54 protein-coding genes and 1 pseudogene (2 of these 55 only partly in view) are annotated in these 55,008 nt (G+C 67.9%); 25 read left to right on the top strand and 30 right to left on the bottom strand.

The features are described 5' to 3' along the window. The 5 genes from BLR24_RS22110 to BLR24_RS30475 form a co-directional block, all read right to left on the bottom strand. On the bottom strand, positions 1-1,128 hold the 5' end (the start) of the coding sequence (locus tag BLR24_RS22110; protein ID WP_093020848.1) for a beta strand repeat-containing protein. The gene continues 2,667 nt to the left of window position 1, outside the view; only the first 1,128 of its 3,795 coding nucleotides appear in the window; it begins with the start codon at positions 1,126-1,128; the stop codon falls past the left edge of the window. Position 1,129: 1 nt separating this feature from the next. After that, positions 1,130-2,791 (bottom strand): ShlB/FhaC/HecB family hemolysin secretion/activation protein, encoded by a 1,662-nt coding sequence (locus tag BLR24_RS22105; protein WP_254787505.1) that lies wholly within the window; start codon positions 2,789-2,791, stop codon positions 1,130-1,132. A gap of 94 nt (positions 2,792-2,885) precedes the next feature. Next, positions 2,886-4,931: a CHAT domain-containing protein gene (locus tag BLR24_RS22100; protein ID WP_254787503.1), complete on the bottom strand. Its 2,046-nt coding sequence runs from the start codon at positions 4,929-4,931 to the stop codon at positions 2,886-2,888. Positions 4,932-5,177: 246 nt separating this feature from the next. After that, positions 5,178-7,364: a catalase HPII gene (katE, locus tag BLR24_RS22095; RefSeq protein WP_093020842.1), complete on the bottom strand. Its 2,187-nt coding sequence runs from the start codon at positions 7,362-7,364 to the stop codon at positions 5,178-5,180. Then, positions 7,361-7,555 (bottom strand): hypothetical protein, encoded by a 195-nt coding sequence (locus tag BLR24_RS30475; protein ID WP_139188787.1) that lies wholly within the window; start codon positions 7,553-7,555, stop codon positions 7,361-7,363. The genes katE and BLR24_RS30475 overlap by 4 nt, the downstream gene beginning before the upstream one ends. Before the next feature lie 305 nt (positions 7,556-7,860). Here BLR24_RS30475 and BLR24_RS22090 point away from each other — a divergent pair, with 305 nt between their 5' ends. Then, positions 7,861-8,679, top strand: coding sequence for a transglutaminase-like domain-containing protein (locus tag BLR24_RS22090; RefSeq protein WP_093020840.1), 819 nt, complete (start codon positions 7,861-7,863; stop codon positions 8,677-8,679). Positions 8,680-8,688: 9 nt separating this feature from the next. Here BLR24_RS22090 and ligD read toward each other — a convergent pair. Then, positions 8,689-9,558, bottom strand: a pseudogene (gene ligD / locus BLR24_RS22085) (non-homologous end-joining DNA ligase); the annotation flags it as partial. A 220-nt stretch (positions 9,559-9,778) separates the two neighbouring features. After that, complete coding sequence (locus BLR24_RS22080) at positions 9,779-10,786, bottom strand: M14 family metallopeptidase (protein WP_093020836.1); 1,008 nt, start codon at positions 10,784-10,786, stop codon at positions 9,779-9,781. 202 nt (positions 10,787-10,988) lie between these two features. Here BLR24_RS22080 and BLR24_RS22075 point away from each other — a divergent pair, with 202 nt between their 5' ends. Continuing rightward, positions 10,989-11,261, top strand: coding sequence for a hypothetical protein (locus BLR24_RS22075; protein WP_093020834.1), 273 nt, complete (start codon positions 10,989-10,991; stop codon positions 11,259-11,261). 10 nt (positions 11,262-11,271) lie between these two features. Here BLR24_RS22075 and rpe read toward each other — a convergent pair whose 3' ends face one another. Continuing rightward, positions 11,272-11,967, bottom strand: coding sequence for a ribulose-phosphate 3-epimerase (gene rpe, locus BLR24_RS22070; RefSeq protein ID WP_093020832.1), 696 nt, complete (start codon positions 11,965-11,967; stop codon positions 11,272-11,274). A gap of 71 nt (positions 11,968-12,038) precedes the next feature. Here rpe and apaG point away from each other — a divergent pair, with 71 nt between their 5' ends. The 4 genes from apaG to BLR24_RS22050 all read left to right on the top strand — a co-directional run bounded on the left by apaG (position 12,039) and on the right by BLR24_RS22050 (position 15,254). Further along, entirely contained in the window at positions 12,039-12,434 is a 396-nt protein-coding gene (apaG, locus tag BLR24_RS22065) for a Co2+/Mg2+ efflux protein ApaG (RefSeq protein ID WP_093020830.1), read from the top strand. Positions 12,435-12,610: 176 nt separating this feature from the next. Next, on the top strand, positions 12,611-12,763 hold the full coding sequence (locus BLR24_RS31280; protein ID WP_368086198.1) for a hypothetical protein: 153 nt from the start codon (positions 12,611-12,613) through the stop codon (positions 12,761-12,763). After that, complete coding sequence (locus BLR24_RS22055) at positions 12,760-14,031, top strand: cation:proton antiporter (protein WP_093020828.1); 1,272 nt, start codon at positions 12,760-12,762, stop codon at positions 14,029-14,031. The genes BLR24_RS31280 and BLR24_RS22055 overlap by 4 nt, the downstream gene beginning before the upstream one ends. Continuing rightward, positions 14,028-15,254 carry a YbdK family carboxylate-amine ligase gene (locus BLR24_RS22050; protein WP_254787501.1) on the top strand — a complete coding sequence of 409 codons (1,227 nt, stop codon included), beginning with the start codon at positions 14,028-14,030 and terminating at the stop codon, positions 15,252-15,254. The genes BLR24_RS22055 and BLR24_RS22050 overlap by 4 nt, the downstream gene beginning before the upstream one ends. A 7-nt stretch (positions 15,255-15,261) precedes the next feature. Here BLR24_RS22050 and BLR24_RS22045 read toward each other — a convergent pair whose 3' ends face one another. After that, positions 15,262-16,239, bottom strand: coding sequence for a GlxA family transcriptional regulator (locus BLR24_RS22045; protein ID WP_093020826.1), 978 nt, complete (start codon positions 16,237-16,239; stop codon positions 15,262-15,264). Between the two features lie 103 nt (positions 16,240-16,342). On the opposite strand from BLR24_RS22045, the gene BLR24_RS22040 reads away from it, so the two are divergent. Together BLR24_RS22040 and thiL are read left to right on the top strand one after the other, a co-directional pair. Continuing rightward, positions 16,343-16,972, top strand: a complete 630-nt coding sequence (locus tag BLR24_RS22040) for an isochorismatase family protein (RefSeq protein WP_093020824.1) — start codon at positions 16,343-16,345, stop codon at positions 16,970-16,972. A 25-nt stretch (positions 16,973-16,997) separates the two neighbouring features. After that, positions 16,998-17,957: a thiamine-phosphate kinase gene (gene thiL / locus BLR24_RS22035; protein ID WP_093020822.1), complete on the top strand. Its 960-nt coding sequence runs from the start codon at positions 16,998-17,000 to the stop codon at positions 17,955-17,957. On the opposite strand, the gene BLR24_RS22030 is transcribed toward thiL, so the two are convergent. Beyond that, positions 17,958-18,668 (bottom strand): DUF3053 domain-containing protein, encoded by a 711-nt coding sequence (locus BLR24_RS22030; protein WP_093021067.1) that lies wholly within the window; start codon positions 18,666-18,668, stop codon positions 17,958-17,960. 290 nt (positions 18,669-18,958) lie between these two features. Beyond that, entirely contained in the window at positions 18,959-20,440 is a 1,482-nt protein-coding gene (locus tag BLR24_RS22020; RefSeq protein ID WP_093020818.1) for an MFS transporter, read from the bottom strand. Positions 20,441-20,622: 182 nt separating this feature from the next. Between BLR24_RS22020 and BLR24_RS22015 the strand changes: the two genes are divergently transcribed. From BLR24_RS22015 to BLR24_RS22000, 4 genes are read left to right on the top strand one after another with little or no spacing between them, the layout of a single operon-like run. Then, positions 20,623-21,147 carry a phosphatidylglycerophosphatase A family protein gene (locus tag BLR24_RS22015; protein ID WP_093020816.1) on the top strand — a complete coding sequence of 175 codons (525 nt, stop codon included), beginning with the start codon at positions 20,623-20,625 and terminating at the stop codon, positions 21,145-21,147. Continuing rightward, entirely contained in the window at positions 21,141-21,695 is a 555-nt protein-coding gene (locus tag BLR24_RS22010; RefSeq protein ID WP_093020814.1) for a CinA family protein, read from the top strand. Before BLR24_RS22015 ends, BLR24_RS22010 begins: the two co-directional genes overlap by 7 nt. 1 nt (position 21,696) lies before the next feature. After that, on the top strand, positions 21,697-22,191 hold the full coding sequence (locus BLR24_RS22005) for a nuclear transport factor 2 family protein (protein ID WP_093020812.1): 495 nt from the start codon (positions 21,697-21,699) through the stop codon (positions 22,189-22,191). Further along, the gene (locus BLR24_RS22000; protein WP_093020810.1) at positions 22,188-22,502 is read left to right on the top strand and encodes a GNAT family N-acetyltransferase; all 315 of its coding nucleotides are present in this window, start codon (positions 22,188-22,190) and stop codon (positions 22,500-22,502) included. The genes BLR24_RS22005 and BLR24_RS22000 overlap by 4 nt, the downstream gene beginning before the upstream one ends. On the opposite strand, the gene BLR24_RS21995 is transcribed toward BLR24_RS22000, so the two are convergent. Together BLR24_RS21995 and BLR24_RS21990 are read right to left on the bottom strand one after the other, a co-directional pair. Continuing rightward, positions 22,492-23,679: an MFS transporter gene (locus tag BLR24_RS21995; RefSeq protein WP_093020808.1), complete on the bottom strand. Its 1,188-nt coding sequence runs from the start codon at positions 23,677-23,679 to the stop codon at positions 22,492-22,494. The two genes, BLR24_RS22000 and BLR24_RS21995, sit on opposite strands and share 11 nt — an antisense overlap. Positions 23,680-23,725: 46 nt before the next feature. Then, positions 23,726-24,508, bottom strand: coding sequence for a UPF0149 family protein (locus BLR24_RS21990; RefSeq protein ID WP_093021065.1), 783 nt, complete (start codon positions 24,506-24,508; stop codon positions 23,726-23,728). Between the two features lie 60 nt (positions 24,509-24,568). Here BLR24_RS21990 and BLR24_RS21985 point away from each other — a divergent pair, with 60 nt between their 5' ends. Together BLR24_RS21985 and BLR24_RS21980 are read left to right on the top strand one after the other, a co-directional pair. Then, complete coding sequence (locus BLR24_RS21985) at positions 24,569-26,266, top strand: FMN-binding glutamate synthase family protein (RefSeq protein ID WP_093020806.1); 1,698 nt, start codon at positions 24,569-24,571, stop codon at positions 26,264-26,266. Then, the gene (locus BLR24_RS21980; protein ID WP_093020804.1) at positions 26,263-27,180 is read left to right on the top strand and encodes a BUD32 family EKC/KEOPS complex subunit; all 918 of its coding nucleotides are present in this window, start codon (positions 26,263-26,265) and stop codon (positions 27,178-27,180) included. Before BLR24_RS21985 ends, BLR24_RS21980 begins: the two co-directional genes overlap by 4 nt. On the opposite strand, the gene BLR24_RS21975 is transcribed toward BLR24_RS21980, so the two are convergent. Continuing rightward, positions 27,177-27,686, bottom strand: coding sequence for a putative toxin-antitoxin system toxin component, PIN family (locus tag BLR24_RS21975; protein ID WP_093020802.1), 510 nt, complete (start codon positions 27,684-27,686; stop codon positions 27,177-27,179). The genes BLR24_RS21980 and BLR24_RS21975 overlap by 4 nt on opposite strands. A gap of 54 nt (positions 27,687-27,740) precedes the next feature. On the opposite strand from BLR24_RS21975, the gene BLR24_RS21970 reads away from it, so the two are divergent. Next, a complete protein-coding gene (locus BLR24_RS21970; protein WP_254787499.1) occupies positions 27,741-28,166 on the top strand; it encodes a surface-adhesin E family protein in 426 nt (141 codons plus the stop codon). Between the two features lie 24 nt (positions 28,167-28,190). Here BLR24_RS21970 and BLR24_RS21965 read toward each other — a convergent pair whose 3' ends face one another. Beyond that, positions 28,191-29,435, bottom strand: coding sequence for a THUMP domain-containing class I SAM-dependent RNA methyltransferase (locus tag BLR24_RS21965; protein ID WP_093020800.1), 1,245 nt, complete (start codon positions 29,433-29,435; stop codon positions 28,191-28,193). Between the two features lie 84 nt (positions 29,436-29,519). On the opposite strand from BLR24_RS21965, the gene BLR24_RS21960 reads away from it, so the two are divergent. From BLR24_RS21960 to BLR24_RS21945, 4 genes are all read left to right on the top strand, one after another. Continuing rightward, positions 29,520-31,319 (top strand): ATP-binding response regulator, encoded by a 1,800-nt coding sequence (locus BLR24_RS21960; protein ID WP_093020797.1) that lies wholly within the window; start codon positions 29,520-29,522, stop codon positions 31,317-31,319. 90 nt (positions 31,320-31,409) lie between these two features. After that, complete coding sequence (locus tag BLR24_RS21955) at positions 31,410-32,018, top strand: cytochrome b (RefSeq protein WP_093020795.1); 609 nt, start codon at positions 31,410-31,412, stop codon at positions 32,016-32,018. Positions 32,019-32,029: 11 nt separating this feature from the next. Then, positions 32,030-32,608, top strand: a complete 579-nt coding sequence (locus tag BLR24_RS21950; RefSeq protein WP_093021062.1) for a YceI family protein — start codon at positions 32,030-32,032, stop codon at positions 32,606-32,608. Between the two features lie 56 nt (positions 32,609-32,664). Further along, positions 32,665-33,297 (top strand): YceI family protein, encoded by a 633-nt coding sequence (locus tag BLR24_RS21945; protein WP_093020793.1) that lies wholly within the window; start codon positions 32,665-32,667, stop codon positions 33,295-33,297. A gap of 18 nt (positions 33,298-33,315) precedes the next feature. On the opposite strand, the gene BLR24_RS21940 is transcribed toward BLR24_RS21945, so the two are convergent. The 7 genes from BLR24_RS21940 to argS all read right to left on the bottom strand — a co-directional run bounded on the left by BLR24_RS21940 (position 33,316) and on the right by argS (position 41,478). Continuing rightward, on the bottom strand, positions 33,316-34,920 hold the full coding sequence (locus BLR24_RS21940) for a phospholipase D family protein (RefSeq protein ID WP_093021060.1): 1,605 nt from the start codon (positions 34,918-34,920) through the stop codon (positions 33,316-33,318). A 13-nt stretch (positions 34,921-34,933) separates the two neighbouring features. Then, positions 34,934-36,529 (bottom strand): RNA polymerase factor sigma-54, encoded by a 1,596-nt coding sequence (gene rpoN, locus BLR24_RS21935; RefSeq protein ID WP_093020791.1) that lies wholly within the window; start codon positions 36,527-36,529, stop codon positions 34,934-34,936. Positions 36,530-36,546: 17 nt separating this feature from the next. Next, positions 36,547-37,341: an LPS export ABC transporter ATP-binding protein gene (lptB, locus tag BLR24_RS21930; RefSeq protein ID WP_093020789.1), complete on the bottom strand. Its 795-nt coding sequence runs from the start codon at positions 37,339-37,341 to the stop codon at positions 36,547-36,549. Beyond that, positions 37,338-38,075 carry a lipopolysaccharide transport periplasmic protein LptA gene (lptA, locus tag BLR24_RS21925; protein WP_093020787.1) on the bottom strand — a complete coding sequence of 246 codons (738 nt, stop codon included), beginning with the start codon at positions 38,073-38,075 and terminating at the stop codon, positions 37,338-37,340. The genes lptB and lptA overlap by 4 nt, the downstream gene beginning before the upstream one ends. 155 nt (positions 38,076-38,230) lie before the next feature. Next, positions 38,231-38,878 (bottom strand): thiol:disulfide interchange protein DsbA/DsbL, encoded by a 648-nt coding sequence (locus BLR24_RS21920; RefSeq protein ID WP_093020785.1) that lies wholly within the window; start codon positions 38,876-38,878, stop codon positions 38,231-38,233. 172 nt (positions 38,879-39,050) lie between these two features. Further along, positions 39,051-39,785 carry an SPOR domain-containing protein gene (locus tag BLR24_RS21915; RefSeq protein ID WP_093020783.1) on the bottom strand — a complete coding sequence of 245 codons (735 nt, stop codon included), beginning with the start codon at positions 39,783-39,785 and terminating at the stop codon, positions 39,051-39,053. 7 nt (positions 39,786-39,792) lie between these two features. Next, the gene (gene argS / locus BLR24_RS21910; protein ID WP_093020781.1) at positions 39,793-41,478 is read right to left on the bottom strand and encodes an arginine--tRNA ligase; all 1,686 of its coding nucleotides are present in this window, start codon (positions 41,476-41,478) and stop codon (positions 39,793-39,795) included. A gap of 131 nt (positions 41,479-41,609) precedes the next feature. Between argS and BLR24_RS21905 the strand changes: the two genes are divergently transcribed. Continuing rightward, positions 41,610-42,047 (top strand): PsiF family protein, encoded by a 438-nt coding sequence (locus BLR24_RS21905; protein ID WP_093020779.1) that lies wholly within the window; start codon positions 41,610-41,612, stop codon positions 42,045-42,047. A gap of 62 nt (positions 42,048-42,109) precedes the next feature. Here the strand turns inward: BLR24_RS21905 and BLR24_RS21900 are convergent, their stop codons facing one another. From BLR24_RS21900 to BLR24_RS21880, 5 genes are all read right to left on the bottom strand, one after another. Further along, positions 42,110-44,152: a fused MFS/spermidine synthase gene (locus tag BLR24_RS21900; protein WP_093020777.1), complete on the bottom strand. Its 2,043-nt coding sequence runs from the start codon at positions 44,150-44,152 to the stop codon at positions 42,110-42,112. Between the two features lie 5 nt (positions 44,153-44,157). Then, on the bottom strand, positions 44,158-44,610 hold the full coding sequence (locus BLR24_RS21895) for a DUF2214 family protein (RefSeq protein ID WP_093020775.1): 453 nt from the start codon (positions 44,608-44,610) through the stop codon (positions 44,158-44,160). Positions 44,611-44,676: 66 nt separating this feature from the next. Then, positions 44,677-45,657, bottom strand: a complete 981-nt coding sequence (locus tag BLR24_RS21890) for a LysR family transcriptional regulator (protein WP_093020773.1) — start codon at positions 45,655-45,657, stop codon at positions 44,677-44,679. A gap of 37 nt (positions 45,658-45,694) precedes the next feature. Beyond that, positions 45,695-46,897, bottom strand: coding sequence for a CaiB/BaiF CoA transferase family protein (locus BLR24_RS21885; protein ID WP_093020771.1), 1,203 nt, complete (start codon positions 46,895-46,897; stop codon positions 45,695-45,697). Then, positions 46,890-47,828, bottom strand: coding sequence for a hydroxymethylglutaryl-CoA lyase (locus BLR24_RS21880; protein ID WP_093020769.1), 939 nt, complete (start codon positions 47,826-47,828; stop codon positions 46,890-46,892). The genes BLR24_RS21885 and BLR24_RS21880 overlap by 8 nt, the downstream gene beginning before the upstream one ends. Before the next feature lie 124 nt (positions 47,829-47,952). On the opposite strand from BLR24_RS21880, the gene BLR24_RS21875 reads away from it, so the two are divergent. The 4 genes from BLR24_RS21875 (at position 47,953) to BLR24_RS21860 (ending at position 52,983) form a co-directional block, all read left to right on the top strand. Next, on the top strand, positions 47,953-48,693 hold the full coding sequence (locus BLR24_RS21875; RefSeq protein WP_093020767.1) for an IclR family transcriptional regulator: 741 nt from the start codon (positions 47,953-47,955) through the stop codon (positions 48,691-48,693). Between the two features lie 103 nt (positions 48,694-48,796). Then, positions 48,797-49,474, top strand: coding sequence for a haloacid dehalogenase type II (locus BLR24_RS21870; RefSeq protein WP_093020765.1), 678 nt, complete (start codon positions 48,797-48,799; stop codon positions 49,472-49,474). 60 nt (positions 49,475-49,534) lie between these two features. After that, positions 49,535-51,709 carry a malate synthase G gene (locus BLR24_RS21865; RefSeq protein ID WP_093020763.1) on the top strand — a complete coding sequence of 725 codons (2,175 nt, stop codon included), beginning with the start codon at positions 49,535-49,537 and terminating at the stop codon, positions 51,707-51,709. 47 nt (positions 51,710-51,756) lie between these two features. Beyond that, positions 51,757-52,983: an MFS transporter gene (locus tag BLR24_RS21860; RefSeq protein ID WP_254787525.1), complete on the top strand. Its 1,227-nt coding sequence runs from the start codon at positions 51,757-51,759 to the stop codon at positions 52,981-52,983. Between the two features lie 10 nt (positions 52,984-52,993). Here BLR24_RS21860 and BLR24_RS21855 read toward each other — a convergent pair whose 3' ends face one another. Then, entirely contained in the window at positions 52,994-53,470 is a 477-nt protein-coding gene (locus tag BLR24_RS21855) for a hypothetical protein (protein ID WP_254787497.1), read from the bottom strand. Beyond that, positions 53,463-53,690 carry a hypothetical protein gene (locus tag BLR24_RS21850; protein WP_093020759.1) on the bottom strand — a complete coding sequence of 76 codons (228 nt, stop codon included), beginning with the start codon at positions 53,688-53,690 and terminating at the stop codon, positions 53,463-53,465. The genes BLR24_RS21855 and BLR24_RS21850 overlap by 8 nt, the downstream gene beginning before the upstream one ends. Before the next feature lie 462 nt (positions 53,691-54,152). On the opposite strand from BLR24_RS21850, the gene BLR24_RS21845 reads away from it, so the two are divergent. Beyond that, complete coding sequence (locus BLR24_RS21845; protein WP_254787523.1) at positions 54,153-54,665, top strand: fasciclin domain-containing protein; 513 nt, start codon at positions 54,153-54,155, stop codon at positions 54,663-54,665. A gap of 32 nt (positions 54,666-54,697) precedes the next feature. Here BLR24_RS21845 and BLR24_RS21840 read toward each other — a convergent pair whose 3' ends face one another. Beyond that, a protein-coding gene (locus tag BLR24_RS21840; RefSeq protein WP_093020755.1) for a LysR substrate-binding domain-containing protein crosses the window boundary here: on the bottom strand, positions 54,698-55,008 show its final stretch. It continues 616 nt past the right edge of the window; only the last 311 of its 927 coding nucleotides appear in the window; its start codon lies off the right edge, out of view — the gene reads right to left on this strand; it ends in the stop codon at positions 54,698-54,700.

Here is a 55,008-nt window from a genome sequence, read left to right as displayed (position 1 = left end):
CGTGCCGGCGCCGAGCGCGATGGCGCCGGTGTCGCCGATTTCGGTCACCGCGTTCGCATAAAGGCGAATGCGCCCGCCGCCCGCGCTGCCGCTCGCGTCGATAACGCCGCGGTCGTCGGAACCAGGCGGCGGCGGCGGTGGAACGGACGAAAGCGGGGGTACGAAGGGCACGAGCCCGATCACGCGGCCCTGGATGTCGATCGAGCCTCCGGTGAGGCCGGCGCCGTTGCCGGCCGCGGACACCAGGCCGCCGGTCATTTGCACGCCCTCGGGCGAAAGGCCGCTGTCGAGGATGATCTCGCCGTTGCGCGAGGCCATCGAGTCGGCCCGCAACACGCCGCGTGAATTGACCACGCCGTTCGACACTTCGAAGCCGCTCGTCGCAATCAGCGCCACCCGCCCGCCGTTGGCCTGCATCGTGCCGCTGTTCAACACGCTGCTGTAGAGACCGGGCGTCACCCTGAGTGTGGTGAGCCCGTCACCCGCGAAGTCGATCGTGACGGTCTCGCCCGAGGCCATCGCGGCCGTGCCGCCGTTCGCAACGATGCTGCCGCGGTTGGCCACCATCGGGCCGATCAACGCGGCGGTGCCGCCGTTGCCGACCACGATGCTGCCGTCGTTCTCCACCGAACCGAAGGCGCCGCTCGGCCGCACGAACTCGAGCCGGGTCGCCCCGGCCATGAATGCCTCGTCGCTCGTGGACATGTTCAGCGCCGAAGCGACCAGCCCGCCGACACTGACCGACGAGCCCGCCGAGAACGTCACTCCCGCCGGGTTGACCAGGAAGACGCGGCCGTTTGCGTTGAGCGATCCGGCAATGGTCGAGGCCTCTCCGCCGATCACGCGGTTCAGCAGCACGCTGCTGGCGCTCGGCTGCGCAACGTTGACCGTCGCGCCCGTCGAAATGGAGAAGGTGTTCCATTGCGCGATGGCGCGGGCCGTCGTCTGGTTGATGTTCATCGTCGCGGCGTTCGGCGTCGCGGCGGTCACGCCTCCGGCAATGGCGGAGAACCCCGTGGGCAGGGTTTGGGCCAGCGCGGGCGCCAGGCCCAGGCACACCAGCGCGAGCGCGACCGGGCGCAGCCGCAGGCGCGGCTGGAATCGTGGGGAACGGTTGTGCATTGCCATGTCAGAACACCTTTTGCGCCTGCACGTACAAACGCGGGTTGCGGCCGCCGCCATCGGTCTGCGCCGGCCGGGTGCCGTCGCGCCAGGCGATCGTCGCGTTGATCGCAAAGTTGCCGGGCCGGGCCCACGAAATGCCGATGCCGAAGCCGCGCAGGCTGTGGCGGTTGGGGCCGGTGTCGAATGGGGAGGGATCGCGCACGATCTTTCCGCGCGCGGCGTCGTAGAACACGAAGGGCGTGAGCTCCGAGTTGACGGACCAGCGCCATTCGACGGTGCCGATCGCGCCTTCGTCCACCAGCAGTTCGCCCGACGGGTAGGCACGCACCGCGCGCGCACCACCGAGCGAGAGCTTCTCGGAGGCATCGAGGTTCTTGCTGGCCCGCTGGCCGCCGATCGCCACATAGAGCGAATGGTTCGGCACGATGGCCTGCAGCCGCGAGAGCTGGAAAGTCAGCTTGGTGTAGCCGCCCTCGGTGTGATGGCCCGCAACGCTCTGGTCGAACGTGCGGCTCTGCTCATCGCGGATCGACAGGTCGCCGTGGTAGAGCGTGCCCGAGCTGGCCCAGTAGCCGCCGCCGAACACCTCGTCCCGCCGCTCCCAGGCCCAGCCGAGGCCAAAGCCGTGCACGCGCTTCTTCGATATGACATCGACCGCATTCATCTCGTCGGTCAGATTCTTCACGTCGGCACTCAGGCGCAGGAACAGGTTCTGCTGGCGCTGGCGGATGAGCGGGTAGTTGAGCGAGAAATCGAGCACGTCGGCCTTGCCCTGCGCCCCGAGCTCTGCGAACTCGCCGCCAAGCTCGTAGTTGACGCGCGCGAGCCCGAGGCCGGCGCGCAAGCCGCTGGTGCCGACGGGTGCCTCGTAGGCCACGCGGCCGAACTGCAGCGCGTTGTTGTTGGACACCATCGCACGCACGTCGAGGTTGTCGCCGATGCCGAAGGGACTGAGCCAGCGCGCAGTGCCGCCGACGCGAAAACGGCCCGATTCCTTTGTGCCGTGGTTGTCGGCTTCGGCCGTGAAGGCCCAGCGCGGCGCCGCGACGACTTCGACCGAAAGATCGGTGGTGCCAGGCTGCGTGCCTTCCTGCAGCCCCGATGAAACCTTGACGCCGGGCTGGTCCGACAGCAGCAACATCGAGCGTTCGTAAGCCTGTGCGTTCACGGCCTCGCCGGGCTGAAGCGGCGCAAGGAAACCGCGCACGCGCGCCTCGCTGAGGGGTGCATCAGGCGCGACATTGACGTCGACCTTGCCCAGGCGGCCTTCGATGACGCTGATCTCGACGATGCCGTCGCGCACGGTCTGCACCGGCACCACGGCTTGCGCAAGAAAGTAGCCGCGCTCCTTGTAACGCGCGGTGATGGCCTGCGCCAGGCTTTCGAGATCGCCGAGCGTGACGGTGCGGCCGATGTAGGGCGCGGTGATCGACTGCAGTTCCTCGTTGGTCAGCGCCTTCGCGCCGTTGAGGCGCAGGTCATTGAGCTTGAACGAAGCAGCGGGCGGCGGCGGTGGCACGGGCAGGCTTTGCGGCGCGACGGTGCCGGTGGCTTGGGCGACAGGCCGGTCGCAGGTGCCGCAGGGGTCTTTGGTGGGCAGCAGCGTCGTGGTGTCGGCCTCGGCCGCGTGCGTTCGCTGGGCTGCTACCAGCAGCGTAGCCGCCATCAATGCGGAGACAGCAAGAGCAATTGGCGTCGAGCGTTGACAAGCGCGCATCTCGGTGCTCCACCATGGATTGATTGATTTCCGAACGCTCATGTCAGCTTCCCACCGTGAGGCGCCAGTTGCCGATCAGATTGAACGGGGCCCAGAAGAAGGGATGCGACATCTTGGGATCCTTCAACACCGCCAGCTGCCCGGCCTGCATCGCCTTCTGAATGTCGCGGCCCTTGGACAGCTCGCCGTAGAGCGTGCCCATGAGCACGGCGGTTGCGTCGTCCGACACGGGCCATAGAGACGCGATCAGGCTGGAGCTGCCGGCGGAAAGAAAGGAGCGCGTGAAGCCCAGCACCTCGTCGCCCTGCGCGATGCGCCCGAGGCCCGACTCGCAGGCCGAGAGAGTGACCAGCGCAGTGCCGTCCATCGGCAGGCCCAGGATCTCGTGCGCCTCCAGAAAATTCTGCTTGCCGCCTTCGTTGGCCAGCAGAATGCGCGAGTAGAGCGGGTCGACCGCATCGGCCTCGGCATGGGCCGCCACGTGCATCAGCGGCGACCGCGCGGACACCTCGCGGAACTGCGTCTTGGTGGCGGCGGCGCCCATGTACACGGTGTTGCGCGGGAACAATTGCGCGAGCTGCTTCACCTCGATCTCGGCGCCCGGCAGGTCGTACTTGTCTTCGATGCGCGGATTGCCGAAGGCGGTGAGCGACGCACTCACGCGCGGCGTGCGCTGCGCCAGCTGCACGGCGATGCTGATCGACGGTGCGACGGCCACTGGATGCTGCTCGATCACGTAGCGGCCATTCAAGCGCAGCGCCTGGAACGGCAGGTAGTGCAGCGGCCCATGGGGCACCACGATCAGCCGCTGCCCCGACGCGAGGCCGAGCGGGCCGAGCAGCGCCGCGCCGAGCTTCTCGGCATTGGTGATGGCGGTGCGACGGCCCCGCACGATCGAATTGCGGAACACCTCGACCAGTTCGTTCAGCTCCTCGCGACGCACAGCCACGGTGTGGGCTTCGATGCCCGTGGGGCTCACGACCCACACCAGCAGCCGGTCGGGCAGCGAATGGAACTGCACCACGCGCTCGTCGGGTGCCAGGGCACCCTGCAGCGTGGCCAAGTCGACAGTGCTCGCGGCCCGCTCGCTGATCTTCGCGCGGCCGCGCACCGCGTCGAGCAGTGCGCGCGAGCGGCTGCGCTCGCTCACCTCGAAGGCCTGGCGCGCATCGCCCGCGTCGCTGTAGATCGACACGCCGCGCTCGAACACCGATTGCAGGTCCGAGAACAGGCCCATCTTGAATTCTTCGCTGCGGAACTTTGCGCGCACCTGGTCGATGCCGCCCAGCGCGCGGGCCATGGCTTCGGCCGCGGCCTGCTTCTGGCCCAGTGCGAGTTCGCTGCGCGCCACGCCGTCCCAGGCCCAGAGGCGGTAGTACTCGGTGTCGGTGCCCACCTGCCGCGCGGTGAGCGCGCGGTACAGGTCGCGGGCCTCGCCCGGTTTGTTCTCGGCCAGGAGCAGCCGTGCGCGGGTGCGGTCGAGCTGCGCCGTGAGCGGCGCGTCCTTGGGCGGCGCCATGCTGCCGAGCATGTCTCGCGCCCGTGCAGCATCGCCCGATTCGATGAGCGCATTGACCAGCGAGGCTTGCACCAGCGGCGCATAGCGCGGCGAGCTGTTGGTCAGCGCCTCGTCGTAGCTGAGCACGGCGCCGGCGTAGTCGCCGCGGCGCGTGCGCACGTCGCCGATCACCTTCTGCACCGGGCCGACCACCAGCTTGGGGTCGCGCGCAGGATGCCTGAGCGCCTCGCGCGCAAACTCCTCGGCCTTGTCGAGCTGGCCCGAATAGCTGTAGACGATGGCCAGGTCGCGATTGGCCATGGCCATGAGGTTCGGATCGCGCGTGGCATTGGCCAGGTGCAGCGCCTTGCTGGCGGCGCGCACGCTCTGGCGGAATTCACCGGCCTCGGCCAGCGCCACAGCCTGGCTGCAGTACTGGTAGCCGGAGAGCTTGACCGCGTCCTGCCCGTAGAGCACCGCGCCCTCGCTGGTCAGCGCCAGCAAGGTGTCGGTGTCCGCAAGCCGGGCCTGCTCGGCCTTGCTGGCGGCAGCCTCGGCATTGGGCGCCTGCTGCTGTTGTGCCAATGCCAACGGCCCATGGCCCAGCAGGAAAATGCCAGCCAGCCCGAGGGCACCCGCGGCTCCTGCACGACGTGCCGAGCGCCCCCATCCCGTTCTCGAAAACCACGTCATTGGACCCCCGCGCGCGGCCCGTGTGCCCGCGGTTGCGGGGGTCGACGTCGCGGAAGTGCGCGCCGTTCAGGCCTCGTGGGGAAAGTCTAGAAGCGCCCTCACGCCCCGCCTATTCGCAAGACGGTCTAGCGCAAACGGACTACATCAGGCGGGGACCGAATCGATGTCGGTCCGGTCCCAATGCCGGTGCTTGGCAATCGCGGCAATGAAATCCTGCGCGATCTGCGTGGCCGCGGTGGCGTCTCCGAGGTTGGTCACCGGGGTGGCGGCCACCACCACGCCGGGGGGCAGGCCGTCCGGTGGCGCGTCCGCGGCAATGCCCAATGTCGACAGCAGCTGCACGCCCTCGCCCACGGTGCAGATGGCCTTGCAATGCTTGTAGGCTTCGAGCACGAAGTGCACCGCATCGCCCATGCCCGCGAGCGCCGCGGCGCCCAGGCTGCCGCCGGGCACCAGCACGGCATCGAACATCACCGAAGATGCGTTGGCAAAGGTCATGTCGACGTCGATCTGCCGCTTCGATGCGCTGGCGACGGTGCCCAGCCGCGGGCCAACCACCTTGCAGCGAGCGCCGGCCTGTTCGAGCGCGTCGCGGATCGGCTTGAGCGAGGCGGAGTCGATACCGTCCGCCACCAGGATCGCGATCTTGCGGGTGCGAATGGAACCGTCGCCGGTGTCGGCCATGCTGAGTGCGGGCGATTCCTCGATCGGCAATGTCATGCGGTGTTCACGAAAGCCCGCGCGGCCCGCGGCCGCCTTGGCGTCGGGCGCCCCGATGCCAAGGGGCTCGGCCACGCGGCGCGCGAGCTTCTCGTCGACGTGCGCGAGGTTGTCCACCATGCGCTGCCGGATCGCCGGCACATCCACCTTCGAAAGCTCGAAGCGGAAGGCCGCGACGATGTGCTCCTTCTCGGCTGCGCTCTGGCTGTTGAAGAACAGGCGCGCCTGCGTGAAGTGGTCGTCGAACGTGGGGCTGCGCCGGCGCACCTTGGTCCCCTCGATCTCGTCGGGATACGCCTGGAAGCCGACGCTGCCGCCGTCGACCCGAAACTCCTTGCCGTCGCCGAGCGAATTGGGTTCGTAGGCCACCTGGCCGCGCGCGATGGTCTGGCGGTGCATGCCGTCGCGCTGAAAGTTGTGAAACGGGCACACGCTCTTGTTGATGGGCAGCTCGTGAAAGTTGGCGCCGCCCAGCCGCGAGATCTGCGTGTCGGTGTATGAGAACAGGCGGCCTTGCAGCAGCGGATCGTTGCTGAAGTCGATGCCGGGCACCACGTGCCCCGGATGGAACGCGACCTGCTCGGTTTCCGCAAAGAAGTTGTCGGGGTTGCGATTGAGCACCAGCCGGCCGATGCGCTGCACGGGCACCATCTCTTCGGGAATGAGCTTGGTCGGGTCGAGCAGGTCGAAGCCGAGCGACTGCGCTTTGTCCGGCGCGATGAGCTGCACGCCCAGTTCCCATTCGGGAAAGTCGCCGCGCTCGATGGCTTCCCACAGGTCGCGGCGGTGAAAGTCGGGGTCCTTGCCCGCGATCTTCTGCGCTTCGTCCCACGCCAGGCCATGGATGCCGAGCTTGGGCTTCCAGTGAAACTTCACGAAGTGGCTCTCGCCGCGGTTGTTGACGAAGCGGAAGGTGTGCACGCCGAAGCCTTCCATCATTCGCAGGCTGCGTGGAATGGCGCGGTCCGACATCGCCCACATCAGCATGTGGGTGCTCTCGGGCATCAGCGAGACGAAGTCCCAGAAGGTGTCGTGCGCGCTCGCGGCCTGCGGCATCTCATGGTGCGGCTCGGGCTTCACGGCATGAATGAGGTCGGGGAACTTCATCGCATCCTGTATGAAGAACACCGGGATGTTGTTGCCCACGAGGTCGTAGTTGCCCTCGCGGGTGTAGAACTTGACGGCAAAGCCGCGCACGTCGCGCACCGTGTCGGCCGAACCGCGCGAGCCGGCCACGGTGGAGAAGCGCACGAAAACGGGCGTCTTCGCATCCGGGTCCTGCAGGAAGTCGGCCGAGGTGAACTGCGACATCGACTTGTAGACCTGAAAAAAGCCGTGTGCGGCGGAGCCGCGCGCATGCACCGCGCGCTCGGGAATGCGCTCGTGGTCGAAGTGCGTGATCTTCTCGCGCAGGATGAAATCTTCGAGCAGCGTGGGCCCGCGCAACCCGGCCTTGAGCGAGTTGTGGTTGTCGGGAATCTGAAGACCCTGGTTGGTCGTCAGATTGGGCGCATGATCGGTCGCGAAGCCATCGAGTTGCTGTTGCTTGGCATTGCTGCCATCCGTGGCCTTCGACCGGCGTCCGGCGGCGGCCTTGTTCTGAGGCGTCATCGAGGATCTTTCATGGGAGGGTCAACTTCGTTGTCGAGAAAAAGGTCCAGCACGTTCACCAGCGCAATCAGGCAAATGAAGCCCGCCACGGCGGCCACCACCCAAAAAAGGATTTCATCTCCCCAAGCACCGGTGAGTGAATCGAACAGCGAAGAAAACTCCATGATTCGCTCCAGCAGATCAGATTTCAATGACTCGATGCTTGCGCTGCAGCCTCCGTGAAGCCACCAAAGCGAGATCGCGAGGCGGTTGCGAGCGAATCCAAAGGTTATGTTTTTCTCACACTGTTACCCGTAGTGGCGGCTCGCCCTCGGGTGTGGGAGAGGCGGTGCCAAAAAGGTAGGAGTGCACCGACACCCCCTGGCCCCCGCCTACGGCGCCTGGCGTATCCGCCCGCGTGCCGCGGCGCAAGGCTCTCGATAGCATCGGCGCAGACGGCATGAAGCCTGCTTGCACGACACCGACAACACATGGTTCACACACAGGGAAAAAGCAAATGCAGATCAGGATCGGTTTCGACATCGAGCTCGCCGTCACGGCACCCACGGCCTTGATCTACATGCTGCAGGTTCATCCTTCGCGCGCGGCGGATCTCCAGGACGGCGAGCACATCACCATCACGCCGGCGCTGCACACCGACTACTTCATGGACAGCTTCGACAACCACTGCGCGCGCGTGCGCATTCCCGCGGGCGTGGCGAGCGTGCGGCTGCGCAACCATGCGGTGGTCTTCGATCCCGGCTGGGCCGACCCGGTGGATTACGGCGCCGTCGAACACGCGGCGGGCGACCTGCCCGTGTCGACGCTGCCCTTCCTGCTGCCGAGCCGCTATTGCGAGGTCGACAGCGAACTGCTGCAGTTCGCATGGGACACCTTCGGCGGCGTGGCGCCGGGCTGGCACCGCGTGCAGGCCATCTGCAGCTTCGTGCATGAGCACCTGCGCTTCGACTACCAGACAGCGCGCCCCACGCGCACCGCGCTCGAGGGCTTTCGCGAGCACACGGGCGTGTGCAGGGACTTTGCCCACCTGGCCATCACGCTGTGCCGGTGCATGAACATTCCGGCGCGCTATGCCACGGGCTATCTCGGCGACATCGGCATTCCGCCCGTGCCGTATCCGATGGACTTCAGCGCCTGGTTCGAGGTGTACCTGGGCGATCGCTGGCACACCTTCGATGCGCGCCACAACGTGCCGCGCATCGGGCGCATCGTGATTGCGCGCGGACGCGACGCGGCCGACGTGCCGATCACCATGGTGTTCGGCGCCAATTCGCTGCAGCGCTTCGAAGTGACGACGGACGAAATCCCACAGTAGGCCCGCTCTCTACGGCAGGTAGCCCAGCATCCGCATTGCGGCGCCCAGCGCCGTGCGGCTGCCTTCCATCGCATTCCAGGGCGTGTTGCCGACGGCCAGGCGCTCGCCGATGTTGGCGACCGTCCAGTGCGCGGCACTGCCCAGGTCCGGCAGTTCTTCCCAGGCCAGCGGCACTGACACGCCCAGGCCCGGGCGGGCGCGCGCCGACCAGGCGCTGGCGGTGGTGGCCCCGAAGCCGTTGCGAAGATAGTCCGCGAAGATCTTGCCCACGCGGTTGCGCGGACCGCTCTTGGCCACGAAGCGCTCCGGCACCGTGCGCGCCAGGTGCTCGACGATGGCGCGCGAGAAGCCCCGGACCTCGTCCCAGCCGAACTGGCGCCGAAGCGGCACCACCACGTGCAGTCCCTTGCCGCCGCTGGTCTTCACGAACGCCGGCAGGCCCAGTTCGTCCAGCAGCACGTGCACCAGCAGCGCCGCCTCCTGCATCTGCTGCCAGCCGACGCCTTCGCCCGGATCGAGGTCGAAGGTCATGCGGTCGGGCTTGCCGAGGGCGCGCGAAGTGGCGTTCCAGGTGTGCAGCTCGATGGTGTTGAACTGCGCGGCGCCGAGCAATGCCTGGGCGGTGTCGATCTGCAGCAGCGGGTCGTGCCCCGGATCCAGTGCTGGGTCGAGCAGCTTGATTCCGGCGATGTCGCTGTGCTGCGCGTGCTTCTGGAAGAACAGCTCGCCGCCCACGCCCTCCGGCGCGCGCACCAGCGCCACGGGGCGGCCCTCAAGGTGCGGCAGGATCAACGGCGCCACAGTGGCGTAGTAGGCCGCGAGTTCGCCCTTGGTGATGCCGCTCGCGGCGTCGATCAGGCGCTCGGCATGGGTGATGCGCGGCAGAGGTGCCTTTTTCGAGACTGCCATGGCCTCCAGACTTTCGCCCGGGGCCGTTGCGCGATGTAGGAGCGCGGCGGCGCGCGCCGTAGGGCCCAGGCCGGTATTTTCTCCCTCCCCTTCCGGGGGAGGGCCGGGGTGGGGGCACGCGGCGTGCCCATTGAGCGCTCTGCCCGCCCCCATCCCAGCCTTCCCCCAGAGGAGGAAGGAGCGGAATGCTTCAGGCGGATGGCGCGTTCGCCACGGGCCCGAGCACGCGCTCGCTCGGACGCGCGAAGTAGAACCATTCGGCACCGGGCAGCGCCAGCGCATTGGGAAAGACGATGAACCCGTCGTCCGGCGCGCTCACAAGCGTGCCGTCGTGGCGCATGCCGATGGGCTCGCCGCGCTGCACCGGATCGAATGTGGCCCAGTCGCGCACGAAGCTGTCTTCCTCATCGAGCCGGTCCGTCACGCTCGAAAGGCGCAGCAATTGGGGCGGCTTGGGCGGCTCGATCGCCAATCCTGGCGGCAGCGGCGCCATGCCGAGCAGCGCGAGGGCCCGGCGAATGGCGCGCCACGCCACCTCGGGCGCCTGCGGATCCCGGTGCTGGCCGCATTCGAGCGTGACGCCATAGCCGCCGCAGTTGCGGATGTATTCGTTGGTGCCGCGGCCGAAGTCGAGCGCGTCGTCGCCGACCGCCGCGCCCGCCGCGCGCTGCGCGAGTCCGGCGGCGTAGATGTCGAGCCAGCCTTCCACCACGATGGGCGTGCCCAGGTGCAACGCGAGCAGCCCCTCCTCGCTGGCGCGGGCGAAGGGCTCCAATTGGCCGACGTTGTCTCGTGGGCCGATCATCGCGAAGGCCTCACCCTCGCTCTGGAAGGAGTGCAGGTCGAGCAGCACGTCGTGCCGCTCGATGACCGGACACAGCAGGTTGGTCACACGGCCTTCATAGTCGGCAGGCGCCTCGCTCGGCTTGAACAGGCGGTTGAGGTTGCGCTCGCCTTCGCGCTGCAGGCGCCGCCGCGCGAGCGGATTGGCCACGGGCACCAGGGTGAGCTGGCCTCGCAGCAGCTGGAGCGAGCCGCCGTCGAGTTCGGCCAACACGCGCTCGATACCCACGGTGCCGCAGGTTTCGTCGCCATGCACCCCGCCCATCACGAGCAGCCGGGGACCGGGGTTGAGCGAGGCCACGGTGTGGATGCGCAGGCTGTCGGTGGCGGCGCCGGCAAAAGGATCGGAAGACATGCGAGCGATTATTGCGGAGGCCTTGCCCTTGGCGCAAAGCTGCTACTCGTTTCATAGCGGCGCAATCATCGACATGACCCGCAAGCAAGGCCGCGCGCGGTCCGGCGCGGGGGGCCTACAGGGCATGCCTCGCCTGTCCTACCGGAAGCGCGCCGGGTGCCATGCAGGCTTCAGCCTGACCCCATCGAGAAGGAACAGCGCCATGACCAGCAGCAAGCCCCGTCCGAAGGAACCGAGCACCCCGGGAGACCCGGTGCGGGACGCCGGCGGCGGCGACACCAAGATCGAACAGGGCGGCGATTCGGCGCCGCGCCTGCCCCACGAACATGACCAGTCTTCGGACAGCCAGGAAGCGCAGGACGGGCAGCCGCCCGAGGTGGGCCGCAGGGCCCATGACGACATCGAGCGCGGCACGGTCGACACCGACCGCGGCCCGGTGACAGACCGCGTCTACAACGACAAGGTCAAGCGCTGAGCCGCCGGACTTACTTCTTGCCCACGCCAGCAAGCTGCTCGCGCATCGACGAGATCACCGCGCCGTAGTCCTTGGCGTTGAATATCGCGCTGCCGGCCACGAAGGTGTCGGCGCCGGCGGAAGCCACGCGCGCGATGTTGTCGGCCTTGATGCCGCCGTCCACTTCGAGGCGGATGTCGCGGCCGCTCTGCTCGATACGCTTGCGCGCGAGTTCGATCTTGCGCAGCGCCGAATCGATGAAGCTCTGTCCGCCGAAGCCGGGATTCACCGACATGATCAGGATCAGGTCGATGTCGTCGATGGCCCAGTCGAGCGCTTCCAGGCCCAGGCCGGGGTTGAATACCAGCCCCGCCTTGCAGCCGGCGCCCTTGATGGCCTGGATGCTGCGGTTCACGTGCGGCGAGGCATCGGGGTGAAAGCTGATGTAGTCGGCGCCCGCTTCCGCAAAAGATGCGGCCAGCGCGTCGACCGGCTGGATCATCAGGTGCACGTCGATCGGCACCGGCTCGCCGTCCACCGTCTTGGCGTAGGGCTTCAGGGCCTTGCAGATCATCGGGCCGAAGGTCAGGTTCGGCACGTAATGGTTGTCCATCACGTCGAAATGGATCCAATCGGCGCCAGCGGCGATGACTTTGGCCAGCTCGTCGCCCAGATGGGCGAAATCGGCGGAAAGAATGGAGGGGGCGATGCGGAACGGCGTGCTCATGTGCCGATTGTCGCAGCCGGCGCAAAACCCGGAAACCAGTGCAAGAGAAGGCTCCAGTTACCATCGCGCGCATGCCGCAAAGCCCCATCAGTGTCCAAGTAGAGCCGCGCTACCTCGCGGACCAGTCCTCGCCGAAGGACAAGATCTACACCTTTGCCTACACCGTCACCCTGACCAATGTGGGTGAAATCGGTGCCCAGCTCATTGCCCGCCACTGGCTCATCAACGACGCCTCGGGCCATGCCCAGGAGGTCAAGGGCCTGGGCGTGATCGGCCAGCAGCCGCTCCTGGCGCCGGGTGAATCGTTCCGCTACACCAGCGGCTGCCGCCTGCAGGCGCCGAGTGGCACCATGCACGGAAGCTATTTCGTGGTGACCGAGGACGGCGAACGCTTCGACGTGCCGATTCCGATGTTCGTGCTGGAGGCGGACATCGGCGGCGCCCCAGTTTCCCGCGTACTGCATTAGCACTCCCCAACACCAGCGCCCCCCGGCAAAGCCGATTCCGCGATGTTTCTGGCCTGACTCCCTTCTTCATTAGGGGATCGACAGAAAACGCCTTTGTCCTGCATCGCCAGGATGGCACCATGCGACACTGTCGCCGGACAGCCCGCGCTTTGATGAGGTGGCGGCCATCCCAGGGAATGGGCGCGCTCGACGTGCGCGTGGGTTTTTATTTCGCTTTTCGTCTGGCGCTGCGCGCGCACGGCGTCAACCTCGGTGGCCGCGTGCGCATCCGCGGCGCGATCCGTGCACGCTGGCGCAGCCGGTCCATCAGCTTTTTTCTACCTGCATGAATCTGACCAGTCTCTTCAACGACCTGCTGGGCTTCTGGTCCGAGTGGCTGCGCCCTTCGGCCGGCCTGCCGACCGTGCTGTGGTCGCTCCTCTTGGCCGCGGCGGCCGCCTCCGGTCACCTGGTGCAACGCTACCTGGGCTTGCCCAAGGTGGTGGGCTATTCGGCGGTCGGCGCGGTGGTCGGCCTGGCCGGCTTCGAAGGCGCCATCTGGCCGTTGCGCGGCATCAGCCTGTTCCTGCTGGAACTGGGCGCCGCTGTCGTGCTGTTCGAGGCCGGCGGCCGGCTGCCGCTGCGCTGGTTCCGCCACAACCCGATGGTGCTGGTGCAAAGCCTGCTCGAAGCCACGCTCACCTACTTCGGCGTGTACTGGATGCTGCAGCTGCTGGGCCTGCCCGATCCGGTGGCCAACCCCATTGCCCTGATGGCCATCGTGGCATCGCCCGCGGTGCTGAGCCGCGTGATCATCGACACCCGCGCCTCGGGGCCGGTGACCGAGCGCGCGATGACGCTGGCCACGCTCAACACCTTCTATGCGCTGGCGCTCGGCTATGCGCAGGCCGGCCTGATCGAGCGGGCGCCGCAGACGCTGCTGCAAAAACTCTATCCGGTGGCGGTGGTGCTCGGCCTCTCGTTCGTGATCGGCGGCATTTTGGCGCTGGCCCTGCGCATGGCCCTGCGCTTCATGAGCCCGACGAGCGAGAACACCTCGATCCTGCTGCTCGCGCTCATCGCGGCGGCCAGCGCTCTCACGGCCCACTTCGGCGGCTCCGCGCCGCTGGCCGCGCTGATCGGCGGGGTGCTGCTCAAGACGCTCAATGCCAAGCCCTGGGCCTGGCAGCGGCAGCTCGGCACGGCCTCGTCGCTGCTCACCATGCTGATGTTCGTGCTGGTGTCCATCGTGGCAGCGCAGGCCGACTGGACACTGCCGGTGGCCAGCGTGGTGCTGGCGGTGATCGGCATCCGCTTGTTCGCCAAGATCGCCGGCGTGGCCATTGCCAACCCGGGCAGCGGCGCCAGCTGGAATCAGGCGTTCTGGGTCGGCTGCGCGATGTCGCCGTTGTCGTCGATCGCCCTGCTCATCGCATCGAACTTCACCACCGCGTCGCCATTGCTCGGCACCATGATCACGCAGGTGGCCCTGCCCTCGATTCTCCTGATGGAAGTCCTGGGTGCCGTGATCGCCACCGTGGCCATCCACGCGGTGGGCGAAAGCTCGGTGCCTTGGGCTCCCCAGGCATTCAGCACCACGGAGGACACGCAGCGATGACCGCGGCCATGCCACTTTCCGGCAACACCCCTCTTTCGATCGACCCGGACAGCGACGACTTCCGCTCCGCGGCGCTTCCCGCCGATCCCGCGAGCCGCGTGGTCAAGCTCGAGCCCTTCAACCACTCCGAAGCGCTGTCGCTCGGCGTGGAGCTCGAGCTCCAGCTCGTCAACACGCACGACTACGACCTGGCGCCCTATGCCGAGGACATGCTGCGGCTGATGGCGCAAACGCCGCTGCCCGGCAGCGTGGTGCCCGAGATGACCTCGAGCATGATCGAGATCTCGACCGACATCTGCCACTCGGCACAGGACGTGATCACGCAGCTCTCGCCCATTCGCGAGGCGCTGATCAAGAATGCCGACAAGCTCAACATCGCGGTGGTGGGCGGCGGCACGCATGCGTTCCAGCAATGGCACGAGCGGCGCATCTACGACAAGCCGCGCTTTCGCGAGCTGTCGGAGCTTTATGGCTACCTGAGCAAGCAGTTCACCATCTTCGGGCAGCACGTGCACATCGGCTGCCCCGACGCCGATGCGGCGCTCTTGATGCTGCACCGCATGTCGCGCTACATCCCGCACTTCATCGCGCTGTCGGCCTCGTCGCCGTTCGTGCAGGGGCAGGACACGCAGTTCGACTCGGCCCGGCTCAACTCGGTGTTCGCGTTTCCGCTCTCGGGCCGTGCGCCCTTCACCTTGAGCTGGAAAGAGTTCGAGGCCTACTTCGAGCGCATGACCCGCACCGGCGTCGTGCGCAGCATGAAGGACTTCTACTGGGACATCCGCCCCAAGCCCGAGTTCGGCACCATCGAGATCCGCGTGTTCGACACACCGCTCACCGTCGAGCGCGCGGCCGCGCTGGCGGGCTACGTGCAGTCGCTGGCCGCGTGGTTCCTGCAGGAGCAGCCTTTCGAGCCGACGGAAGACGACTACCTCGTCTACACCTACAACCGCTTCCAGGCCTGCCGCTTCGGGCTCGACGCGGTGTACGTGGACCCGGCCAGCGGCCAGCACATGCCGCTGCGCGACCACATCCTCATGACGATGACGCAACTCGAATGGCACAGCGAGGCGCTCAACGCCACACAGGCCTTGGGCGAGCTGCGCACCAGCGTCGAAGCCAACCGCAACGATGCGCGATGGCTGCGCGAGAAGCAGGGCAAGGAACGCCTGCTGGCCGAGGTGGTGCGGCAGGCGGCGCTGCGCTTCCGCGGCGCGGCCTAGAGGCTGATCAGGCGGCCACGGTCTCCTGCGAAAACTGCCTGCGGTACGCCGTGGGCGAGGTCTTGAACGCCGCGACAAAGTGCTTTCGCAGCGACACCGCAGAGCCGAAACCCGCATCGGTGGCCACGCGCTCGACGGGGTGGCCGGTGGTCTCCAGCAGCCGCTGCGCAAGTGCCAGGCGCTGGTTCTGCAGCCATTGGCCGACCGTGGTGCCCGTGGCTTCGCGAAAGCGCCGCGTGAAGGTGCGCCGGCTCATCAGTGCGCGTTTGGCAAGACCGTCCAACTCATGCGGACTGTGCAGATGGCGGCCGAGCCATTCGAGCAACGGCGCGAGGCGGTCGCTCTCGGCCGCGGCAGGCACCGGCCGCGCGATGTATTGCGCCTGCCCGCCCTCGCGGTGCGGCGCCACCACCATGCGCCGCGCGGCACGGTTGGCCGCCTCGGCACCGTAGCGCACACGCAGCAGGTGAAGGCAGCAATCGATACCCGCGGCCGTGCCCGCGGACGTGAGCACGTCGCCATCGTCGACATACAGTACCTCGGGCTGCAGCGTGACCTTCGGATATCGCCTTGCAAAGGCTTCAGCCAGGTTCCAGTGCGTGGTGGCCGGGCGGCCGTCGAGCAGGCCCGCCTCGGCCAGCACGAAGGCGCCCAGGCACAGCCCGACCACGATGGCGCCGCGGCGGTGCGCCGCCTGCAATGCACGAATGAGCGCGGGCGGTGCGGGCCGCCCGTCGTCGCGCCATGAAGGAACGACCACGATCTGCGCGCGCCGGATGGCTTCGAGCCCATGCGTCACCACGAGCGTGAAGCCCGCGTTGGTTTGCAGCGGACCGGACTCGGTGCCGCAGACTTGCAGACGAAAGCGCGGAACGCCAGCTTCGGTGCGGTCTTCGCCAAAGACCATGCACGGCACGGACAAGTGAAAGGGGCTGATGCCGTCGAAGGCCACGACGGCGATGGTTTCAACAGGCTTGCTCTTCATGGCCCGATTTTATCGATGAATGGCTTCCGGGCCACTTTCTCGCATGCGTCCCAGCGAGAACAATCACCTCATTCCACAACACATCCAACGGAGCAGACAGACCATGAGCAACACCACCGCACCGCGCCGGGCCCTCGTCGTGATCGACGTGCAGAACGAATATTTCGAAGGCGGCGGATTGCCGATCGAATACCCGCCCGTCGAGCAATCTCTGCCCAACATCGCGCGGGCCATGGACGCGGCCCATGCCGCCGACACGCCCGTGGTGGTGGTTCGCCACCATGCACCCAAGGGCGCCCCGGTGTTCCAGGCCGACACCCACAACGGCCAGCTGCACCCTGAGATTGCCAGGCGCCCGCACGACCATCTGGTGACCAAGGCATTCCCGAGCGTCTTCACCGGCACCGACTTCGGCGACTGGCTCGCGCGCCACGAGATCGACACGCTGAGCGTGGCCGGCTACATGACCCAGAACTGCGATGCATCGACCGTGTTCGAGGCGATGCACCGCGGGCTGAACGTGGAGTTCCTGTCGGATGCCACCGGCGCGCTGCCTTATGCGAATGCCGCCGGTCAGGTGAGCGCCGAGGAGATCCACCGCGTGTTCAGCGTTGTGTTCCACAGCAATTTTGCGGCGGTGACGAGCACCGACGCTTGGATTGCGGCCATGCAGGCCGGCCAGGCGATCGAGAAGGACAACGTGGTGATGTCGAACCGGCGTGCGCGGGAGTGAGTGTTGTAGCGCTTATGCTCGCCCCATGGGTGAATTCGACCTGATCGCACGCTACTTCAAACGCCCCGCCAAGCGCTCCCCGCTCGGCGTGGGCGACGACTGCGCATTGCTCGCGCCGGCACCCGGGATGCAGCTTGCCGTGTCCTCGGACATGCTGGTCGAAGGCCGGCACTTTCTCTCGACCGTCGATCCGGCGCGGCTTGGCCACAAGGCGTTGGCGGTGAACCTCAGCGACCTTGCAGCCTGCGGCGCGCGGCCGCTGGCCTTCACGCTCGCGCTGGCACTGCCCGGTGTCGACGAGCCCTGGCTCGAAGGCTTTTCCCGCGGGCTCTTTGCCCTGGCCGAAGAACACGGCTGCGAACTCGTGGGCGGCGACACCACGCGCGGCCCGCTCAACATCTGCATCACGGTGTTTGGCGAGGTGCCCACCAGCGCGGCGCTGCTGCGCTCGGGCGCGCGCGCCGGCGACGACATCTGGGTCAGCGGCACGCTCGGCGATGCACGGCTCGCGCTGGAGGTGTTTCGCGGCACGCTCGCACTGCCGGCCGATGTGTTCTCGATGACGCGGCAACGCATGGAGCAGCCCACGCCGCGCGTGGCACTGGGCCTGTCCCTGCGCGGCACGGCGTCCGCGGCGGTGGACGTGAGCGACGGGCTCGTCGGCGACCTGGGCCACATCCTCGCCTCGAGCCGGGTGGGCGCCACGCTCGACGCCGATGCGGCCGCATCCGTCGTGGCTGCCGCCGCGGCCTCGGGCCTCGGCTCCGACGTGCTGCGCACCTGTGCACTCTCAGGCGGCGACGACTACGAGCTGGTCTTCACCGCGGCACCCTCCGCACGGGCGGCGGTCGAAAAGGCCGGCAAGGAAAGCGCCACGCGCATCACGCGCATCGGCCGCATCGAAGCTGAAGCCGGCCTGCGCATCGTGGACGCCAGCGGGGCGCCGGTGGCGCAGCGCTTCGGCTCCTTCGACCACTTCGCGTGATCAGGATCCGCGGACCATTGCCTGCATTTTGGTCTGGGCAGCGTTGATGGCCTTCGAATGGCCATTGAGGTCCTGCAGCATCTTGTTGAGTTCTGCCTGCACGGCCGGATCGCTCACGGTCATGGATGCGCCCGACACCTGGATCTTCGACTTGTTCTTTTCGAGATAGTCACCCACCGCGAGCGCGCCGTCGAACACGGAATCGAGCGCGGGGAACACCTCCTTGAAGGTGGCGGCCGGTGCCGCGACGGTCTTTTCATAAGCCTTGTCGTAGACCTGCTTCAGGTCGTCCGGCTGCTTGAGCCCGGCATGCGCGGCGTCGGCCTTGGCCAATTCCTTGTCGAGTGCGGTGCGCAGGCCGCCCAGGCCGTCCTTGGCGGCCTTGAGGTCGTCGCGGCGCGATGCCAGGTCGGCCACCGATCGCAGCGCGCCCTTGGCCATCACCTGGCTCATCGGCTGGCCGACCGACTTGTTCATGCCTTCATTGAAATCGGCAATCACCGCGTAGTGCTGCGCATAGTCGCCGAAAGAGGCTTTCTCGTCGGCCGTGAGCGCGGGCACGCGCAGGCCCGGCTTGTCGAGCACGCGGGTCTGCAGGAAGCCGATGAAGGCGGTGCGCTGTTCCGCCTCCTTGCTGCCGCAGGCCGCGAGCAGCACGCTGAACGCGAGGCACAGCCACAAGGCGTTGAAACGGACCAGGATTCTTTTCATGATGACCATGCCTTCGCTTGAGAATGAGCCGCCGAGCATACGATGGCCGGCGACGCCGGCGAATACATCGGACGGCATGCAGCGGCCTACGGTGGCCTACAGCGATTGCTTCAGCACGTCGATGAAACTGCGCGCCGCCGCAGACAGCGAATGTCCGCGCTTGGTCACCACCGAGATGTCACCGCCTGGTGCTGTGCCGCGCCGACCAGCACGTGGCCTGGCGCGGCGCCTTGCGGGCCAGAGGCGGCAGCTCCGATGGGAAGGCGTGGTGGCCTGAACGGCGCCGTCCGTCATCGGCGGCGCGGCGCAACGAAGCGGGCAACCAGCCATGCCGCCAGCGCAGGCGCGACTGCAAAGCTCGCGAACAACCATAGCGCTGCCGATCGGGCGCCCGCGGCACCACCCGGCTCCGAGAGGCCGGCTGCGTTTGCCACCAGCCCCGCCACCGCCGCACCCACGGCCATGCCGTAGAGCTGCACGGTCGTGATCGAGGCGGAGGCCAGGCCTTCCTGTCCGGCCGGCGCGAGCGACATCACACGCGTGACCAGGTGCGGCCATCCGATGCCCACGCCCAGCCCGACGGCTCCCAGTGCGAGGCCGGCCAGCAGCGCTTCGAGCCCCGGCGCCAGGCGGCCGGGCGCCGGCAGCAGCAGCGCGAGCGCAGCCAGCCCCAGCGTGCAGGCCACCGGCCCGGCGCGCAGCATGCGATCGGCGCCCGCGCCGCTGCGGCCCGACGACAGCAGCGAACCGGCGCTCCAGCCGCCGGCCATCGCGGCCGTGAGATAGCCGGCCGACAGCGGCGAATGGCCGTGCAGCAACTGCAGGAAGTACGGCACGAAGATCTCGGTGGTAGTGCCGATCAGCAGCAGCACCACGCTCGCATAGATGGCGCCCATGGGCGCACGCACCGCGTAGGCGCCGGTGGGCAGCAGCCGCACCGCGGCGTGCAGGTCGATCCGCGTGGCGGCCACGCCGAACGCCAGACCCAGCGCCACGCCCGCGGCCTGCCAGGCGAGCGCCGGCAGGAACTCGCTCGCCGCGATCACCAGCACCGATGCCGCGAGCAAGCCGATCTGCACTGCGGGAATACGCGGCATGCGGGCCACGCGCTCGTGCCGCACGCCGGCCGCGGGCCGCAGCTGCACCATGACCAGCAGCGCCTGCAGCGCAGCCAGCGGCAGCAGCGACCAGAAGGCCCAGCGCCAGTGCCCCGCCTCTGCGAACAGGCCGCCCACCGCGGGCCCGCAGAGCGTGGCCACGCCCCACATGCCCGACACCAGCGCCACCGCGCGAGGCCACAGCCGCGGCGCGAACACCAATTGGATGAGCGCATAGCTCAGCGCCGCGAGCAAGCCGCCGCCCAGCCCCTGCACCGTGCGGCCCGCCAGCAGCCAGGGCATGGCCGGTGCGAACGCGCATGCCATCGAGCCCGCGGTGAATGCCGCCAGCGCCGCCAGGCAGGCGCCGCGCGGCCCCAGCCCGGCGAGCAGCCGCACGGACAGCGTGGCGCCAAGGATCGATCCCACCACGAACAGCGTGGTGCTCCAGGCATACCAGTCGAGTCCGCCGATTTCGTTCACCACCGACGGCAGCACCGTGGTCACGATGTGCACGTTGACCGCATGCAGCGCGACGCCGCCCGTGAGAGCCACGGCGCGCCAGCCGTTGCGACCGCGGAACAGGTCGCTCCAGGCGGCGGCGGTGGCAGGCGGCGGGCGCAGCCGCGAGGAAGGGTCGGCAACGGCAGGGGAGTCGGGTGAGGCAGCGGTCATTTGGTGCGGTCCGTGGCGGACCATCGGGAGCGAAGCAAGGCCCAGATACTAGGCCTCCGTCTTGAATTAAACAAGCTATTGCTTTGATAAATAGAGGGTCTTGGACAGGCCCCCGAATGCGCGACACTCTGGCCTTGATGCAAGTTGCCTCTTCCCCTTCTTCTTCCTCCTCCGCAGGCGCCATGCCGCAAGCCACGCCCCGCCCGACGACAGGCTTTCTGCTGTCTCACCCGGCGCATTTCATCGCCCTCGGCTTCGGCTCCGGGCTGCCGCGCATCGCGCCCGGCACCGTCGGCACGCTGTGGGCCTGGGCGGCCTTTGCCGTGATGCAGCTGTGGCTCACGCCCGCCACCATCGGCTGGGTCATCCTGGCCTCGCTGCCCATCGGCTGGTGGGCCTGCAGCGTCACGGCACGCGACATGGGCGTGGCGGACCCAGGCAGCATCGTGTGGGACGAGGTGGTCGCGTTCTGGATCGTGCTCTGGCTCGTCACGCCGGCGGGCCTGCTCGCGCAGGCGGTGGCGTTCGGCCTGTTCCGCTTCTTCGACGCGGCAAAGCCCGGTCCGGTGGCCTGGGCCGATGGGTTGTTCAAGCAACGCGATGCCACCGAGGTGCGCTGGTGGCGCGCCGGCTTCGGCATCATCCTGGACGACCTGGTGGCGGCGTTCTGCACACTGCTGGTCATCGCGCTCTGGCGCGCATGGTGAGCTTCATGGAACCATCCTCCCCGTCGAACTTTCTTGCCGACCAAGCCACGCCCGCGCTCGTGGCGGCCACGGCCGACCTGCTACTGAAGAAGGGCTGGATGCTGGCCACGGCCGAAAGCTGCACCGGCGGGCTCATTGCGGGCGCGTGCACCGAACTCGCAGGCTCCAGCACATGGTTCGAGCGCGGCTTCGTCACCTATTCGAATGCGGCCAAGACCGAGCTGCTCGGCGTCGATGCGGCTCTGATCGACACCCATGGCGCGGTCAGCGAAGCCGTGGCGCGCGCCATGGCCGAAGGCGCCATCGCACGATCGGCGGCCCAGGCGGCAGTGGCCGTGACCGGCGTGGCCGGACCGACCGGCGGCAGCCCCGAGAAGCCGGTCGGCACCGTGTGGTTCGGCTGGTCGGTCGGCGGGCAGGTTCGCACCGAGCGCCGCCGCTTCGAGGGCGACCGCGCCGCGGTGCGCGCGGCCACGGTGCACTACGCGCTCCAGACATTGGTGGGCCTGCTCGGCCCGCACCCCGACACAACAAAAGAGGCCCCATGACATGACAGCAGCAGCCAACGCCCAGACCATCGAGCGCTTCTACGAGGCCTTCTCCAGGCTCGATGCCCCCGCCATGGCCGCCTGCTATGCCAGCGATGCGGCGTTCGACGACGAGGCCTTTTCGCTGCGCGGCCGGCGCCAGGTGGGCGGCATGTGGCGCATGCTGTGCGATGCCACCCGGGCCAAGGGCGCCGACGTCTGGCGGCTCACGTGGCGCGACGTGCGCGCCGACGAAACCAGCGGCCAGGCCCACTGGGACGCGCACTACCGTTTCAGCGCCACGGGCCGGCTGGTCAACAACAGCGTGGATTCGCGCTTCGGCTTCACGCCCGACGGGCTGATTGCCACGCAGCGCGACAGCTTTGCGTTCTGGACCTGGTCGCGCCAGGCCCTGGGTGCCCCCGGGCTGCTGCTCGGCTGGACCCCGATGCTGCGCAACAAGGTACGCGCCACCGCGGCCGCCAATCTCGCCACCTATCTCGCACGCCAACCATGAGCAACAGCAACCTCGTCATCACCAACAACGAAGCCCAGCACCGCTACGAAGCCGCACTCGAGGGCCAGCTCGCGGCCTACGCCGAATACAACCTGCTGACCGACGCCATCATGTTCACCCACACCGAGGTGCTGCCCGAGCACGAAGGCAAGGGCGTGGGCTCGGGCATTGCACGGCATGTGCTCGACGAGGCGCGCACCAAGGGCCTTCACGTGATCCCGGTGTGCCAGTTCATCGCGGGCTACATTCGCAAGCACCGCGAATACGCCGACCTCGTGCGGCCCGACATCCAGCGCGCCTTCAAGATCTGACGGCTTGGGCCTTCGGCGCGGGCAGCCACGCGAAGGCCGCGATGCCCAGCACCAGCAGCAGGGCGATGGTGGCCAGTACGGCCGTGAGCGGATCGCCGCCATGTGCCGCAGCCAGCGAGGCCGCGACGCCGGTGCCCCACTGCATGAGCGCCACGCCGAGGAACACCGCCATGGTGAACACCGCCATTGCGCGGCCCGTGAGCGTGACCGGGTAGGCCACGCGCACGTCGGCGTATTGCCAGACGATGAAGCCCGAGAGCATGCCGATGAGCACCATGCCACCGATGTCCAGCCAGGCCGAGTGCGTGAAGGCGATGAGCGCGAACAGGCCCGCATAGCCGAGCGCGCAGGCCACGATCCAGCGGCGGCGCGCAGGGCCGTCGCGGTCCAGGCGCCCGAACAGCGGCGCACCGAAAAGCGAGATCACCGACACTGCCAGCGCGACGTTGCCGCTCTGCACCAGCGAATAGCCGTGGCGTTCCACCATGAGCGGCCCGAGCCACAACCCGCGCAGCGAGATGAACGCCGCGTAGGTCACGGCGCCGAGCAGGACGATGCCCAGCGTGTGCGGCATGGCCAACAGCGCGCCGAACTGGCGGATGGCCTCGGGAATTGATTCGTTCGTCCGAGGAACGGCCGACGCGGGCTCATGCACCCAGTGCCAGATCGCGAGCCACGCCAGCGCCGAAGCCGCAGCCAGCACCAGGAACCCGGCGCGCCACGAATAGGCCTGCACCAGCCACGCGAGCGGCGTGCCGGTGGCCAGCATGCCAAGGCCGCCGATGGCCAGCACCAGGCCCGACACGGTGGCAAAGCGTGCCGCCGGAAAGTGCCGCGCGATGAACACCGTGCACACCAGGAAGGCCGGCGCGCAGCCGATGCCGATCAGCGCCTGCCCCGCCACCAGCACCAGGTAGCTCGAGGACACCGCCGACAGCAACGCGCCCGCGATGGCGATCGGAAAGGCAACGAGCACCGTGCGGCGCACGCCGTGAAGATCGATGCCGATGCCCATGAAGAGCTGCATCGCGCCAAAGGCGAAATGAAAAGCGCCCGAGAAAATGCCGAGCGCCTGGGCCGAGAGCCTGAAGTCGGCCTGCAGCGGGCTTGCCATGATGGCGCCCACCGTGCGGAAGGCCTGGCTCAGCGCCACCCCGGCGCAAAGCGCCAGCACCATGGCCCACGCCGCGCGTGGTGTCAGCGGTGCGGTGGCCGGCCCGGAGTCAGGCACCGTGGCACTTCTTGTACTTCTTGCCGCTGCCGCAGGGGCAGGGATCGTTTCGGCCGGGAGTCGCTTCCTTGCGGATGGTCTCTACCTTCGGCCCCATGCTCTTCCAGAGCTGGCGCAGGTCGTACACGGCCCAGATGGCGGCGCCGAAATCGTCCAGTCGCTGCTGGCTCACACTGGGCGGGCCGTCGTCGCTGAACATCGAGAGCGTGGGCTTGGCCTTGTCGTCCTCGGTCAGCGCGACGATGTTGTCGAGCGCGTCGTCGAGCATCTGCGCGGCTTCCTTGTCGCGCGGGGCGGCCCAGTCTTCGGGCCAGTTCTCGACCGCATACATGAAGCCAAGCGCCCAGACCTGCGCGAAGGAGGGAATTTCCTCGCCCTCGACCGCGGCGCGCTCTTCTTCGGGCAGTGAGGCAATGGCGCCGCGGGTGTCGAGCACCTCGGGCTGCCAGCTGCGCTCGTCGTCGAGCGACTGCACGTCGGCGTCCAGGCCTTCCTCGATTTCGAGCCAGCGGCGCTTCCAGTTCCAGACGAACTCCATGTGCTGGGCCGGCGCGAAGCCATCGCCCAGCAGCACGGGCCAGTATTCGGCGGGCTCGATGGGCCGGCGGGTGCAGATCAGCGCGGCCATGAAGCCTTCGCAGAATTCCCACTGGGGAATTTCCTCGTCCTGCTCGCGCATGGCGTCGAGCGCCTGGTCGAGAGCGTCGAAATCGTCGGGGCCGAGGGGGGCGGAGGCGGGTGCTGCGGCCTGGGGGGTGTCGTTGGTGGTCGTCATCATGGCAAGTTCGGGGCAGCCCTCTATGATGCAGCAGGCTCCGGCAGTCCACTCATCTCCATGCCCACGATTATTCCGTTTCCAACGCGTTACAGCGCCTTTGCCCTGTGCGTGGCGGGCCTGGCCGCCAGCCTGGCCGCCGTGCTGGTGTCGCCGCACCTCTGGGCCGCCTGGGTGGCGCTGGTGGTTTTTGCGGTACTCAGCGGCACCGGCGTGCACGACCTGCGGCAGACGCGCCACGCCATCCTGCGCAACTATCCGGTGATCGGCCACCTGCGCTTCCTGCTGGAATTCATCCGGCCGGAAATGCGGCAGTACTTCATCGAGAGCGATTCCGAGGCGGCGCCGTTTTCGCGCGCGCAGCGTTCGCTGGTGTACCAGCGCGCGAAGGGCGACCCCGACAACCGCCCTTTCGGCACCCAACTCAACGTGACGATTGCGGGCTACGAGTGGATCAACCACTCGATGCAGCCGACCCGGCTTGAAAACCACGATTTCCGCATCGTGATCGGCGGCACGCCGCAGCCGGCGGAGGCCAACCCGGCACAAGTTTGCACGCAGCCCTACAGCGCGAGCGTCTTCAATATTTCGGCCATGAGCTTCGGCGCGCTGTCGGCCAACGCGATCCTCGCGCTCAACCAGGGCGCCAGGATGGGCGGCTTTGCGCACGACACCGGCGAGGGCTCCATTTCGCAGCACCACCGCGTGCATGGCGGCGACCTGATCTGGGAAATCGGCTCGGGCTACTTCGGCTGCCGCAACGAGGACGGCAGCTTCAACGCCGAGCGTTTCAGCGCCAACGCGCGCGATCCGCAGGTGAAGATGATCGAGCTCAAGCTGAGCCAGGGCGCCAAGCCCGGCCACGGCGGCGTGCTGCCCGCGCCCAAGGTCACGATCGAGATTGCGGCCGCGCGGGGCGTGCGGGTGGGCGTGGACTGCATCTCGCCTGCCTCGCACAGTGCGTTCTCCACGCCGGTCGAGATGATGCATTTCATCGCCAGGCTGCGCGAGCTGTCGGGCGGCAAGCCCACGGGCTTCAAGTTCTGCCTCGGCCATCCGTGGGAATGGTTCGCGATCGTCAAGGCCATGCAGGCGACCGGCATCACGCCCGACTTCATTGTGGTGGACGGCGCCGAGGGCGGCACGGGCGCCGCGCCGGTCGAGTTCAGCGACCACGTGGGCGCGCCGCTGCAGGAGGGCCTGCTGCTGGTGCACAACACGCTCATCGGCGTGAATCTGCGCCACCGCATCAAGCTGGGCTGCGCCGGCAAGGTGATCACGGCCTTCGACGTGGCGCGCATGATGGCGCTGGGCGCCGACTGGTGCAACGCGGCGCGCGGATTCATGATGGCCCTGGGCTGCATCCAGGCGCAAAGCTGCCACACGGGCCATTGCCCCACGGGCGTGACCACGCAGGACCCGGTGCGCCAGCAGGCGCTGGTGGTGCCAACCAAGGCCGACCGCGTTCGCAACTTCCACCGCAGCACGCTGCACGCGCTGCAGGAGCTGGTGCAGGCGGCCGGCCTCGATCATCCGCAGCAGATCACCGCGCACCACATCGTGCGGCGCATCTCCGACACCGAGGTGCGCCTCTTGAGCAACCTGGTGATGCAGGTGCAGCCTGGCGCTCTGCTCGGCCCGCTCGACAAGCAGCACAACGTGTTCCGCACCTACTGGCCGCTGGCCAGTGCCGAGAGCTTTCAGCCTGCGACGCAGGGGCCGCACGGCCTGGTGTCGAACCTGCCGCTGGCCGCATGAATCCCTTGCGACGCGGCGCTTCGGCGCGGCCGCACAGCGCCAAAGGGGCCGCCTCGGCGCCCGCGCCCCTCGACGCGCAGCCCTTTGCGCCGGCGCCGGGCGACTACGCCGAGTTCCTGCGCGTCACGCTGCCCAAGCAGCAGAAGAACGTGGCCAGCCACCGCCTGGGCAGCGAACGCGTGTGGCTCAAGAAGGCCGGCCCGCGCCACGGCAAGTGGGGCTACCGCGTGATGGCGGCGGTTGCACGCATGGCGCGGCTGGACATCATCAAGCCGGTGCCCAATCCGGGCGGCGAAGCCGCCATTGCCACCGAGGCCCGGCGCCTCAGGCAGCTGGCAGCCGCAGGCCTGCGCGTGCCCGCGGTGCTGGCGCAGCAGCCGAACGGCCTGCTCATCTCCGACCTGGGCGAAAGCGGCCGCACCACCGTCGTGCTGCAGGAGCGGCTCGACCAGGCTGCGGCGGCCGGGCCCGCCGCGCTGCTCGCGGTCTGGCGCGAAGGGCTCGCCGCCATCGCGCAGGTGCATGTGCGCGGCCAGCACCTGAGCCAGGCCTTCGACCGCAACCTGGTGCAGTGCCCCGACGGGGTCATCGGCTACATCGACTTCGAGGACGACCCGGCCGAAGTAATGACGCTGGCCGAGTGCCAGGCGCGCGACTGGCTCAGCTACCTGCATTCCACGGCCATGATGCTGGAGGCCGCCGCGCCCGAAGCCGCCGGCCTGCACTGGCACGCCGCGCTCGCCGAAGTGGGCGAGGAGGTGCGCCAGCGCATCGCGGAGGCGGCGCGGCGCATGAAGTGGGCGCAGAAGCTGCCGGCCAGCCGCCGCTGGGGCCGTGACACGCAACGCGTGCGCGCGGTGGCACGGCTCCTGGGGCGCTGGCACGGTGCGCCGCCCTCCGCCTCTGCCGGCTAGCGCGCCAGCACCGCCTGCACCACCACGCCTTGCGCCGCGAGGCGCTTGCGCATCGTCAGCACGGCCTGGTCCTTGCTGAGCAGCCGTGCGCGCCGGGCCACCGCCAGATCGATGAAGACTTGGTCATCCGGGTCCTTGCAGACGCAAGGGGCGCGTGGCGGCACCTCTGCAACCAGTTGCACGCGCTCGTCGAAGGCCGCGAGAACGGCCTCTGCCGCCAGGCTCCTGCGCGCCAGGCGCGCTGCGATGAGCGGATAGCCGAGCACCCGCGCAAGCTCAGCGCGCATGGCAGCGGTCGCCAGCCAGCGCAATTCGCAGGCAGCAAGAGCGGCAGCCAGCGCCAGGCAGTCGGGGTTGTCGAACACCAGCAAATCGAGCGCGATGTTGGTGTCGATGACAACGAAGGCACCGGGCGCGGCGCTTGCTTCTTCTGGGGAAAGGAAAATTTGTGCGTTTGGAATAACCCCGATGTTGCACCATGCGCCACCGCAAGGCACAAACGGCATCGTCCATTCACAATCTGCTGCCCGGGCCGTGCGCGGCGCCTTTCGAAACTCCGAATGATGAAACGACCTTTCCTGCTGCTGCTCGCCCTTCTGGCAGGCCCGCTGGCCCATGCGGAGTGGCTCACCCTGACCGGCTCGGCCGGAGAGGCGACCAACAGCTATGTGCAGGTCGACCCCACCAGCGTGGTGGTGGACGGAAGCAAGCGGCTCGTGGCGGTGCGAATCAGCCTGGCCGAGCCCCGCACCAGCCAGGAGGGCATCAAGTTCCGGTCTGTCACGGCCCAAGCGAGCGTGGACTGCGACGCCCGCAAGGCACGCTACGTGAGCGCCACCTACTTCGGGCAGCCGAATTTCGTCGGGCCGCCGCTGGCGGTGCGGGAGTTCGACGAAACCGATGTCCGTCCGATGAAATTCGACGGCCTGCCGGGAGACTTGGCGGCCAGGACGGTGAACGCAGCGTGCGGCGTGGGCGTGAAGTAACCGCCCGCCGGATCGCCGGCCTGCCTACTTTCTGGCCGAGCCGGCCACCATGTCGAAGCGGAACAGGCGGCATTCGATCGGCCCGTTCCACATCGGCACCCGGCGCGACTCCTTGAGCCGCATGCGCTTGGGCAGTTTCAGATCGGGCGTGAGCACCCAGGCGGTCCAGCCGGGGTAGTTCTTTTTCCAGTGCGTGGCGAGTTGCGGAAAAAACTCGCCGCCCTCGTCCACTTCGCCGCCGCCCTCGGCATTGCCGGGCGTTTGCGCGGCCTCGCGGGCGCCGAAGCGCGCAACGCCGCCGACCTCGATCCGCTCGCCGTAGGGCGGGTTGAGCATGATCACGCCGCCCTCGGCCGGGGGCATGCGCTGCAGCGCGTCGCCGCCGCGGAACTCGATCGCGTCGGCCACGCCGGCACGCTCCGCGTTGCGCTCGGCAAAGTCGACCATGCGGTGCGAGACGTCGGAGCCGAAGATCGCGACCTCCCGCGCGGTGGCCGATGATTCGGCCCCCTTCTTGATCGCATCCCACACGTGCGCCTGGAACGGCAGCAGCTTCTCGAAGCCGAAGCGTCGCAGCGACCCGGCCGGGATGCCGCGCGCAATTTGCGCCGCCTCGATGGCAATGGTGCCGCTGCCGCAGCAGGGGTCGTACAGCGGCTCGGCGGCCACCTGGCCGGTTTCGGGATTCCACCAGCCGCTGGCGGCCAGCATGGCGGCGGCCAGCGTTTCCTTCAGCGGCGCATCGCCCTTGTCCTGCCGCCAGCCGCGCTTGAAGAGCGGCTCGCCCGAGGTGTCGATGTAGAGCGTGCAGTGCTCGGTGGTCAGGTGGGCGAACACCCGACAGTCGGGCCACTGCGTCTCGATGCTGGGTCGCACGCCGTTGGCCTTGGCACGAAAGCGGTCGGCAATCGCATCCTTGATGCGCAGCGTGGCGAAGTTCAAGCTCTGCAGCGGGCTGTGCTGCGCCGTGGTCTCGATCTTGAAGGTCTGCTTGGGCGTGAACCAGATCTCCCAGGCCACGCCGCTCGCGATGGCGTACAGGTCGTTCTCGCTGCGGTAGGGCGCATGGGCCAGCTCGACCAGCACGCGCTGCGCGAGCCGGCTGTGCAGGTTGAGCTTGAGCGCGTCGCGCCACTCGGCGCGCACCCGCACGCCGCCGCGCAGCGTGAGCAGGTCTTGCCCGACGCGGCCCGTGAGCGCATGGACTTCCTGCGCCAGGAATTCCTCGACGCCGGCGGCGCAAGGCAGAAAAAGAGAAAGATCGTTCACAAGGGGTTTGCCATCATCATCGGCCGGCTGGGGAAACGCCATTGTCGCCGCGCCGGGCCGCTTCTCTATATAGTGGCCCGGCCGATGAATTCCACCACCGCGCCCATGGTTGCTCCGGTCATTGCCGGAAACGACCGCTTTGCGATCGAGTGCGAGGTGCTGCGGCTTTCGGTTCGGCCCATCGGCCCGGTGCTGCTGGTGCAATACCTGCTGAACTGCGGCGTGGCAGCTCTTTTCGCCTGGCAATACTCGCTCGCTCATGCGCTGGTGTGGATCTCGCTGATCACGTTGGTGACGGTCATGCGCGGCTTCTTTCCCCAGCGCCTGCCCGACCCCTTCACGCCCGAGAGTCTGCGCGAGGCGCAGCGCCTGCACACCGTGCGCACCGGCATCTGGGAGCTGGCGCACGGCCTGGCCGGCGTGCTGCTGTTCAACACGGGCCACGCCGAGCAGCAGCTGCTGCTCGGGCTGATGCTGATGGGAATGACGCTCTCGTCTGCGTTCTCGGTCTCTTTCTACACGCCGGCCACGCAGCTGGCGATCACGCTGCTGCTGGCACCCGTGATCCTCACCGGGCTGTGGCTCGGGGCACCGACCATGATGGCCGTGTCGGTCATCGGCATCGGCCTGACCGCGATGATGTGGAAGCTGGTGGCCGAACGCTCGCGCCAGCTCGAGGAAAACATCGGCCTGCGCCTCAACGAGCGCAGCTTGCGCGAGCAGGCGCTGGCCGGCCTGCGCGCCTCCGAGCGGGCCCAGGCCGAACGGCTGCGCTTCTTCTCGGCCGCCAACCACGACCTGCGCCAGCCGGTGATGGCCATCGGCCTGCAGACCGAGGTGCTGCGCCAGCAGTTGAACAACGGCGCCGACGCGCCGCTGGTGCAGCACACGGTGGCGTCGCTCGCGCGGGCGCAGCAGGCGCTCGAAGGCCTCACCAACCAGCTGCTCGAAATTGGCCGCATCGAGGCGGCGATCGATCCGTTGCAGCCGGTGGCGGTGTCGCTGGCGCCGCTCTTGCGCGAGCTGGCGCGCCAGTTCGGCCCTGGCCGCGTCAGGTTGCGCTGCCCCACCGATGCGGTGGCCTGGGCCGATGCCGTGTCGCTGCGCCGCGTGCTGGCCAACCTGGTCGACAACGCCGTCAAGTTCACGCCACGCGGCCGGGTGCTGCTGGCGGTGCGGGCGCGCCGACGCGACACCGGGCGCGCCTGGCGCATCGAGGTGCGCGACAGCGGCATCGGCATTGCGGCGGATTCGCAGGAGCGGGTGTTCGGCGACTTCGAGCAGGTCGGCAATGTCGAGCGCAACCTGCGCCGCGGCCACGGGCTGGGCTTGGCGATCGTGCGGCGGCTGGCCGGGCAACTCGGCATCGAGGTGTCGCTGCGCTCGGCGCCGGGGCGTGGCTCGGTGTTCGGCTTCGAGCTGCCCGCGGCGCCTGCCGATGCGCCGGTGCCGCCGGCGCCTGCGCCCCTGCCGCAGCCGCCCTCCGACGCGGCGGCGCGCGCATTGCATCCGGGCCTTGCCGTGCTGGTGGTGGAAGACAACGCCGTGGTGGCCGACAGCCTCAGTGCGCTGCTGAGGCAATGGCAGCTGGCGCCGCGTGTCTACGGCAGCGCAGCCGAGGCGCTGGCGCTGGCCGACCTGCGCGCGCTCGACGCGGCGTTGTGCGACATCCGGCTGCCGGGCGGGCTCGACGGCATCGCGCTGGCGGAACGGCTGCAGCGGCAGAAGCCGTCGCTCACCATCGCGCTGATTTCGGCCGACATCGGCGAAGCCACCCATCGGCTGGCTGCGGAGCGCGGCTGGCACGCACTGCGCAAGCCGGTGCAACCGGCCGAGCTGCATGCGGTGCTGCTGCAGGCGCAGCAGGCGTCATCAGGGCACTGACGCCGCCGGCCACGCGCCTGGCACGGCTCGTGCGGTGCCTTCACCGCTTCCGATATATGCTCCGCGCACAGGCCGCTGGTCCTGCTTCCGATGCCTGCCGACACACCTCCATCTTCCGCCACCGCCCTTGCCGAAACGCCCGCCGCCCTGCGCGACCTGCGCTATGGCCCGGTGGCCATGGCGCTGCACTGGCTGCTCGCGGCCATGATCGTCGGCTCGCTGGGCGTCGGACTCTACATGACCGGCCTGCCGCTCTCGCCGGCCCGCATCAAGCTCTACAACTGGCACAAATGGGCCGGGGTGACGATCCTGCTGCTGTCGGCCCTGCGGCTTTTGTGGCGGCTGCGCCATCCGCCGCCGCCGCTGCCGTCGCATGCGGCGGCCACCATGCCGCGCTGGCAGCGCACCGGCTATCGGGCGAGCCACGCGTTGATGTACCTGCTGTTTCTCGCGGTGCCGCTGTTCGGCTGGGCCTACAGCTCGGCCCTGGGCTTTCCGGTCGTGTGGTTCGGCGTGCTGCCGCTGGCGGACTTCATGCCGGTCGACAAGGAGCTGGCCGAGGCCGTGCTGAAGCCGCTGCACAAGGGCAGCGCGTTCACGCTGGCCGCGGTGGCGCTGCTGCACGTGGCGGCGGTGCTCAAGCACCACTGGATCGACCGCGACGGCATCTTGAAACGCATGTGGCCCGCGCCACGCTAGGAATCCGCCAGATGATGCGCATCTTCCGTCTCTTTCTCGCAGCCGCTGCATTCGCCGACCTGGCGCCCGCGGGCGCCGAGCCCGCAACGGCGACCCGGCTCGTGGCCGACAAGAGCCAGATCGCCTTCGTCAGCAAGCAGATGGGCGTGCCGGTGGAAGGCACTTTCAAGAAGTTCGAAGCGCAAGTGGCTTTCGACCCGAGGAAGCCCGAAGGCGGCACTGTGGCGCTGCAGATCGACACGGCCAGCGCATCGCTCGGCGTGCCGATGAGCGACGCCGAACTGCCCAAGGCCCCGTGGTTCGACACCGGGCATTTTCCGCAGGCCAGCTTCCAGTCGAGCGCCATCAAGGCGCTGGGCGAAGGCCGGTTCGAGATGGCGGGCAAGCTCACCATCAAGAGCATTGCGCGGCAGGTCACGGTGCCGGTCACCATCGCGCCGGCTGGCGGCTACGCGGTGGCTACCGGAAGCTTTACGATCCAGCGGCTCGACTACAAGGTGGGCGACGGCGAATGGACCGACACCTCGGTGATCGGCAACGACGTGCAGGTTCGCTTCAAGTTCACGCTCGCGGGCCTCGGTCCGCTTTGAGCCCCTTTTTTGTCCTCTCAACTGATTTTGTTTTCACGCCAAGCACGCCCATTGCCATGAAGAAGCTCTTCCTCGCTGCCGCATTGTCTGCAGCGACCATTGCCACCCCCGCCCTGGCGCAGGAATACACGGCACCGCCCGTCGCAGCCAAGCCCGCGGGCGGCCCGGCAAAGAATGCCAGCTACGTGATCGATCCGACCCACACCTTCGTGATGTACGAGATGGGGCACTACGGCACCACCACCAATCGCGGCCGGTTCAGTACCAAGGACGGCTCGGTGCAGATCGACGGCAGCGGCAGCAGCGGCAAGGTCGACATCACGATGGACATCAGCTCCATCAACACCGGCGTCGACCTGCTCAACCGCCACGTGCAAAGCAAGGACTTCTTCAACGTGGCCGAGTTTCCGACCGGCCGCTTCGTGGCGGACCGCATCGAATTCAACGGCGACAAGGTGGTCGACGTGCCGGGCACGCTCACGCTGATGGGCCAGACCAAGCCGGTCACGCTCAAGGCCGTGCGCTTCAACTGCTACCTGAACCCGCTCATCAACCGCCAAGTCTGCGGCGGCGACTTCGAAACCACGGTGCAGCGCAGCGACTGGGGCATCACGTGGGGCCTGAACTTCGGCTTCGAGAACAAGGTGAAGCTGCTGGTGCAGGTCGAAGCGGTCAACGTGCAGCAATAGCGAACATGAACGGCGGGCCTACAGCAAGCTCTCGGGCGTCAGCGGCGCCAGCAACTCGAGCATGGCGCGGCCCCAGAAATCGGAGTCGGGCTCCTCGTTCAGCACGGTGGTCTTGCCGGCGTCCTCGCTGATCCATTCGATGCGCGAGGGGTTGCCGCCGCCCTCGGCAAAGCGCAGGCGGTAGGCGCCCTGCTGCTTGAGCACGTCGATGAGCTTGAGCGCCTGCTGCGCCATCTCGGGGCTGCGGATGAAAAGGCCGATCTCGGTGTTGTGCGTTTCGGAGCGCGGATCGAAATTCATCGAGCCGACGAAAAGTACCTGCCGATCGATCACCGCCGACTTGGCATGCAGCCGGCCGACCGAGGTGCCGAAGAGCCCCAGCCGCACGCTGCGCCGGGTGCGCGTGGTGCTGAGCTCGTACAGGTCGGCGCCCAGCTTCAGCATGTCGGGGCGGTAGCGGCGGTACGCGGTGTGCACCAGCGGTTCGTCGGTGGCCGCGAGCGAATTGGTGACCACGCTGATCTTCACGTTGCGCCTGCGGATCTCGCGCATCACTTCCAGGCCGGCCTCGCCCGGAATCAGGTAGGGCGAGACGATGGTCACCTCGGAGCGCGCGCGGCGCATCTGCTCGACCACGTTGTAGCGCACGCTGTCGACGTCGAGCAGCGGCACGCCGCCGTACGACACGGTCTTGCCGATCACGCGGTCGGGCGAATCGGCGTAGGCCTCGGCAAGGGCCCAGATCAGGCCAAGCCTGCCGGTGGCAAGGTCTTCGGCCATCGGGCTGTAGCCGAGCAGGTCGTTGGGCGCGGGCCGCGGCGGCGGCGGCGTGGTGTCGGGGCCGGTGACGGCTTCGAAGCGCTCTTGCAAATCCTCGCGCGAAAGGCCCGTGGCCACCACCGACTGGATCGGCCGAACGTAAACGCTGTTCCAGTACTGGTCGAACAGGGTGCCGAGGCGCGGCACCAGCGCGCCGGTCACGAAGGTGTCGAGATCGAGAAAATTCTCGCCCGCCGTGCGCCTGAAATACTGGTTGCCAATGTTGCGGCCGCCCGCCACCGCCATGGCGCCGTCGGCGATGAAGAGCTTGTTGTGCATGCGCCGGTTGACGCGGCTGAAGTCGAAGAGCGAGGCTGCGAAGCGCTTGAGCAGGCTGCCGCGCCCGGCCGGAAACGGGTTGAAGAGGCGCAGCTCGACGTTCGGCGTGGCGGCCAGGCCAAGCAGCAGTTCGTCCTCGCCCGAGGTGTAGAGGTCGTCCATCAAGAGCCGCACGCGCACGCCGCGCACGGCCGCGTCGCGCAAGGTGCGCAGCAGGTAGCGGCCAGTCTCATCGTTCTCGATCTGGTAGTACTGGACGTCGAGCGTGCGCTGGGCGCGGCGTGCAAGCTGGATGCGCGTGTCGAAGGCGAAGTCGCCTCCTGGCATCAACCGAAAGCCGCTGAGGTCGGGGTCGGGCTGCGCCGCCAGCGCGATCTTGCCGAGCGCGGTATCGGTCGACGCGGCCATGGCCCGGGTTGGCGGGCGCGGCGCTTCGTCGGGCAGGGTGGCGCAGCCGGCAAAAAGCAGCGCCGCCGCCATGACGAAAACCCAGTGCCCACAGCGCGACAGCAGGCGGCAGGCCACCATCGGCGGCTTTCTACAGCGCCTTGCGGAGGTTGGCGGGCGCGATGCGCAGCGCCTCGCGGTACTTGGCCACGGTGCGCCGCGCGCACTCGATGCCCTGCTCCTTGAGCATCTCGGAAATCTGGCTGTCGGACAGCGGCTTCTTGATGCTCTCGGAACTCACGAACTGCTTGATCAGCGCGCGCACCGCGGTGCTCGAGGCATTGCCACCGGTCTCGGTGCCGAGCGCGGAGCCGAAGAAGTACTTGAGTTCGACCGTGCCGAAGGGCGTGGCCATGTACTTGGCGGTGGTCACGCGCGAGATGGTCGATTCGTGCAGGCCGAGCTCGTCGGCGATCTCGCGCAGCACCAGCGGTCGCATGGCGAGCTCGCCGTGCACGAAGTAGCTTTTCTGCCGCTCGACGATGGCATTGGAGACGCGCAGGATGGTGTCGAAGCGCTGCTGGATGTTCTTGATGAACCAGCGCGCCTCCTGCAGCCGCTGCGACAGCGCCTGGCTGCCCTCGCCCTTGTGCGACTTGAGGGCGCCGGCGTATATGTCGTGCACGCGCAGCCGCGGCATCACCTCGGGGTTGAGCATGACGCGGAACTTGACGTTGGTGCCGCGGCCGATCTTGGTGACGATCACGTCGGGGACCACGATGTTGCGCTCGACGTCGACGAAGCGGCGACCCGGCTTGGGCTCGAGCCGCGAGATGATTTGCAGCGCCGAGCGCACCAGCTCTTCATTGGTGCGGGTGAGCGTGGCCAGGCGCTTGAAGTCGCGCCGCGCGAGCAGTTCCATCGGCTGCTTGCAGATGGCGATGGCGGTCTTGCGGACCAGGGCGTGTTCTTCGGTTTCGTCCTCGCTGGCGAGCGCGCGCAGCTGGATGCCGAGGCATTCGCCCAGGTCGCGCGCGCCGACACCGGCCGGCTCCAGGCTCTGCAGCAGGCCGAGCGCCACCTGGAAGTGATGCACCAGCTCGTCGAACTGGTCGTTGTCGTCGCCCGCAAGGCCCGAGGCCAGCGCCGGCAGCGAATCTTCGAGATAGCCGTCGTCGTTGAGCGATTCGATCAGGAAGCGCAGCGCGGCACAGTCGTTCTCGTTGAGTCGGAGGCTGAGCGCCTGCCGGTGCAGGAAGGACTGCAGCGACTCCTGGCTGCGCGCGAGTTCGGTGGCGTCGGCGCGCTCGTCATCGCCCAGGTTGTTCTGGCGCGCGGGGGCATCGCTGCCCCACTCGCTGTCGTCCGGCGCCATGTCGACGGTGCCGTCGCCTTCCCAGTCGGGCTCGCGCTCTGTCGCGTCGGCGGCGGGAACGTCGGTCTCGGTCGCCGCGGTGGTTTCGCTGGATGTGGTGGCCGCGCTGCTGGTCGGGGCCGAGGCGAAGTCGCTCTCGCCGGCCTCGCCCGATGATTCATCGCGCGGCACCGGGGTATCGATGGCATCGAGGCCGAATTCCTCGCGCGCCGCTTCTTCCGCGGTGCGTTCGAGGAACGGGTTCTCGTCGAGCATCTGCTCGACCTCCTGGCTCAGTTCGAGCGTGGAGAGCTGCAGCAGCCGGATCGACTGCTGCAGCTGAGGCGTGAGCGCCAGATGCTGCGAGACGCGAAGGGACAGCCCTTGCTTCATGGAGACCGACTCCTCCCTTACATCCGGAAGTGCTCGCCGAGGTACACCCTGCGTACTTCGGCGTTGTCGACGATCTCCGAGGGCGTGCCTTGTGCCAGCACATGCCCGTCGCTGATGATGAACGCGTGATCGCAGATGCCCAGCGTTTCACGCACGTTGTGGTCGGTGATGAGCACGCCGATGCCGCGCTCCTTCAGGAAGCTGATGATCCGCTGGATCTCGATCACCGCGATGGGGTCGATGCCGGCAAAGGGCTCGTCCAGCAGGATGAAGCGCGGCTGCGTGGCCAGCGCGCGGGCAATTTCGACCCGGCGCCGTTCGCCGCCCGAGAGCGCGAGCGCGGGGGAATCGCGCAGATGGTCCACGCGCAAGTCGGCCAGCAGCCCCGAGAGCCGCTCTTCGGTGCGCTGCTTCGACAGGGGCGCGGGTTTGCCGTTGCCATCGGGCTCGCGCTGGAGCTCGAGCACGGCACGCACGTTTTCCTCGACCGTGAGCTTGCGGAAGATGGAGGCTTCCTGCGGCAGGTAGCTCAGGCCCATGCGGGCGCGCCGGTGGATCGGCATGTGCGCAATGGGTTCGCCGTCGATGGTGATCTCGCCGGCGTCGGCCCGCACCAGGCCCACGATCATGTAGAACGAGGTGGTCTTGCCAGCGCCGTTGGGGCCCAGAAGCCCCACGACTTCGCCCTTTTGAACGTCGAGCGAGACATCCTTGACGACCTTGCGGCTGCCGTAGCTTTTTTGCAGGCCGCGCACCACCAGGCGGCTGCCCGGTGTGCCATCGGCGTTGTGGCTTCCAGCGGTTTCGATCACTTGCGCCCTTCCCCTTCGCTGCCGCTGAGCGTGGTGCTCGGGCGCAGGCCGGCACCGGGTGCCGGCTGTGGCGCCGCTGGCGCGGCCCGTCCGCCGGCCGGCGTCGGGGCGCCTGGCGCGGGCGCCGTGGCGCTCTTGGGCGTCAGAATGGTCTTCACCCGCCCGCCGCCCGCCGGGGCATTCACCCCGGTGTTCGGCGGTACGGTGGAACCGTTGACCGTGTAGGTGTCGTTGCTCTGGTCGTAGACGATGAGCGCGCCGCTGCTTTCGTCGTTTGGCGTGGCGCCCAGCAGGCGGCGCATGACGGCATTGCGGATGAACTTGACGTTGTCGGCGCGGCTGTCGTACTCGATGACTTCGGATTCGCCCTCGATCCACTCGTCGGGCGCATTGCGCTTCTGCTTGTAGTAGGCCCGCTTGCCAGGGGCCGCGGTGACCACCCCGTACTGGTAGCCCTCGGCGTCCTGCCGCACGTCGATGCGCGCGCCGCGGATGATGATCGTGCCCTTCGTGACCAGCACGTTCCCCGTGAACACGCTCGTCTGCTTGAGGTCGTCATAACGCATGGCGTCAGACTCGATGTTCATCGGCTTGGTGCGGTCGGCCGTCTCGGCCAGAGCGCCCGAGGCGAGACCGGCCAGCAACAGCGCGCCAACACTCAGGTGAGTCAGGCGAGCCAGGCGGCCGAGGCGGCGAACAGGAGGAGTGGTGTTGGAGTAGGAGTGCAATGTCATAGAGGCACGAAACTTGCTCTGCATTGTATGCGGCAGATGGCGCCAGCCCTGCACGCAGGGATGAAAAAGCCCGCCAAAGCGGGCTTGACATCCATCCGGAAACACCGCGAAACCGGCTCCGCCGGCCGCAGGTGATTACCCCCTGAAAAAGGGGGTCAGCCCTTCTTGGCTTCGCCGATCAGAAAGTTGGTGACCTGGAGCGCCTTGGTCATGTTGCCGGCCGTTTCGCCGTCCACATACCAGCGGCCGGCAATTGCCAGGGCCGGAACGCCGGCCACCTTGTAGGAGTCGGTCATCTGCGAGGCGCGCTTCGCCTTGCTGGCCACGCCAAACGAGGTAAAGACTTCCTTGAACTTGGCGCCGTCCAGGCCATTGGCGGTGGCCCAGGCAATGATGTTGGCGTCGCCGTTCACGTTCTGGCGCTGCTTGTGGATCGCGTCGAACACCTTTGGCTGGAATTCGTCGACCTTGCCCAGCGTTTCGAGCGCGTAGTACAGGCGCTGCTTGGCTTCGACGTCGTTGCCCACGAAAGGCACGGGCACGCGGCGGAAGGCCACTTCCTTCGGCGCCGTCTTGAGCCAGGCTTCGAGCTGCGGCTCGAAATCGTTGCAGTGCGGGCAGTTGTACGAGAAGAACTCGATCACTTCGATCTTGCCCGCCGGCGCATCGACCGCCACGCGCTTGTCGAGCACCAGGTACTCGGTGCCGGCCTTGGGCACGCGCGCCTGGGCGTGCGCGCTGTTGCCAGCCAGGGAAAGCAGCCCGAGCGAGGTGGCGGCGAGCGAAAAGTCACGACGTTTCATTGAAAGAGTTCTCCTGTTGGGTACGGCAGACTGAGCCGGCGCGCCGCGCGGAGTTCCCGCATGCGGCTTGCCCAGGACAATCCGGGTTGGCGGCGGCCCGTGCCGCGCGGCAAAGCTTAAAGAATATTCGCAACCGCCGCTCGCGGATACCGCGGCCGGCGGTTCGCGAGCATCAGCGCTGGACGCGCACCAGCGCCGATTCGAGGCCGCCGCTGTCGAGCCGCTCTTTCAGGCGGTCGGCATCGTCCTTCTTGCTGAACGGACCGGCGCGCACCCGGTAGACCGTGCGGCCGGCCTGCTCGCGCTCGGTGACCCGGGCCTCGACGCCCATCAACGACAGCTTGGCGCGCTGGGCCTCGGCGTCTTCGGTGGTGCGGAAGGCGCCGGCCTGCACGAAATACATGAACGGATCGGGCCCCGCTGCTGCGCTGTTGTTGCTGCTGGGCGCGGCGGAAGCGGTAGTAGTGCTGCTGCCGCCGGCCCGCGCGCGGGCAAGGTCGCCCAGCGGATCGTTCGAAGGCGGCAGCGAATTGGCCTCGGCCGGCACCGGCGCCGGACGCGGGGGCTTGGCCGGAGCCACGACCACTGGCACCGGCGGGGCGGGCGGCGGCGCGGTGGCCGGTGCCACGGCCGCTGTGTCGCCGCCGCTCGGCGGGGCCACCGGAGCGGGAGCGGCCGGCTTGGGTGCGCCAGCCTTGCCTGCCAGGGGCGCGTTGGGATCCCAATCGCGGTTCTTGCGGGCTTCGGCTTCGTCTTGCTCGGCGCCGCCGCGCTGGGTCTTGGTCACGAACGGAATCGGCACCTTGGTCACGTAGACCGCAATGCCCAGCGCGACCCCCAACCCCAGCACCAGGCCGACGATGAGCCCGATGACGATGTTGCCGCGTTGTCTGGTTGTCTTCTTCATGGTGTTTTCACATCTTGCTCGGCGCACTGACGCCGAGAATCGCGAGGCCATTGTGCAGCACCTGCGCGCAGGCGGCGACGAGCGCGAGCCGCGCCAGCTTCACCGGCTCTTCATCGACCAGGATGCGCTCTGCGTCGTAGTAGCTGTGGTAGCTGGCCGCCAGTTCGCGCAGGTAAAAAGTGACGTCGTGCGGTGCAAAATCCTTGGCGGCGGCCGTGAGCATGGCGGGGTACTTGGCGAGCAGCAACATGAGCGCCTGCGCGGCCGGGCTTTCGAGCGGCGACAGGTCGACGGTCTTGAGCGTGGCGGGGTCGCCGCCCCAGCCGGCCAGCACCGAGCAAATGCGCGCATGGGCGTACTGCACGTAGTACACCGGGTTGTCGTTGTTCTTGGTCACGGCCAGGTCGACGTCGAAGGTGTACTCGGTGTCGGGTTTGCGGCTCAATAGGAAGAAGCGCACGGCGTCGGTGCTGGTCCATTCGATCAGGTCGCGCAAGGTGACGTAGCTGCCCGCGCGCTTGCTGATCTTGACCTCTTCGCCGCCCTTCATCACGCGCACCATGGTGTGCAGCACGTAGTCGGGGTAGCCCGCGGGAATGCCGACGCCGGCGGCCTGGAGCCCGGCGCGCACGCGCGCGATGGTGCCGTGGTGGTCGGTGCCCTGGATGTTGACCACCTTGTGGAAGCCGCGCTCCCACTTGGCGATGTGATAGGCGACGTCAGGCACGAAGTACGTGTACGTACCGTCCTGCTTCTTCATCACGCGGTCCTTGTCGTCGCCGTAGTCGGTCGACCGGAGCCACAGCGCGCCGTCCTGCTCGTAGGTCTTGCCGGCGGCCACGAGCTTTTGCACCGCGGCCTCGACGCGGCCGCTGGTATACAGGCTGGACTCGAGGTAGTAGTTGTCGAAGCGCACGCGGAAGGCCTGCAGGTCGAGGTCCTGCTCCCGGCGCAGGTAGGCCACGGCAAATTCGCGGATCGAATCGAGGTCGCCGATGTCGCCGCTGGCCGTGTATTCGCGGTCGTCCGACTTGACGGTCTTCCTGGCCTTGAAGTCTTCGGCGATGTCGGCGATGTAGTCGCCGTTGTAGGCGGGGGCCTTTTCGCCGCTCGGCCATTCGGCGTCGCCGGGCTTGAAGCCGCGGGCGCGCAGCTGGGTGCTGTTGGCCAGCGTCTGGATCTGCACGCCGGCGTCGTTGTAATAGAACTCGCGCCAGACGGTGTCGCCCTGGGAAGCGCGCAGGTTGCAGATGGCATCGCCCAGCGCGGCCTGGCGGCCGTGGCCGACGTGAAGCGGGCCGGTCGGGTTGGCGGAGACGAACTCGACCAGCACCTTTTCACCGGTGGCGGGCTGCTGGCCGAAGGCGTCGGCCGCGTTCAGCACCTCGCGCACGATCTGCTGCTTGGCAGAGGTCTTGAGGCGGATGTTCAGAAAGCCGGGGCCGGCGATCTCGATGGCTTCGACCCACTGGCCGAACACGGGGGTGGCGAGCAGCGCGGCGCTGAGCTCTTCGGCGAGTTCGCGGGGCTTGCGCCCGAGCGGCTTGGCGAGTTGCATGGCGGCCGTGCTGGCGAAGTCGCCATGGGCGGCCACCTTGGGCGACTCGAACGCGGCTTTGGAGCCGGCGCCGGGCGAGAGGGATTCGAGCGTGTTCGCGAGCGCCGCGAGCAGCTCCTGTTTGACCAATAGCATCTGCGGATTTTACCGGGGGCAAACCCGGGCGGCCGCGGCGATGGTCATCCGGCGGCCGGTGTGGGCCGTTAGTGTGAGCAGCCCCGGGGCGGGGCACCTGTCACAAACCAACCCTGCAAGGACATATCACCATGAAGAAGCTCCTTTCCCTGATCGCCCTGGGCGCCTGCCTTTCGTTCGGCGTCGCACAGGCACAAGACAAGGCCCCCGCGCCTGCGGTCGCCCCGGCTGCCAAAGCCCCCGCACCTGCCGTCGCCCCGGCTGCAACACCCGCTACGCCGGCAACACCCGCCACCCCGGCGGCAAAGGCTCCGGCAACACCCGCCACGCCGGCGGCCAAGGCCCCGACCGCCCAGCAAAGCAAGATGACGACCTGCAACCAGGAGGCCGGCGACAAGAAGGGCAACGAGCGCAAGGCCTTCATGAAGAGCTGCCTGAGCGCCAAGCCGGTCATGACTGCCAAGCCGACCCAGCAGGAAAAGATGAAGACCTGCAATGCCGACCAGAAGGCCAAGACCCTGAAAGGCGATGCCCGCAAGGCCTTCATGAAGGAATGCCTGAGCGCCTAGCCTGATCCTTCCCGCAAAGAGCCCCGCACGCGCTTCGCGCCCGCGGGGCTTTTTCTTGGGCGCTACTTGAGCACGCCCAGCAGGTTGTTGAAATCGTCGGTCCAGGGACGGGCGTCTTCGGGCGTCGCGATGGGCGATGCCACCGCGCGCAGGGGGTCGCGTGCCAGCACGGCCGGATCGCGCGCCACCAGCACCCAGTCGGTGGGATTGAGCCACTTCGAGGCTTCCGCGTCGTCGCTGACGAGCACGGCGTGCAAGCCCTTCGCCTGCGCGATCCGCGCCACCACCGGCGCCAGCTCGAGAAACCGATTGGTCACGTGAAAGGCCACGATGCCGTCCGGCTTCATGTGCCGCATGTACACGTCCATGGCCTCTGCCGTGAGCAGGTGAACCGGCACCGCGTCGCCCGAGAAGGCGTCGACCGCGAGCAGGTCGAAGCCCTGCGGCGACTCGCGCTCCAGCGCCAGCCGCGCGTCGCCGAGCACGCGCTCGATGCGCGCGGGGCTGTCGCGCAGAAAGGTGAATTCGCTGTCCGCCAGTTCGAACACCTGCGGATTGATCTCGTAGATCCGATAGACGTCGCCGCTGCGGCCGTAGCTCGCCAGCGTGCCGGCGCCAAGGCCGATCAGCCCGACGTGGCGCGGTGCGGCCGGCGCCACGGCCATGGCGCGGCCAATGCCAGACGTCGCACCGTAGTAAGTTGTGGGCTCGCGCCGGCGCGACGGATCCAGGAACTGCTCGCCGTGCTTGATGGACCCATGGGACAGCAGGCGCACATTGTTCGACGGGTCGGTGCGGCGCACGTCGAAGGTGATCAGCGCGCCATAGAAATTGCGCAGCAGGTGGCGCGCGTCCGACCGGTCGCCGCCGATCTGCACGATCAGAAAGAAAGCGCAGCAAGCCGCCAGCGCCACGCTGGACACCCGCAGCCAGACGCGCCGGCGCAGCACCGCGGCTGCCGCCAGCGCCGTCAGCATCAGGCCGATGCCCATTTCGTAGTACGCCGGCAGCACGTGCGGCGCCACCAGCCCCACCAGGGCGCCGCCCGTGGCACCGCCCAGCGACAGCATCAGGTAGAAACGCGTGAGATGGTTCGGGCCCGGGCGCAGCCTTGCCGTCTCTCCATGCAGGAACATGCACAGCACGAAAAGGCCGCCGACATAGATCGGCAGCCCCGTGCGCACGTCGGAGCCGACGTGGTGCTGCAGGCCAAAGGCGCACAGCAACAGCACGCCCGCCGCGAGCGGCAGGAACACGCTGCGCCGGTACCAGCGGTCGCTCTCGAAGCACAGCACGAAGGTGAACAGGTACAGCGAAAGCGGCAGTATCCAGAGAAACGGAACTGCGGCCACGTTCTGGGTGATGTGGTTGGTCACGGCCAGCAACAGCCATGAGGCCAGCGCCGGCAACACGAGCCAGAGCAGGCTGTCGGTCCAGGGCGGCTGCTTGTATTCTTCGGCAGCCGCGGCCTGGCCCGGCCCTTCCGGCAACGGCGTGTCCTCAGGCCAGCGGCGCGCCACGAGCAAGGTCGTGCCGGCGCAAAGCACCACGAACAAACCATAGCCCCAGGACCATCCGCGCGCCTGCTGCCAGAGCGAGCTGCGGGGCTCTATGAACACCGGGTAGCACAGCAGCGACAGCAGCGATGCAAGGTTCGACAGCGAGAAGTACCGATACACCTGCGCGCCCCAGGGCGTGCGCGCCACCCACGACTGCACCAGCGGCCCGGTGGTCGAAAGCAGGAAGTACGGTAGGCCGATGGTTGCGAACAGCAGGCCCAGGATCAGCCAGGTCGGGTCTTCGGCGCCGCTGGGCTTCCAACCCGCGCGCACCACGAGCGGTAGGAACGCGAGGCTCGCAAGCAGCAGCCCCACGTGCAGCGCGGCCTGCGCCCGCACGCGCAGGTGGCGCGTGACCCAATCGGAATACGCATAGCCCGCGAGCAGCACGGCCTGGAAGAACACCATGCAGATCGACCACACGGCGGCCGAGCCGCCGAACCAAGGCAGGATCTGCTTGGCGATCAGTGGCTGCACCAGGAACAGCAGGAACGCGCTGCTGAAGATGGTGCCGGCAAACAGAAGCTGGATGCCGGCGCGTCCCATGGGGCCTACTTGCCGAAGCCTCGTGCGAGGAACACGGCCACCAGCGGAATCAGCGCAATCAGGTGCGCCTGCACCATCACCAGCTTGCGCGTCTTCTTGATGTCGTCTTCGGCCGGCAGCGTGCCGTTGGCCCGCAGCGCCTTGCGCCAGCGCAGGTAGGCCAGCGTCGGAAAGATCGAGAGCACGCCAACGACGATGAACAGCCCGAGCTTCACGTGCAGCAGCGGATTGGTCCAGTACCAGGCCGTGCCCTTCACACCCCACACGGTGCGCGCGATGCCGGTGGCCAGCACAGTCACTGCCGCAATGCCGTAGACCATGTCCACCCGGGCGAGCCGTTCCACCACGGCGGCATTGAGCCACTGCACGCGGCACAGCGCCGCTTCGCTGGAGATGAACACCACCATCGTGAGGATGGCCAGCAAGTGCAGGTAGGCAAGGATGGCTTCGAGGGTCATCGTCGGCTTTCTTCTCTTCTCAGTGGGGTTGCAAATGCTTGCACATTGTGCCGCCCCTCGCGCGCTTTACCCTCTTCCGCCCCAGAATTCGGGGCGTCCGTAGTGCGCCTTGAGGAAATCAAGCCACAGTCGCACCCGAAGCGGCAGGTGCTTGGTGCCGGTGAATACCGCATAGATGCCGTTCGGCGGCGCGGCAAATTCATCGAGCAGCGGCACCAGCAGGCCGGCATCGATCTCGGCCTCGACCTCCCAGGTGCTGCGCCATGCAATGCCGTGGCCGGCCAAACACCAGTCGTGCAGCACCTGGCCGTCGGAACAGTCCAGCGGGCCGTCCGGCCGCAGATGGATCAATTCCTCGCCGCCGTCTTCGGCCGGGATCCCCGCACCCGTCAGGGTGCGTTCCTGACCCCGCCCTTGGGCGGTCCGCGGAACGCGGAACGCCCAGCCGCGCGTTTGCGAGGCATCGCTCGACAGTGTCAGGCAGGCGAAGCGCGAGAGCTCGCTCGGATGCCGCGGCATGCCGTAGCGGCGCACGAACTCCGGCGTGGCGACGCAGCGGCGGCGGTTATCGGCGAGCCGCACGCTCACCAGGGACGAATCGGGCATGTCGCCCACGCGCACCGCGCAGTCGAAGCTTTCGCCGCGCACGTCGACCACGCGGTCGCTCAGGTTGAGCGAGATGGTGACCTCGGGATGCAGCGCATGAAAGCGCGGCACCAGCGGCGCCACGTGGCGGCGGCCGAAGCCGGCCGGCGCCGTCACGCGCAGATGGCCGCTGGCCTTGACGCCGCCGGCGCTCACGCTGGCCTCGGCGTTGGCGAATTCGGTCAGCAGGCGCTGGCAGTCCTCGAGAAAGGCGCTGCCTTCGTGCGTGAGCGTGATGCGCCGCGTGGTGCGCACCAGCAGCTTCACGCCCAGCCGCGCCTCGAGCGCATCGAGCCGCCGCCCCATGATGGCGGGCGCGACACCCTCGGCCTTGGCCGCGGCCGTGAGACCGCCGCGGGTCGCCACCGAGACGAAGGATTCGAGTTGCTTCAGGCGGTCCATGGCGCCCGAACTATATCGCCCGGGGTTTCGCGCGGGTTCAGCGAGCGATGCCGGCCCGGCGCGCCTCGAAGGCGGCGATCTCTTCGTCGCCGTAGCCGACCTCCCTCAACAGCTCGCCGGTGTGCTCGCCGATGCGGGGCGGCTGCATGCGCATGCCGGGGCGCTCGCCACCCAGCGTGAACGGCATCAGCGGTACCTTGGCCATGTGGCCGTCGTTCATGCGCACCGGCGCGAGCCCGCCGGTGGCGTTGAGGTGCGGGTCGTCGAACAGTTCCTGCGGCCTGGTGATGGGCGCGAAGGGCAGCTCGTTCTGCTCGAACACCGCACTGAGCTCGGCCGCGCTGCGGTCGGCCAGGTGCGAGCGCAGGATCGGCATCATCCAGTCGCGCGCGAGCACCCGGTCGTTGTTGGTCTTCAGTCTGGGGTCGGCCAACATCTCTTCCAGGCCGAAGGCCTTGCAGAAAATGGTCCACTGCTTGTCGCTCACCGCGGCGAGGAAGATCTGCTCGCCGTCCTTCACGGTGAATACGTCGTACACCGCCCAGGCCGAAATGCGGCTGGGCATCGGGTCGGCCGCCTTGCCCGTGGCGGCGAACTGCATCATGTGCTGCGCAACCAGGAACACGTTGTTCTCGAACAGCGCGGACTGCACCTCGCAGCCCTTGCCGGTGAGCTCGCGCTGGCGCAGCGCGGCCATCGCGCCGATGGCGCCGAACATTCCACCCATGATGTCGTTCACGCTGGTGCCCGCGCGCAGCGGGTCGCCAGCACGGCCCGTCATGTAGGCCAGGCCGCCCATCATCTGCACCACCTCGTCAAGGGCCGTGCGGTGGTCGTAGGGGCCAGGCAAAAAGCCCTTGTGGCTCACATAGATGAGGCGCGGGTGGAGATCGCGCAGCGTTTCATAGTCGAGCCCCAGCTTCTTCATGGTGCCGGGCTTGAAGTTCTCGCTGACGATGTCGGCGGTGGCGACGAGGCGCAGCGCGGCCTCCACGCCTTCGGGCGATTTGAGGTCGAGCGCAATGCTCTTCTTGTTGCGGTTGAATGTGGGAAAGAAACCCGCGCCCGAGCCGAGCAGGCGGCGCGTGCTGTCGCCCTCGATGGGCTCGACCTTGATCACTTCGGCACCGAGGTCGGCCAGCAGCAGGCCGCAGGTCGGGCCCATGACCATGTGGGTGAACTCGACGACGCGAATGCCGGCATACGGCAGAGGATTTGGCAAAGCTTGGGATTCAGCCATGTGCAATGGTTTCCTGTTGGACAAAGCCCTTGGGCAGGCCGGCTTCGGGCGTCATGCCATAGACCGGTTCGCCGGGGAGGCCAGCCATGAGCGGCGCGCGCGCCGCGATGAGTTTCTGGATGTCGATGCCGGTTCGCACGCCCATGGCCTCGAACATGAAGACGAGGTCTTCGGTCACCGCATTGCCCGAAGCGCCCGGTGCGTAGGGGCAGCCGCCGAGACCGCCGAGCGAGGCGTCGAAGGTGCGTACGCCCTCGTCCCAGGCGGCAAGGCAGTTGGCAATGCCGAGGCCGCGCGTGTTGTGCATGTGGGCGGCGCCCGCGTGCTGGCCGAGTTCGGCGCGCAATCGCTTGAAGAGCCGGCGCACCTGCGCGGGGTTGGCATAGCCCACGGTGTCGGACAGGCCCGACTCGTCAGCCCCGGCCTCGATGCATTGCGCGGCCAGGCGGATCACGTCGTCTTCGGGCACCAGCCCCTGCAGCGTGCAGCCGAAGGCGGTGGAGATGCCGGCCTCGAGCTTCACCCGCGGCGCGATGGTGCGGCGCAGATCCGAGATGGCGCGCACCTCCTCCACCATCTCGGTCGGCGTCTTGCGCACGTTGGCGAGCGAATGCGCCACGCTGGCCGACACCGGCATCGTGAGCTTGTGCACGCCGGCTTCGAGCGCCGCTTCTGCGCCCTTGCGATTGGGCACCAGTGCCATCACCACAAGGCCGGGCAGCGTGACGGCGTGGCGCACCACCTCGGCGGCGTCGGCCATCTGCGGCAGCAGCTTCGCGGGCACGAAGGATGCGACTTCGATTTCGCGCACACCGGCAGCGTAGAGCGCGTCGATCCAGCGCAGCTTGTCGGCCGTGGGCATGGTGGCCTTGACCGACTGCAGGCCGTCGCGCGGGCCGACCTCGCTGATGAGGACGTCGGGGGGTGTCATCGGATCTGTCTCCTTATGGGGGATCGCCTGAGGAATCTCTTGACTGTTCTATCTTGCAGAACTATATTCTGTTAAACAGAATTAAACCGTCGATCCACGAGGCTGTCAAGCCGACCCCTTTCCCATGCCGCGCAAAGCCCAAGCTGAATCCGTGTCCGACCTCAACGCCGCCCCCGGCGGCGCCGCCGCGGTCGACCGCGCGCTGAGCCTGCTCTCGGCTTTCCAGCCCGGCGACGAGGCGCTGTCGCTGGCGCAGTTTGCGGAGCGCACGCAGCTCTACAAGAGCACGGTGCTGCGCCTTTTGGCATCGCTCGAACATGCGCGGCTGATCCGTCGGCAGGAGGATGGCCGCTACGCGCTGGGCGCCGAGGTCGCGCGCCTGCATGGCCTGTATGCGGCGTCGCTTTCGCTCGACCGCGTCGTGCTGCCGATGCTGCGCGCGCTGGCCGCCGCTACCGGCGAGAGCGCGGCATACCACGTGCGGCAGGACCAGGGCGAAAGCTGGGTGCGGCTGTGCCAGTTCCGCGTCGATTCGTCGCACGTCGTGCGCGACCATGTGTGCGCGGGCGACGTGCTGTCTAACGACCGGGGTGCCGGGGCGCGGGTGCTGATCGCCTTCGGGCCGGAGGCCGAGCGGCCGAGCGGCGGCAGGGAACGCAAGCTGTACGACACCATTCGCGCCCAGGGCTACTGCGCGCTGGTGGGCGACCGCACGGCCGAGCTGGCGGGCATTTCGGCGCCGGTGTTCCATGCCGACGGACAGTTGGCCGCGGCGCTCACGCTGACCATGCCGGCCCACCGCTACGACGAGCGCCACATCGAACCGGTGTGCGCCGCGGCGCGCGAACTCAGCGCAATGATCTGACACCGGGATGCATGCAGGCTTCCGCAATTACCTTCATTTTTGTCACTGATAAATCCCGGTTTCGGCTCTTACTCACCGACAAAGTATCGAATAAAGTCAACGCATGGACCATCCCGGGGCAGTTCTCTTTGACGCATACGGCACCTTGTTCGACGTGTACAGCGTCGGGCAGACGGCCGAGCGGCTGTTCGCCGGCCAGGGCCAGGCGCTGGCCGCGGGCTGGCGCGACAAGCAGATCGAATACACCCGCCTGGTGACCACCAGCGACGACGGCGCGCACTACCAGCCCTTTGGCGAACTCACGCGCGCCGCACTGCGCTACACCTGCAAGCGGCTCGGCCTCGCCCTGACGGAGACCGCCGAGCAGCAACTGATGGACCAGTACCGCACGCTCACGGCTTTTCCCGAATGCCGCGACGTGCTGAAGTTACTCAAGAGCCGCGGCGTCGTCACCGGCATTCTCTCGAACGGCGACCCCGGCATGCTCGACGCCGCCGTTCGCAGCGCCGGCCTCGACGGCCTGCTCGACCACGTGTTGAGCGTGGACGGCATCCGCAAGTACAAGACACACCCCGAGGCCTACCGGCTCGGCGTCACGGCCACCGGCCTGCAACCGAACCAGATCGCCTTCGTGAGCTGCAACGGCTGGGACGCGCTCGGCGCCACCTGGTACGGATTTCGCACGCTCTGGGTCAACCGCTACCAGCTTCCTTTCGAAGAACTCGGCACTGAGCCCGAACGCATCGGCAGCAGCCTGCGCGACGTGCTCGGGTTCTTCTGACAGACACCGCCTCACATCTCATCCAGCATTCGCATTGCACCGTTCTCCAGGAGAAAAAACATGACCGCCCGCACCACTGCCCACCGACTCCAGATTGCGACCGAGCTCCATCGCTTCATCGAAGACAAGGTCCTGCCTGCCAGCGGCGTGGCGAGCGACACCTTCTGGAAGGGCTTCGACGCCATCGTTCACGACCTCGCGCCGAAGAACGTCGCGCTGCTGGCCGAGCGCGATCGCCTGCAGACCGAGATCGACGCCTGGCACAAGAAGAACCCCGGCCCCATCAACGACATGCCGGCTTACCGCGCATTCCTCGAGAAGATCGGCTACCTGCTGCCGCAGCCCAAGGGCGCGAAGGCCACCACGGCCAACGTCGATTCCGAGCTTGCATTGCAAGCCGGCCCGCAGCTGGTGGTGCCCATCCTCAATGCCCGCTACGCGCTCAACGCCGCCAACGCGCGCTGGGGTTCGCTGTACGACGCGCTCTATGGCACCGACGCCATTCCCGAGACCGATGGCGCCGAAAAGGGCAAGGGCTACAACCCCGTGCGCGGGGCCAAGGTCATCGAGTTTGCGCGCAACGTGCTCGACCAGGCCGCGCCGCTCGAAAACGGCTCGCACAAGATGGCGACCGGCTACAGCGTGAAGGATGGCCAGCTGCACATCGCGCTGCAAAGCAGCAGCACCATGCTGCGCGATCCAGCCGCCTTCGTCGGCTACCAGGGCGATGCGGCATCGCCGTCGTCGGTGCTGCTGAAGCACAACGGCATTCACCTGGACATCCGCATCGACCGCGGCACGCCCATCGGCAAGGGCGATGCGGCCGGCATAAGCGACGTCGTGCTCGAATCCGCGCTCTCGACCATTCTCGACCTCGAAGACTCGGTGGCCGTGGTCGATGCGGCCGACAAGGTCATCGCGTATGCGAACTGGCTCGGCATCGTGCAGGGCACGCTCACCGAAGAAGTCGCCAAGGGCGGCAAGACCTTCACGCGCGGCCTCAACCCCGACCGCGAATACACCGGCGCCGACGGCCAGCCCGTGAAGCTGCACGGCCGCTCGCTCATGTTCCTGCGCAACGTGGGCCACCTGATGACCAACCCGGCCGTGCTGTATGCGGACGGCAAGGAAATTCCCGAAGGCATTCTCGATGCCGTGGTGACCACCACCATCGCGATGATCGACCTGAAGCGCAAGGGCAACTCGCGCACCGGCAGCATCTACATCGTCAAGCCCAAGATGCACGGCCCGGCCGAAGTGGCCTTTGCCAGCGAGCTGTTCGGCCGCGTCGAGCAGCTGCTCGGCCTCGCCGCCAACACCGTGAAGCTCGGCATCATGGACGAGGAGCGCCGCACCAGCGTCAACCTCAAGGCCTGCATTGCCGAGGCCGCCGCGCGCGTGGCCTTCATCAACACCGGCTTCCTCGACCGCACCGGCGACGAGATGCACACCGCCATGCAGGGCGGCCCGATGATCCGCAAGGGCGACATGAAGTCGAGCGCGTGGATCGGCGCCTACGAAAAGAACAACGTGCTGGTCGGCCTCTCGTGCGGCCTGCGCGGCAAGGCCCAGATCGGCAAGGGCATGTGGGCCATGCCCGACCTGATGGCCGCCATGCTCGAGCAGAAGATCGGCCACCCCAAGGCGGGCGCCAACACCGCCTGGGTGCCTTCGCCCACCGCCGCCACGCTGCATGCGCTGCACTACCACCAGGTGAGCGTCACGGCCGTCCAGCAAGAGCTCGAAAAGATCGACGCCGATGCCGAGCGCGACAACATCCTGAACGCGCTGCTGCAGGTGCCCATCGCACCGCAAGCCAACTGGACCGACGCCGAGAAGCAGCAGGAGATCGACAACAACGTGCAGGGCATCCTCGGCTACGTGGTGCGCTGGATCGACCAGGGCGTGGGCTGCTCCAAGGTGCCCGACATCCACAACGTGGGCCTGATGGAAGACCGCGCCACGCTGCGCATCTCGAGCCAGCACATCGCCAACTGGCTGCTGCACGGCGTGGTGACCAAGGCGCAGGTCGACGAGACCTTCCAGCGCATGGCCAAGGTGGTCGACGAACAGAACGCGGGCGACCCGGTCTACCAGCCGATGGCCGGCCACTTCGACACATCAGCCGCGTACAAGGCGGCGCAAGACCTGGTGTTCAAGGGCATCGAGCAGCCGAGCGGCTACACCGAGCCGCTGCTGCATGCATGGCGCTTGAAGGTCAAGGGCGAAGCCTGACCGGCAACCTCGGCACCCCGCCGCGCCGGTCTGTTTCGGCGGCCGCGATGCTCGTGGCACTGGCTTCGGCCTTTGCCCTGAGCCAGGCCTTCCGCACCGTCGGCGCCATGATGGCCACGCCGCTCAGCGGCCAGTTCGGCCTGACGCCGCAGCAGCTCGGAACCTGGGCGGGCACCTTTCATTTCACGTTCGGCATCATGCAGCTCGCGATGGGCGTGTCGATCGACCTGTTCGGCGTGCGCCGCACAGTGCTGACCGCCTTTCCGCTGGCCGTCGCCGGTGCTGCGCTGTGCGCAGCGGCGCCGACCTTCGGCGCCCTGCTGCTGGGACAGGCGCTGATCGGCGTCGGCTGCGCACCCGCTTTCCTTGCCTGCACTGTGTTCATCGCGCGGCATTTCGATGCCTCGCGCTTCACCGCGATGTCGGGGCTGGTGTTGAGCCTGGCCGGCCTGGGCATCCTGTTCACCGGCACGCCGCTGGCGCTGCTGATCGAAGCCGCCTCATGGCGCGCCGGCTACGCGGTGCTGGCTGGCTTCGCCGTGCTCTCTTGGCTCGTGATCTTCTGGCGCGTGCGCGAACCGGCGCGCACGGCGGAGGCCGCGGACCCGAAGGCTGCTCCGGCCGAACGCCAGTCGCTGCGCAAGGCCGTGCGCGAACTGCTGCCGCTGTTCGCGATGCCTCATACGCTGGGGCTGCTGTGCTTCGCCTGCGTGTCGTATGCGGCCTTCATCACGCTGCGCGGCCTGTGGCTTGGGCCGGTGCTGCACGAGCGCCATGGTCTGTCGCTCGTCGCCAGCGGCAACGTGGCGCTGGTGATGACCATCACCGGCATGATCAGCCCCGCGCTGTTCGGCCGCTTGGACCCCGGCGCCGCGCGGCGCGCACACTGGATGATGGCCTGCGCCGCCACCGGCGCACTGATGTTCGGCGCGATGGCGCTCACGCATTCGCGCGCAGTGGACATCGGCCTGCCCATCGTTTATGGCCTTCTTTCCGGCTACGGCGTGCTGCAGTATGCGTACGCCAGGAGCGCCTACCCGGCAGCCATGACCGGACGCGCCATGGCACTGCTCAACATGGCGATGTTCCTCGGCGTCTCGCTGATGCAGTGGACGACCGGCGTGGCCGCGTCGTGGGCGGTGGCGAACGGCGTCGAGACCTACCGCGCGGTGTTCCTCACGATCGCCGGCATGCTGGCGGCGGGAACCCTCGCGTTCCGGTTGATGCCGCGCTCATCGGATGCGGGCTCGCTGTCGACCGTCAACAAGCGCTAGAGTCGCCGAGCTAGCGCTGACCACGGCCTCCTTGCGCTTCGCAGCCTCCTGATGCCCAGCCTTGCGCCGCAGCCGGTTGGGCAGCAGGATGCCGGTTGCCGGATGCACGAACAGTTCGACATGCGCGGCCTCGCGCAACGGCCCTCCACCAAGATTCGCTGACCCACACTTCGCCGTCCCGCAGCACCGCCTGGCGTTCGACGAAATCGTCGATGTGCTGGAAGATGTGCGCCTGCACCGTGCTGCGGCGGTCAATGCCGCTGCACAGCTCCGCATACACCTTGTCCCACGGCCGGTGCACCTGCTTGTGCAGCCAGCGCTTCAGCGGCGCGAGGTTTTCATTGAGCCCCTTCGGATAGGCATAGCCCTGCGCCATGCCCAGGTACGAACCACGCTCCCTGCTGTTGCGCCACTTGCGCCCGTCGCCCTGCACACCGCCGCCGCGGCGTGGCCGCTCGACGATGACCTTGTCCATGTCTTCACGCATCGCCGCCCCTCCCCTGCAGGCTGCGCGCAGCCTTTTGCAGCGCCACTTTTTGCGCGCGCCGCTCCGCCCGGTGCGTGCGCAGATGGCGGCCTGCGCCCTGGCTGGATTCGCGGTGCGCCATCGCGGCCACCACGGGATTGCGCGGTGCCGGAGTCGGCACCGAAAAGTAAAACCGGCCCAGGCGCTTCTGATCGTCGCGGGCCTTTCGTTGAGCACTCATGTTGCGCGCACTCCAAAAACAAAAAAAGCCCCGGCGAATGGCTGCGCGGGGCCTTTGTCGATGGGCCTCGGCGGATGCATGGATGCACATCCGGCCGGGGCGGTCGGTGTGCGGGTCAGGTGTTCAGAAAACGGTTCATTGAATGGAGTTGCCGCCCGGGAGGTTGATCGTCGCCAGGCGCGGATGAAAAAACTGTTGCTGAAAAACGAAGGGCGGATTCTGGCGAGCACGCGCGCGGTGCGCAAGCGGCGCGTGAGTCGCTGTGGCGCAAAGCCGACGCGGCTTGAAGGGCGAATCCAATCGCGCATCCGCGCCGTATGGGCAGGGAGCGCGTCGCGCTTCCGAACTGCAGGCGGTCGCCGCAGAGGTCTTTCAAGAACATTTTTTACCAGGAGCCTTTCAATGAAAAAACTCGTGATTGCCATCGGCGTTTCGGTTGTGCTCGGCGCTTGCGCGGGCAGCATGGGCATGAGCGGCAGCAACGCCACGGCGTCCAATCCCATGGTGGGCGGCGCGGCGATGCTCCCGACGAAGGACATCGTCGACAACGCCGTGAATTCGAAGGACCACACCACGCTGGTCGCCGCGGTGAAGGCCGCGGACCTGGTGGGCACGCTGAAGAGCCCCGGCCCCTTCACCGTGTTCGCGCCGACGAACGCGGCCTTTTCCGCGTTGCCGGCCGGCACGGTCGACACCTTGCTCAAGCCCGAGAACAAGCCCACGCTCACCAAGGTGCTGACCTACCACGTGGTGCCCGGCAAGATGGACGGCGCCGCGCTCATGAGCGCCATCAAGGCGGGCGGCGGCAAGGCCACGCTGAAGACCGCGAGCGGCGGCACGCTCACTGCCACGATGAGCGGCAGCAACGTGATGGTGAGCGATGCCAAGGGTGGGCTGGCGACGGTGACCATTGCCAACGTCTACCAGTCGAACGGCGTGATCCACGTGGTCGACAAGGTGCTGCTGCCGGGCTGATCCCCTCTCCGCTCGGCGTCGCGGCGGTCTCGTCAGCTTCGCCGGGCCGCCTCGGCTTCGTCGCGCAGCCACTGCGCGAACTCCTGCGCGTCGCGGTTGCCCGCGGCGCGCCTCGATGTTTCGATGAAGTAGCCGCGGTGCGAGGCCACGCCCTCGCCGAGCGGCGCCACGAGCCTGCCCGCCTGCACCAGTTCGCGCAGCAGCGGCAGCCGGCCGATCACCACCCCTTGCCCCGCCACCGCTGCGGCCACCGCATCGGCGTACTGGGTGAAGCGCAGCGTGCTCTTCATGCGCAGGTCGTCCAGCCCCATCACCCGGAGCCAGGGCTCCCAGTCGACGGTGG

It is taken from the genome of Variovorax sp. OV700, from assembly GCF_900099805.1.
Classification (GTDB): Bacteria; Pseudomonadota; Gammaproteobacteria; order Burkholderiales; family Burkholderiaceae_C; genus Variovorax.
Note: the sequence above shows the minus strand (reverse complement) of the source record. Positions and strands in the feature narration are given on the sequence as shown.

What these genes read in the sequence shown, in the direction of transcription:
- BLR24_RS22105 (WP_254787505.1), bottom strand. Translation starts at nt 2,791, where the DNA reads ATGGCGGCTACGCTGCTGGTAGCAGCCCAGCGAACGCACGCGGCCGAG.
- katE (WP_093020842.1), bottom strand. Translation starts at nt 7,364, where the DNA reads ATGACGCCTCAGAACAAGGCCGCCGCCGGACGCCGGTCGAAGGCCACG.
- BLR24_RS22090 (WP_093020840.1), top strand. Translation starts at nt 7,861, where the DNA reads ATGCAGATCAGGATCGGTTTCGACATCGAGCTCGCCGTCACGGCACCC.
- BLR24_RS22080 (WP_093020836.1), bottom strand. Translation starts at nt 10,786, where the DNA reads ATGTCTTCCGATCCTTTTGCCGGCGCCGCCACCGACAGCCTGCGCATC.
- BLR24_RS22075 (WP_093020834.1), top strand. Translation starts at nt 10,989, where the DNA reads ATGACCAGCAGCAAGCCCCGTCCGAAGGAACCGAGCACCCCGGGAGAC.
- rpe (WP_093020832.1), bottom strand. Translation starts at nt 11,967, where the DNA reads ATGAGCACGCCGTTCCGCATCGCCCCCTCCATTCTTTCCGCCGATTTC.
- apaG (WP_093020830.1), top strand. Translation starts at nt 12,039, where the DNA reads ATGCCGCAAAGCCCCATCAGTGTCCAAGTAGAGCCGCGCTACCTCGCG.
- BLR24_RS31280 (WP_368086198.1), top strand. Translation starts at nt 12,611, where the DNA reads ATGGGCGCGCTCGACGTGCGCGTGGGTTTTTATTTCGCTTTTCGTCTG.
- BLR24_RS22055 (WP_093020828.1), top strand. Translation starts at nt 12,760, where the DNA reads ATGAATCTGACCAGTCTCTTCAACGACCTGCTGGGCTTCTGGTCCGAG.
- BLR24_RS22050 (WP_254787501.1), top strand. Translation starts at nt 14,028, where the DNA reads ATGACCGCGGCCATGCCACTTTCCGGCAACACCCCTCTTTCGATCGAC.
- BLR24_RS22045 (WP_093020826.1), bottom strand. Translation starts at nt 16,239, where the DNA reads ATGAAGAGCAAGCCTGTTGAAACCATCGCCGTCGTGGCCTTCGACGGC.
- BLR24_RS22040 (WP_093020824.1), top strand. Translation starts at nt 16,343, where the DNA reads ATGAGCAACACCACCGCACCGCGCCGGGCCCTCGTCGTGATCGACGTG.
- thiL (WP_093020822.1), top strand. Translation starts at nt 16,998, where the DNA reads ATGGGTGAATTCGACCTGATCGCACGCTACTTCAAACGCCCCGCCAAG.
- BLR24_RS22030 (WP_093021067.1), bottom strand. Translation starts at nt 18,668, where the DNA reads ATGAAAAGAATCCTGGTCCGTTTCAACGCCTTGTGGCTGTGCCTCGCG.
- BLR24_RS22020 (WP_093020818.1), bottom strand. Translation starts at nt 20,440, where the DNA reads ATGACCGCTGCCTCACCCGACTCCCCTGCCGTTGCCGACCCTTCCTCG.
- BLR24_RS22015 (WP_093020816.1), top strand. Translation starts at nt 20,623, where the DNA reads ATGCCGCAAGCCACGCCCCGCCCGACGACAGGCTTTCTGCTGTCTCAC.
- BLR24_RS22010 (WP_093020814.1), top strand. Translation starts at nt 21,141, where the DNA reads ATGGTGAGCTTCATGGAACCATCCTCCCCGTCGAACTTTCTTGCCGAC.
- BLR24_RS22005 (WP_093020812.1), top strand. Translation starts at nt 21,697, where the DNA reads ATGACAGCAGCAGCCAACGCCCAGACCATCGAGCGCTTCTACGAGGCC.
- BLR24_RS22000 (WP_093020810.1), top strand. Translation starts at nt 22,188, where the DNA reads ATGAGCAACAGCAACCTCGTCATCACCAACAACGAAGCCCAGCACCGC.
- BLR24_RS21995 (WP_093020808.1), bottom strand. Translation starts at nt 23,679, where the DNA reads ATGGTGCTGGCGCTTTGCGCCGGGGTGGCGCTGAGCCAGGCCTTCCGC.
- BLR24_RS21990 (WP_093021065.1), bottom strand. Translation starts at nt 24,508, where the DNA reads ATGACGACCACCAACGACACCCCCCAGGCCGCAGCACCCGCCTCCGCC.
- BLR24_RS21985 (WP_093020806.1), top strand. Translation starts at nt 24,569, where the DNA reads ATGCCCACGATTATTCCGTTTCCAACGCGTTACAGCGCCTTTGCCCTG.
- BLR24_RS21980 (WP_093020804.1), top strand. Translation starts at nt 26,263, where the DNA reads ATGAATCCCTTGCGACGCGGCGCTTCGGCGCGGCCGCACAGCGCCAAA.
- BLR24_RS21975 (WP_093020802.1), bottom strand. Translation starts at nt 27,686, where the DNA reads ATGCCGTTTGTGCCTTGCGGTGGCGCATGGTGCAACATCGGGGTTATT.
- BLR24_RS21970 (WP_254787499.1), top strand. Translation starts at nt 27,741, where the DNA reads ATGATGAAACGACCTTTCCTGCTGCTGCTCGCCCTTCTGGCAGGCCCG.
- BLR24_RS21960 (WP_093020797.1), top strand. Translation starts at nt 29,520, where the DNA reads ATGAATTCCACCACCGCGCCCATGGTTGCTCCGGTCATTGCCGGAAAC.
- BLR24_RS21955 (WP_093020795.1), top strand. Translation starts at nt 31,410, where the DNA reads ATGCCTGCCGACACACCTCCATCTTCCGCCACCGCCCTTGCCGAAACG.
- BLR24_RS21950 (WP_093021062.1), top strand. Translation starts at nt 32,030, where the DNA reads ATGATGCGCATCTTCCGTCTCTTTCTCGCAGCCGCTGCATTCGCCGAC.
- BLR24_RS21945 (WP_093020793.1), top strand. Translation starts at nt 32,665, where the DNA reads ATGAAGAAGCTCTTCCTCGCTGCCGCATTGTCTGCAGCGACCATTGCC.
- rpoN (WP_093020791.1), bottom strand. Translation starts at nt 36,529, where the DNA reads ATGAAGCAAGGGCTGTCCCTTCGCGTCTCGCAGCATCTGGCGCTCACG.
- lptA (WP_093020787.1), bottom strand. Translation starts at nt 38,075, where the DNA reads ATGACATTGCACTCCTACTCCAACACCACTCCTCCTGTTCGCCGCCTC.
- BLR24_RS21920 (WP_093020785.1), bottom strand. Translation starts at nt 38,878, where the DNA reads ATGAAACGTCGTGACTTTTCGCTCGCCGCCACCTCGCTCGGGCTGCTT.
- BLR24_RS21915 (WP_093020783.1), bottom strand. Translation starts at nt 39,785, where the DNA reads ATGAAGAAGACAACCAGACAACGCGGCAACATCGTCATCGGGCTCATC.
- argS (WP_093020781.1), bottom strand. Translation starts at nt 41,478, where the DNA reads ATGCTATTGGTCAAACAGGAGCTGCTCGCGGCGCTCGCGAACACGCTC.
- BLR24_RS21905 (WP_093020779.1), top strand. Translation starts at nt 41,610, where the DNA reads ATGAAGAAGCTCCTTTCCCTGATCGCCCTGGGCGCCTGCCTTTCGTTC.
- BLR24_RS21900 (WP_093020777.1), bottom strand. Translation starts at nt 44,152, where the DNA reads ATGGGACGCGCCGGCATCCAGCTTCTGTTTGCCGGCACCATCTTCAGC.
- BLR24_RS21895 (WP_093020775.1), bottom strand. Translation starts at nt 44,610, where the DNA reads ATGACCCTCGAAGCCATCCTTGCCTACCTGCACTTGCTGGCCATCCTC.
- BLR24_RS21890 (WP_093020773.1), bottom strand. Translation starts at nt 45,657, where the DNA reads ATGGACCGCCTGAAGCAACTCGAATCCTTCGTCTCGGTGGCGACCCGC.
- BLR24_RS21885 (WP_093020771.1), bottom strand. Translation starts at nt 46,897, where the DNA reads ATGGCTGAATCCCAAGCTTTGCCAAATCCTCTGCCGTATGCCGGCATT.
- BLR24_RS21880 (WP_093020769.1), bottom strand. Translation starts at nt 47,828, where the DNA reads ATGACACCCCCCGACGTCCTCATCAGCGAGGTCGGCCCGCGCGACGGC.
- BLR24_RS21875 (WP_093020767.1), top strand. Translation starts at nt 47,953, where the DNA reads ATGCCGCGCAAAGCCCAAGCTGAATCCGTGTCCGACCTCAACGCCGCC.
- BLR24_RS21870 (WP_093020765.1), top strand. Translation starts at nt 48,797, where the DNA reads ATGGACCATCCCGGGGCAGTTCTCTTTGACGCATACGGCACCTTGTTC.
- BLR24_RS21865 (WP_093020763.1), top strand. Translation starts at nt 49,535, where the DNA reads ATGACCGCCCGCACCACTGCCCACCGACTCCAGATTGCGACCGAGCTC.
- BLR24_RS21860 (WP_254787525.1), top strand. Translation starts at nt 51,757, where the DNA reads ATGCTCGTGGCACTGGCTTCGGCCTTTGCCCTGAGCCAGGCCTTCCGC.
- BLR24_RS21855 (WP_254787497.1), bottom strand. Translation starts at nt 53,470, where the DNA reads ATGCGTGAAGACATGGACAAGGTCATCGTCGAGCGGCCACGCCGCGGC.
- BLR24_RS21850 (WP_093020759.1), bottom strand. Translation starts at nt 53,690, where the DNA reads ATGAGTGCTCAACGAAAGGCCCGCGACGATCAGAAGCGCCTGGGCCGG.
- BLR24_RS21845 (WP_254787523.1), top strand. Translation starts at nt 54,153, where the DNA reads ATGGGCATGAGCGGCAGCAACGCCACGGCGTCCAATCCCATGGTGGGC.